This is a genomic window from Bradyrhizobium genosp. SA-4 str. CB756, from assembly GCF_000473125.1.
Lineage (GTDB): Bacteria > Pseudomonadota > Alphaproteobacteria > Rhizobiales > Xanthobacteraceae > Bradyrhizobium > Bradyrhizobium arachidis.
The window spans coordinates 8,882,958-8,939,241 of sequence record NZ_KI421499.1 but is presented as its reverse complement, the minus strand read 5'-3'; the positions used below and the strand labels follow the sequence as shown (position 1 = coordinate 8,939,241).

General features: G+C 65.4%; 51 protein-coding genes, 1 rRNA gene and 1 riboswitch (2 of these 53 only partly in view). Of the genes, 25 read left to right on the top strand and 27 right to left on the bottom strand.

From position 1 onward, the window contains the following. Window positions 1-17 (bottom strand): 16S ribosomal RNA (locus BRAGE_RS0143130); it reaches 1,472 nt to the left of the window's first position. 988 nt (window positions 18-1,005) lie between these two features. On the opposite strand from BRAGE_RS0143130, the gene BRAGE_RS0143125 reads away from it, so the two are divergent. Beyond that, window positions 1,006-3,069, top strand: coding sequence for a M23 family metallopeptidase (locus BRAGE_RS0143125; protein WP_027562840.1), 2,064 nt, complete (start codon window positions 1,006-1,008; stop codon window positions 3,067-3,069). A 127-nt stretch (window positions 3,070-3,196) separates the two neighbouring features. After that, on the top strand, window positions 3,197-3,463 hold the full coding sequence (locus BRAGE_RS0143120; RefSeq protein WP_027562839.1) for a hypothetical protein: 267 nt from the start codon (window positions 3,197-3,199) through the stop codon (window positions 3,461-3,463). A gap of 79 nt (window positions 3,464-3,542) precedes the next feature. Here the strand turns inward: BRAGE_RS0143120 and clpB are convergent, their stop codons facing one another. Beyond that, window positions 3,543-6,182: an ATP-dependent chaperone ClpB gene (gene clpB / locus BRAGE_RS0143115; RefSeq protein ID WP_027562838.1), complete on the bottom strand. Its 2,640-nt coding sequence runs from the start codon at window positions 6,180-6,182 to the stop codon at window positions 3,543-3,545. A 241-nt stretch (window positions 6,183-6,423) separates the two neighbouring features. On the opposite strand from clpB, the gene BRAGE_RS0143110 reads away from it, so the two are divergent. After that, window positions 6,424-7,212 carry an MOSC domain-containing protein gene (locus tag BRAGE_RS0143110; RefSeq protein WP_027562837.1) on the top strand — a complete coding sequence of 263 codons (789 nt, stop codon included), beginning with the start codon at window positions 6,424-6,426 and terminating at the stop codon, window positions 7,210-7,212. Between the two features lie 143 nt (window positions 7,213-7,355). Then, window positions 7,356-7,877: a TonB C-terminal domain-containing protein gene (locus tag BRAGE_RS52005; protein WP_051378330.1), complete on the top strand. Its 522-nt coding sequence runs from the start codon at window positions 7,356-7,358 to the stop codon at window positions 7,875-7,877. A 127-nt stretch (window positions 7,878-8,004) separates the two neighbouring features. Here BRAGE_RS52005 and BRAGE_RS0143100 read toward each other — a convergent pair whose 3' ends face one another. After that, window positions 8,005-8,661 (bottom strand): TIGR02594 family protein, encoded by a 657-nt coding sequence (locus BRAGE_RS0143100; protein WP_027562836.1) that lies wholly within the window; start codon window positions 8,659-8,661, stop codon window positions 8,005-8,007. A gap of 215 nt (window positions 8,662-8,876) precedes the next feature. Between BRAGE_RS0143100 and BRAGE_RS0143095 the strand changes: the two genes are divergently transcribed. After that, a complete protein-coding gene (locus BRAGE_RS0143095) occupies window positions 8,877-9,740 on the top strand; it encodes an alpha/beta fold hydrolase (RefSeq protein WP_027562835.1) in 864 nt (287 codons plus the stop codon). A gap of 119 nt (window positions 9,741-9,859) precedes the next feature. Here the strand turns inward: BRAGE_RS0143095 and metW are convergent, their stop codons facing one another. Together metW and metX are read right to left on the bottom strand one after the other, a co-directional pair. After that, a complete protein-coding gene (gene metW, locus BRAGE_RS0143090; RefSeq protein ID WP_027562834.1) occupies window positions 9,860-10,522 on the bottom strand; it encodes a methionine biosynthesis protein MetW in 663 nt (220 codons plus the stop codon). Between the two features lie 2 nt (window positions 10,523-10,524). Next, complete coding sequence (gene metX, locus BRAGE_RS0143085) at window positions 10,525-11,727, bottom strand: homoserine O-acetyltransferase MetX (protein ID WP_027562833.1); 1,203 nt, start codon at window positions 11,725-11,727, stop codon at window positions 10,525-10,527. Window positions 11,728-11,818: 91 nt separating this feature from the next. Beyond that, window positions 11,819-11,898, bottom strand: a riboswitch (SAM riboswitch). 220 nt (window positions 11,899-12,118) lie between these two features. Between metX and BRAGE_RS0143080 the strand changes: the two genes are divergently transcribed. Genes BRAGE_RS0143080 through BRAGE_RS0143070 form a run of 3 tightly spaced genes read left to right on the top strand, consistent with a single transcriptional unit; the run spans window position 12,119 to window position 15,025 of the window. Continuing rightward, window positions 12,119-12,967: a chorismate mutase gene (locus BRAGE_RS0143080; RefSeq protein WP_027562832.1), complete on the top strand. Its 849-nt coding sequence runs from the start codon at window positions 12,119-12,121 to the stop codon at window positions 12,965-12,967. A 31-nt stretch (window positions 12,968-12,998) separates the two neighbouring features. Further along, window positions 12,999-14,093, top strand: a complete 1,095-nt coding sequence (hisC, locus tag BRAGE_RS0143075) for a histidinol-phosphate transaminase (RefSeq protein WP_027562831.1) — start codon at window positions 12,999-13,001, stop codon at window positions 14,091-14,093. After that, window positions 14,090-15,025 (top strand): prephenate/arogenate dehydrogenase family protein, encoded by a 936-nt coding sequence (locus BRAGE_RS0143070; protein ID WP_027562830.1) that lies wholly within the window; start codon window positions 14,090-14,092, stop codon window positions 15,023-15,025. The genes hisC and BRAGE_RS0143070 overlap by 4 nt, the downstream gene beginning before the upstream one ends. 122 nt (window positions 15,026-15,147) lie before the next feature. Here the strand turns inward: BRAGE_RS0143070 and BRAGE_RS0143065 are convergent, their stop codons facing one another. Beyond that, window positions 15,148-16,332, bottom strand: a complete 1,185-nt coding sequence (locus BRAGE_RS0143065; protein ID WP_027562829.1) for a DUF2125 domain-containing protein — start codon at window positions 16,330-16,332, stop codon at window positions 15,148-15,150. Between the two features lie 110 nt (window positions 16,333-16,442). Here BRAGE_RS0143065 and BRAGE_RS0143060 point away from each other — a divergent pair, with 110 nt between their 5' ends. After that, window positions 16,443-17,048: a gamma-glutamylcyclotransferase gene (locus BRAGE_RS0143060; protein ID WP_027562828.1), complete on the top strand. Its 606-nt coding sequence runs from the start codon at window positions 16,443-16,445 to the stop codon at window positions 17,046-17,048. On the opposite strand, the gene BRAGE_RS0143055 is transcribed toward BRAGE_RS0143060, so the two are convergent. The 4 genes from BRAGE_RS0143055 to ftsE form a co-directional block, all read right to left on the bottom strand. Further along, window positions 17,045-17,818, bottom strand: a complete 774-nt coding sequence (locus BRAGE_RS0143055) for a lysophospholipid acyltransferase family protein (protein WP_027562827.1) — start codon at window positions 17,816-17,818, stop codon at window positions 17,045-17,047. The two genes, BRAGE_RS0143060 and BRAGE_RS0143055, sit on opposite strands and share 4 nt — an antisense overlap. 11 nt (window positions 17,819-17,829) lie before the next feature. After that, window positions 17,830-18,534 (bottom strand): YdcF family protein, encoded by a 705-nt coding sequence (locus BRAGE_RS0143050; protein ID WP_027562826.1) that lies wholly within the window; start codon window positions 18,532-18,534, stop codon window positions 17,830-17,832. 106 nt (window positions 18,535-18,640) lie between these two features. Beyond that, on the bottom strand, window positions 18,641-19,609 hold the full coding sequence (locus BRAGE_RS0143045) for a cell division protein FtsX (protein WP_027562825.1): 969 nt from the start codon (window positions 19,607-19,609) through the stop codon (window positions 18,641-18,643). After that, entirely contained in the window at window positions 19,602-20,261 is a 660-nt protein-coding gene (gene ftsE, locus BRAGE_RS0143040) for a cell division ATP-binding protein FtsE (protein WP_027562824.1), read from the bottom strand. Before ftsE ends, BRAGE_RS0143045 begins: the two co-directional genes overlap by 8 nt. Window positions 20,262-20,436: 175 nt before the next feature. Here ftsE and BRAGE_RS0143035 point away from each other — a divergent pair, with 175 nt between their 5' ends. Continuing rightward, window positions 20,437-21,315: an MJ0042-type zinc finger domain-containing protein gene (locus tag BRAGE_RS0143035; RefSeq protein ID WP_027562823.1), complete on the top strand. Its 879-nt coding sequence runs from the start codon at window positions 20,437-20,439 to the stop codon at window positions 21,313-21,315. Between the two features lie 47 nt (window positions 21,316-21,362). Continuing rightward, complete coding sequence (locus BRAGE_RS0143030; protein WP_027562822.1) at window positions 21,363-21,737, top strand: response regulator; 375 nt, start codon at window positions 21,363-21,365, stop codon at window positions 21,735-21,737. A 148-nt stretch (window positions 21,738-21,885) separates the two neighbouring features. Here BRAGE_RS0143030 and BRAGE_RS0143025 read toward each other — a convergent pair whose 3' ends face one another. After that, window positions 21,886-23,025, bottom strand: a complete 1,140-nt coding sequence (locus tag BRAGE_RS0143025) for a DUF4175 family protein (RefSeq protein ID WP_027562821.1) — start codon at window positions 23,023-23,025, stop codon at window positions 21,886-21,888. Continuing rightward, a complete protein-coding gene (locus BRAGE_RS0143020; protein ID WP_027562820.1) occupies window positions 23,013-24,938 on the bottom strand; it encodes a TIGR02302 family protein in 1,926 nt (641 codons plus the stop codon). The genes BRAGE_RS0143025 and BRAGE_RS0143020 overlap by 13 nt, the downstream gene beginning before the upstream one ends. Before the next feature lie 166 nt (window positions 24,939-25,104). Here BRAGE_RS0143020 and BRAGE_RS0143015 point away from each other — a divergent pair, with 166 nt between their 5' ends. The 3 genes from BRAGE_RS0143015 to BRAGE_RS51190 all read left to right on the top strand — a co-directional run bounded on the left by BRAGE_RS0143015 (window position 25,105) and on the right by BRAGE_RS51190 (window position 28,710). Continuing rightward, entirely contained in the window at window positions 25,105-25,488 is a 384-nt protein-coding gene (locus tag BRAGE_RS0143015) for a carboxymuconolactone decarboxylase family protein (RefSeq protein ID WP_027562819.1), read from the top strand. Between the two features lie 248 nt (window positions 25,489-25,736). Then, on the top strand, window positions 25,737-26,645 hold the full coding sequence (locus BRAGE_RS0143010; protein ID WP_027562818.1) for an NAD(P)-dependent oxidoreductase: 909 nt from the start codon (window positions 25,737-25,739) through the stop codon (window positions 26,643-26,645). A gap of 313 nt (window positions 26,646-26,958) precedes the next feature. Further along, a complete protein-coding gene (locus BRAGE_RS51190) occupies window positions 26,959-28,710 on the top strand; it encodes a tannase/feruloyl esterase family alpha/beta hydrolase (RefSeq protein WP_084334800.1) in 1,752 nt (583 codons plus the stop codon). Between the two features lie 81 nt (window positions 28,711-28,791). Here the strand turns inward: BRAGE_RS51190 and lysA are convergent, their stop codons facing one another. The 3 genes from lysA to argH form a co-directional block, all read right to left on the bottom strand. Next, window positions 28,792-30,057 carry a diaminopimelate decarboxylase gene (gene lysA / locus BRAGE_RS0143000; RefSeq protein ID WP_027562817.1) on the bottom strand — a complete coding sequence of 422 codons (1,266 nt, stop codon included), beginning with the start codon at window positions 30,055-30,057 and terminating at the stop codon, window positions 28,792-28,794. Between the two features lie 23 nt (window positions 30,058-30,080). Then, a complete protein-coding gene (gene lptM, locus BRAGE_RS0142995; protein ID WP_027562816.1) occupies window positions 30,081-30,371 on the bottom strand; it encodes an LPS translocon maturation chaperone LptM in 291 nt (96 codons plus the stop codon). A gap of 93 nt (window positions 30,372-30,464) precedes the next feature. Next, complete coding sequence (gene argH, locus BRAGE_RS0142990; protein ID WP_027562815.1) at window positions 30,465-31,862, bottom strand: argininosuccinate lyase; 1,398 nt, start codon at window positions 31,860-31,862, stop codon at window positions 30,465-30,467. A 100-nt stretch (window positions 31,863-31,962) separates the two neighbouring features. Between argH and tlpA the strand changes: the two genes are divergently transcribed. Continuing rightward, entirely contained in the window at window positions 31,963-32,628 is a 666-nt protein-coding gene (gene tlpA / locus BRAGE_RS0142985) for a thiol:disulfide interchange protein TlpA (protein ID WP_027562814.1), read from the top strand. A gap of 6 nt (window positions 32,629-32,634) precedes the next feature. On the opposite strand, the gene BRAGE_RS0142980 is transcribed toward tlpA, so the two are convergent. The 6 genes from BRAGE_RS0142980 to BRAGE_RS0142955 form a co-directional block, all read right to left on the bottom strand. Then, window positions 32,635-32,829, bottom strand: a complete 195-nt coding sequence (locus BRAGE_RS0142980) for a putative motility protein (protein ID WP_027562813.1) — start codon at window positions 32,827-32,829, stop codon at window positions 32,635-32,637. 207 nt (window positions 32,830-33,036) lie between these two features. Continuing rightward, window positions 33,037-33,918, bottom strand: coding sequence for a 3-hydroxybutyryl-CoA dehydrogenase (locus BRAGE_RS0142975; protein ID WP_027562812.1), 882 nt, complete (start codon window positions 33,916-33,918; stop codon window positions 33,037-33,039). Window positions 33,919-34,125: 207 nt separating this feature from the next. Beyond that, window positions 34,126-35,070, bottom strand: coding sequence for an electron transfer flavoprotein subunit alpha/FixB family protein (locus BRAGE_RS0142970; protein WP_028146504.1), 945 nt, complete (start codon window positions 35,068-35,070; stop codon window positions 34,126-34,128). Further along, on the bottom strand, window positions 35,070-35,819 hold the full coding sequence (locus BRAGE_RS0142965; RefSeq protein ID WP_028146409.1) for an electron transfer flavoprotein subunit beta/FixA family protein: 750 nt from the start codon (window positions 35,817-35,819) through the stop codon (window positions 35,070-35,072). The genes BRAGE_RS0142970 and BRAGE_RS0142965 overlap by 1 nt, the downstream gene beginning before the upstream one ends. A gap of 126 nt (window positions 35,820-35,945) precedes the next feature. After that, entirely contained in the window at window positions 35,946-36,518 is a 573-nt protein-coding gene (locus BRAGE_RS0142960; protein WP_027562143.1) for a cob(I)yrinic acid a,c-diamide adenosyltransferase, read from the bottom strand. An 86-nt stretch (window positions 36,519-36,604) separates the two neighbouring features. Beyond that, a complete protein-coding gene (locus tag BRAGE_RS0142955) occupies window positions 36,605-36,799 on the bottom strand; it encodes a twin transmembrane helix small protein (RefSeq protein WP_018646527.1) in 195 nt (64 codons plus the stop codon). 164 nt (window positions 36,800-36,963) lie between these two features. On the opposite strand from BRAGE_RS0142955, the gene BRAGE_RS0142950 reads away from it, so the two are divergent. Beyond that, window positions 36,964-37,842 carry a YihY/virulence factor BrkB family protein gene (locus BRAGE_RS0142950; protein ID WP_027562142.1) on the top strand — a complete coding sequence of 293 codons (879 nt, stop codon included), beginning with the start codon at window positions 36,964-36,966 and terminating at the stop codon, window positions 37,840-37,842. On the opposite strand, the gene BRAGE_RS0142945 is transcribed toward BRAGE_RS0142950, so the two are convergent. Further along, entirely contained in the window at window positions 37,784-39,046 is a 1,263-nt protein-coding gene (locus tag BRAGE_RS0142945; protein WP_027562141.1) for an ATP-binding protein, read from the bottom strand. The two genes, BRAGE_RS0142950 and BRAGE_RS0142945, sit on opposite strands and share 59 nt — an antisense overlap. A 103-nt stretch (window positions 39,047-39,149) precedes the next feature. Next, window positions 39,150-40,016, bottom strand: a complete 867-nt coding sequence (gene gluQRS / locus BRAGE_RS0142940) for a tRNA glutamyl-Q(34) synthetase GluQRS (RefSeq protein WP_027562140.1) — start codon at window positions 40,014-40,016, stop codon at window positions 39,150-39,152. 127 nt (window positions 40,017-40,143) lie between these two features. Here gluQRS and BRAGE_RS0142935 point away from each other — a divergent pair, with 127 nt between their 5' ends. The 6 genes from BRAGE_RS0142935 to BRAGE_RS57430 all read left to right on the top strand — a co-directional run bounded on the left by BRAGE_RS0142935 (window position 40,144) and on the right by BRAGE_RS57430 (window position 46,307). After that, window positions 40,144-40,791 (top strand): DNA-3-methyladenine glycosylase family protein, encoded by a 648-nt coding sequence (locus tag BRAGE_RS0142935; protein ID WP_027562139.1) that lies wholly within the window; start codon window positions 40,144-40,146, stop codon window positions 40,789-40,791. Between the two features lie 93 nt (window positions 40,792-40,884). Further along, window positions 40,885-41,970, top strand: a complete 1,086-nt coding sequence (locus BRAGE_RS0142930; protein ID WP_027562138.1) for a DUF2855 family protein — start codon at window positions 40,885-40,887, stop codon at window positions 41,968-41,970. Window positions 41,971-42,048: 78 nt separating this feature from the next. Next, on the top strand, window positions 42,049-43,812 hold the full coding sequence (locus BRAGE_RS0142925; protein WP_027562137.1) for an NAD(P)/FAD-dependent oxidoreductase: 1,764 nt from the start codon (window positions 42,049-42,051) through the stop codon (window positions 43,810-43,812). A 124-nt stretch (window positions 43,813-43,936) separates the two neighbouring features. After that, window positions 43,937-44,914, top strand: coding sequence for a peptidyl-alpha-hydroxyglycine alpha-amidating lyase family protein (locus BRAGE_RS0142920; protein ID WP_027562136.1), 978 nt, complete (start codon window positions 43,937-43,939; stop codon window positions 44,912-44,914). 205 nt (window positions 44,915-45,119) lie between these two features. Continuing rightward, entirely contained in the window at window positions 45,120-45,677 is a 558-nt protein-coding gene (locus tag BRAGE_RS0142915; protein ID WP_008543309.1) for an HNH endonuclease, read from the top strand. A gap of 441 nt (window positions 45,678-46,118) precedes the next feature. Next, entirely contained in the window at window positions 46,119-46,307 is a 189-nt protein-coding gene (locus BRAGE_RS57430; protein WP_231164152.1) for a hypothetical protein, read from the top strand. Between the two features lie 3 nt (window positions 46,308-46,310). Here the strand turns inward: BRAGE_RS57430 and BRAGE_RS0142905 are convergent, their stop codons facing one another. The 3 genes from BRAGE_RS0142905 to BRAGE_RS0142895 all read right to left on the bottom strand — a co-directional run bounded on the left by BRAGE_RS0142905 (window position 46,311) and on the right by BRAGE_RS0142895 (window position 49,830). Next, window positions 46,311-47,777, bottom strand: coding sequence for a GH1 family beta-glucosidase (locus BRAGE_RS0142905; RefSeq protein ID WP_027562135.1), 1,467 nt, complete (start codon window positions 47,775-47,777; stop codon window positions 46,311-46,313). 2 nt (window positions 47,778-47,779) lie between these two features. Next, entirely contained in the window at window positions 47,780-48,781 is a 1,002-nt protein-coding gene (locus BRAGE_RS0142900; protein WP_027562134.1) for a glycoside hydrolase family 16 protein, read from the bottom strand. Window positions 48,782-48,948: 167 nt separating this feature from the next. Continuing rightward, the gene (locus BRAGE_RS0142895) at window positions 48,949-49,830 is read right to left on the bottom strand and encodes a DMT family transporter (protein WP_027562133.1); all 882 of its coding nucleotides are present in this window, start codon (window positions 49,828-49,830) and stop codon (window positions 48,949-48,951) included. Between the two features lie 171 nt (window positions 49,831-50,001). On the opposite strand from BRAGE_RS0142895, the gene BRAGE_RS0142890 reads away from it, so the two are divergent. Together BRAGE_RS0142890 and BRAGE_RS0142885 are read left to right on the top strand one after the other, a co-directional pair. Next, window positions 50,002-50,223, top strand: coding sequence for a dodecin (locus BRAGE_RS0142890; RefSeq protein WP_027562132.1), 222 nt, complete (start codon window positions 50,002-50,004; stop codon window positions 50,221-50,223). 178 nt (window positions 50,224-50,401) lie between these two features. Then, on the top strand, window positions 50,402-52,306 hold the full coding sequence (locus BRAGE_RS0142885) for a sensor domain-containing diguanylate cyclase (protein ID WP_027562131.1): 1,905 nt from the start codon (window positions 50,402-50,404) through the stop codon (window positions 52,304-52,306). A gap of 13 nt (window positions 52,307-52,319) precedes the next feature. Here the strand turns inward: BRAGE_RS0142885 and BRAGE_RS53940 are convergent, their stop codons facing one another. Further along, entirely contained in the window at window positions 52,320-55,568 is a 3,249-nt protein-coding gene (locus tag BRAGE_RS53940) for an autotransporter domain-containing protein (RefSeq protein ID WP_159073948.1), read from the bottom strand. A 311-nt stretch (window positions 55,569-55,879) separates the two neighbouring features. On the opposite strand from BRAGE_RS53940, the gene BRAGE_RS0142875 reads away from it, so the two are divergent. Then, a protein-coding gene (locus BRAGE_RS0142875) for a helix-turn-helix domain-containing protein (RefSeq protein WP_027562130.1) crosses the window boundary here: on the top strand, window positions 55,880-56,284 show its 5' portion. 627 nt of this gene lie beyond the right edge of the window; the window shows 405 of its 1,032 coding nt (coding positions 1-405); it begins with the start codon at window positions 55,880-55,882; the stop codon falls past the right edge of the window.

Here is a 56,284-nt window from a genome sequence, read left to right as displayed (position 1 = left end):
ATCAAACTCTCAAGTTGGACTTGAACTTTGAACCGGCTGATCACAACGTTTGACGAGGTCCCACCATTGTCGACCGAAATCGACTTGCTGTCTGCGATTCACATCGCGGACAACGATGGTGTTTCCTTTGAAACGTGTACCGCCGAAGTCTTTCGTCCTCTCTCAGTACTCAAAAGCCGAAGCTCTTAAGTGGTCCGAGAGGCGCAAGGACTCCGCCGTCCACGTTTCTCTTTCTTCATCTTCACTTGTCAAACAGCCCGGGACCGGAGAGGCCCCAACCTTCCTGAGAGGAAGGGTTCCGACACCCTTACCGACGATGGATGAACTCCAACCGACTGGTGTCGGCTGTTGTGTCACTCAACAAGGTGAGGAGCATCAGTGGCGCGTTCGCTCGCCTTGGTCAGTGACCCGGCGGCGCCGCGCTCAGTGGTTGGGGTTATAGGCCCCGCCTTCCGGGCTGTCAACGCCAATCGTCAACAAATCGTCGCACAGTGGATCATGGAAAAAAAATCAAGCGATTCCAGTCAATTAGGAGGCCGCCGGGTGCGTCGGCCGGTCCCGCACGGTAAAAAATCTCAAAAAAAGTTTGCGCCCCTGGGGGCTCCTGAGGGGCTCCGAAGGCGGTCCTGGGCGCCCCTCCCGGGCGGCCCCAGGCGCCCGGCCGTTCAGTAAACTTTTTCCATATTAGGCGCCGTACTTGAGCCACAATCCCGCGGCGTTCTGATAAGAGACAAGCTTGAATCGCGGGGTGCCAGTGGGGGCTGCCGCGATTTTCGTAGGGTCAGAGGAAGGCAATCATACGATGAGGCGGCCTTCTTCCGACATTCGAGAGACTTCGAGAGACCTTCACCCGTCCAGCTGTTCGTAATTTCGGCCGGCCCTATTGCAGGGCTTTCTGAGCGCGGGCGCCTGTGCGGCTTGCCTTTTCCGGCGATCCCCCTGCAAGAGGGCGGCCGGAACGGGGTTCGAAACGGGCATCTTGGGTCGTTGATTGGGGGACTTGGGTTGAACCACAGGACGTCACGCGGCGCTTACGGGCGTGAGACCGGGATCATCGATCTCGGCCACGAGCCGCCGCTGTCCGTCGATGGTTCGGAAGCCGCCGTCATCGATCGCCGCCGCGTCTCCGTGCAATGGTTCAGCGGTACAATTCTGACCGGACTCTGCGGCGCAGCCCTGATCGGCGGCGCCGTTTTCGCGTCGCTCGACGGCGAGATGACCTTCGCCAAGGTGCCCGAGCGTGTCGAAGGCGCGCTGCGCGGTGCGTTCGGCGCAGCCGATCGCGCAGCCACGCTGCACAAGAGCGATCGCCTGCCGCCGCCGAGCGAATCCACCGCCTCGCGCAACATCGTGCGCGTCTCGACCGTCGCCCGCGTCGGCAATCGCGACGTGATGCGGGTGCGCCCCTTCGTCCGGATCGCCGGCAACCTGTCGATGACGACGAGCGATTTGTCGGCGAAGATCCCGCCGTTCAACGCCCAGCGTCTGCTCACCGACGTCGGCTCCGATCCGAAGACCGCCTCCGACGATCCCAACAATCCCGAAGCCGTCGAGCCCGACGCCGAGGTCTCCTTCGTGACCAAGGATCTGTCGCCGGTGCTGCCGAAGGCGAAGATTTCCGCGGTGGTCGCGCTCGACGACATCCTGATGCGGGTGCGCGATGCCGCCAATTGGCGCGGCAATGGCGGTGTCCGCTACGCCTCGCTCGCCAATGCCACCGCCGACGTCTCCGGCGCGACCGGCGCCTCCGACATCCGCAGCGCCTACGCCCCGGAAACGTCGTCGTCCGATCCCTATGCCGGTTTCGAGACGCGCGTGGTGCCGGAAAACGTCACGCTGCTGCCCAAGACCAAGGAGCAGATCACCGGCGGCAATCCCAGCGGCGAACGCGTCCATCTGGTCAAGAAGGGCGACAGCGTCGGCTCCGTGCTGCGCGATCTCGGCGCGACGCCTGAGGAGATCAAGGCGATCACCGCAACGCTCGGGCCCCGCGGCCGCGACGGCGGCCTGAAGGAAGGCGAGAAGCTGCGCATCCTGATGGCGCCCGCGAGCCCCGGCGCAAGGCTCCAGCCCTATCGCGTTGTGGTTGCAAACGACACCATGGTCGAGGCGATCGCGGCGCTGTCCGACCTCGGCAAATACGTCGCGGTCGACGTCTCCAGCATGAACACCGTCGCTGATGCCACGGCCAACGCCAACAGCGACGACGATGACGACGATGACGGCACCGGCGTGCGGCTCTACCAGAGCATCTACGAGACCGCGATGCGCAACAAGGTCCCGATGCCGGTCATCGAGGACATGATCAAGATCTACTCCTACGACGTCGATTTCCAGCGCAAGGTGCAGCCGGGCGATTCCTTCGACGTGTTCTACGCCGGCGAGGACGAGGGCGTGACGTCGAGCGAAAAGAACGACGTGCTGTTCGCTTCCCTCACGGTCGGCGGCGAGACCAAGAAATACTACCGCTATCAGAGCCCTGACGACGGCGTCGTCGACTACTATGACGAGACCGGCAAGAGCGCGAAGAAGTTCCTGGTGCGCAAGCCCGTCAACAACGCCATCATGCGCTCCGGCTTCGGCGGCCGCCGCCATCCGATCCTGGGCTATGTGAAGATGCACACCGGCGTCGACTGGGCCACCGCCTACGGCACGCCGATCTTCGCCTCAGGCAACGGCGTGATCGAGAAGGCCGGTCCCGAGGGCGGCTACGGCAAATATATCCGCATCAAGCATTCCAACGGCTACGAGACCGCCTACGGCCACATGTCAGCGTTCGCCAAGGGCATGGAGGTCGGCAAGAAGGTGCGGCAGGGCCAGGTGATCGGCTTCGTCGGTTCGACCGGCCAGTCGACGGGTCCCCACGTCCACTACGAAATCCTCGTCAACGGCCGCTTCGTCGATCCGCTGCGCGTGAAACTGCCGCGCGGCCGTTCGCTGGAAGGGGCGGTTCTGGCAGGCTTCGAGAAAGAGCGCGACCGGCTCGACGGCATGATGAGCGGCCGCGGCGGCGCCATCGCCCGCATGTCGGACGCGACCGGCGGCCCGCTCCAGGTCACCAACCGGTAATTTCCCCGCGATTCCCGCCGTTCCCGGGCCGGATCGCTCCTCCCTCCACACTTCGCGGAACCGATCGGCAGCGTCTCGATTGATTCGCGCGACCAGTCTTTTGCCGTTGAGCCAGAGGAGGACCGCCATGCAGCATCTCTCTCGCGACGACGTCACCAAGGCCGTTGGCAGCGTGGATGACGTGACGATTGCAGAGATCATCGGAACCGGCGCCACCGTCGAGGAACTCGCGGAAGCCCAGGCCTGGCTCGCCAATGACGAGCCCATGATCAACGATTTGCGTCCGCTGGCGCAGGGCCGCGTCCGTGCGCTCGTGGACATCCTGTCGGAGCTCGAACAGGACGGCGAAGAGGAAGGGCCGGCCTCGCCCGGCACGATGTCTCCAGCCAGCTAGCAAAGCAGCCTGAAAAACAATTCGCCCCGGAGAGGACGACCTCTCCGGGGCGAACTTTGTTTTGCGACGAGCCGCCCGGTCAGTTCAGCTTGCGCTTCGACACCGGCGCGTCGAACTGGGTGATCTCCGCGGTCTGCGCCGCCTTGCCGTTGAAGGTCAGCACGTTGCCTGCGGACGAGATCGCAACGGTATCGCCGTCCTTGACGTCGCCGCCGAGGATCATCTCGGCGAGCGGGTCCTGGAGGTAGCGCTGGATCACCCGCTTCAGCGGCCGGGCGCCATAGGCGGGATCCCAGCCCTTGGCCGCGAGCCAGTCACGCCCCGCAGCGTCGAGCGTCAGCACGATCTTGCGATCGGTCAGCAGCTTCTGCAGCCGCGCGAACTGGATCTCGACGATCCGGCCCATCTCGCTCCGCTGCAAGCGGTGGAACAGGATGATCTCGTCGACACGGTTGAGGAATTCGGGGCGGAAATGCGCCCGCACCGTTCCCATCACCTGCTCACGCACGGCTGAGGTGTCTTCGCCCTCGGGTTGATTCACCAGAAACTCCGAACCGAGGTTCGAGGTCATGATGATCAGCGTGTTGCGGAAATCGACGGTACGGCCCTGGCCATCGGTCAGGCGGCCGTCGTCGAGCACCTGCAACAGGACGTTGAACACGTCAGGATGCGCTTTCTCGATCTCGTCGAACAGCACCACCTGATAAGGCCGGCGCCGCACCGCTTCGGTGAGCGCGCCGCCCTCGTCATAGCCGACATAGCCCGGAGGCGCGCCGATCAGCCGCGAGACCGAGTGCTTCTCCATGTACTCGGACATGTCGAGGCGGACCATCGCGGTCTCGTCGTTGAACAGATACTCGGCGAGCGCCTTGGTCAGCTCGGTCTTGCCGACGCCGGTCGGCCCCAGGAACATGAACGAGCCGGTGGGCCGGTTCGGGTCCTGAAGGCCCGCACGCGAGCGGCGCACGGCGGTTGCGACCGCACGCACGGCCTCGGCCTGGCCGACGACGCGCTGCCCCAGCTGCTCCTCCATCTTGAGAAGCTTCTCCTTCTCGCCTTCCAGCATCTTGTCGACGGGCACGCCGGTCCAGCGCGAGACCACCTGCGCGATGTGGCTGGCGGTGACCGCCTCCTCCATCATCTCGCCGGAGTTCTCCTTCGCCTCGATATCGCCGAGCTTCTTCTCCAGCTCCGGGATCCTTCCATAGGCCAGCTCACCCGCCTTCTGGAATTCGCCGCGCCGCTGCGCATTGGCGAGCTCGACGCGCAAGCCGTCGAGCTCCGCCTTCAGCTTCTGGGCGTTGGAGAGCTTGTTCTTCTCCGCGCTCCAGCGCGCGGTGAGCGCCGTCGACTTCTCCTCGAGCTCGGCCAGCTCCTTCTCGAGCGCTTCGAGACGGGTCTTGGAGCCGGGATCGCTTTCCTTCTTCAGCGCCTCCTGCTCGATCTTGAGCCGGATGATCTCGCGGTCCAGCGAATCCAGCTCTTCCGGCTTGGAATCGACCTGCATCTTCAGCCGCGCCGCGGCCTCGTCCATGAGGTCGATCGCCTTGTCGGGCAGGAAGCGGTCGGTGATGTAGCGGTTGGACAGCGTCGCCGAGGCAACAAGCGCGGAATCGGAGATCCGCACGCCATGATGCTGCTCGTACTTGTCCTTCAGGCCGCGCAGGATCGAGATGGTGTCCTCGACCGAGGGCTCGCTGACGAAGATCGGCTGGAACCGCCGCGCCAGCGCGGCGTCCTTCTCGACGTGCTTCTGATACTCGTCGAGCGTGGTCGCGCCGATGCAATGCAGCTCGCCGCGGGCGAGTGCGGGCTTGAGCAGGTTGGACGCGTCCATCGCGCCATCACCCTTGCCGGCGCCGATCAGCGTGTGCATCTCGTCGATGAACAGGATGAAATTGCCCTCGCTCGCGGTCACCTCCTGGAGCACGGCCTTCAGCCGCTCCTCGAACTCACCACGGTATTTTGCACCGGCAATCAGCGCGCCGAGGTCGAGCGACAGCAGCTTCTTGTCCTTCAGACCCTCGGGCACGTCCCCGTTGACGATGCGCAGCGCGAGCCCTTCGGCGATGGCGGTCTTGCCGACGCCGGGCTCACCAATCAGGACGGGATTGTTCTTGGTCCGTCGCGACAGCACCTGGATGGTGCGGCGGATCTCCTCGTCGCGGCCGATGACCGGGTCGAGCTTGCCGTCGCGCGCAGCCTGGGTCAGGTCGCGGGCATATTTCTTCAGCGCGTCATAGGCATTCTCGGCGGTCGCCGAGTCCGCGGTGCGGCCCTTGCGCAGCGCCTCGATCGCCGCGTTGAGATTTTGCGCCGTGACGCCGCCCTTAGCGAGGATCGCACCTGCCTCGCTGGTCTTCTCCAGCGTGAGGCCGAGCAATAGCCGCTCGACGGTGACGAAGCTGTCGCCGGCCTTCTCGCCGGCCTTTTCGGCGGCATCAAAGGTGCGGGCGAGCTCGGGCGCGAGATAGATCTGCCCGGCGCCGCCGCCACTGACCTTCGGCACCTTGTTCAGGGCTTCCTCGGTCGCCTTCAGAATTGCACGGGAATTGCCGCCGGCGCGGTCGATCAGACCGGCAGCGAGCCCCTCATTGTCGTCCAGCAGGACCTTCAGCACATGCAGGGTTGAAAACTGCTGGTGCCCCTCGCGCACCGCGAGCGACTGCGCGGACTGGATGAAGCCCCTGGAGCGTTCGGTATACTTGTCGATGTTCATTTCTTTTCTGTCCCTCGGCCTGCCCCTGGAGCCCTCTAAGGCACTCCAAACGGCATCTTCACTGGGTTTCCGCTGGCTGCGTTGACGTTCCTCAACCAGCAGCGGTCGTTATCAGCCGGCGCTGGCGCCGGCCTGACCCAGATGTGGGAAGCGTGCCCCCGGATCGAAAGAGGCGAGTTCACAATTTCGTGCGCTGATCCGCCGGCTTGGCGGGATGCGGTCGAATCCCTTAAGTAGCGGCATGACAGCCAGCCAGACCGCCGAGATCACCGGCCTCTACCGCTACCCGATCAAGGGCCTGACGCCGGAGTCCCTGCCCCGCGTCCCCTTGCGGATCGGCCAGACCCTGCCCGCCGACCGCCGCTACGCCATCGAGAACGGCCCGAGCGGGTTCGACCCCGAAGCCCCCGAGTGGAAGCCGAAGATCCAGTTTCTGATGCTGGCGCGCCATGAGCGGCTGGCGTCGCTCGACAGCCGTTACGAGGACGCGACCCACCGCCTGACCATCCGCAAGGACGGCCAGATCGTCGCCAGCGGCGATCTCGAGACCGCCGCCGGGCGCGCCGCCATCGAGAGCTACTTCACCGAGAATTTCCAGCCGGAGCTGAAGGGCCCGCCAAAGGTTCTGTCCGGCCGCGACCACAGCTTTTCCGACGTCGCCCGCAAGGTCGTGTCGATCATCAATCTCGACAGCGTCCGCGCCATCGAGACCATGCTTGGCGGCACCGCCGTGCATCCGCTGCGCTTCCGCGCCAATCTCTACGTGAAGGGCTGGCCCGCCTGGTCGGAGCTCGACCTTGTCGGCCAGACGCTCGCGATCGGGCAAGCCCGGCTGAAAGTGGTCAAACGCATCGTCCGCTGCCCGGCCACCAATGTCGATCCCGTCACCGCCGCGCGCGACCTCGAAATCCCACCGACGCTCTCGCGCCATCTCGGCCACATGGACTGCGGCATCTATGCCGAGGTGATCGAAGGTGGCGAGATCGGCGTCGGAGATGCGGTCGCGGTGGAAGAGCCGAAGCTGGTGTGAGCTTCCTGTAAGGGCTTACGGGCGCGGCCACCTCGTTTTGCGCATTTCAGCTGTCCCAATCGTCTCACGTTCAGGGTCCACTGAAACGTTGGCCGATCGTGCGCGCGCTTCCCACGTTGCGACATATCTTTGGGAAATTTGCTGTGCTGGCCGAAGCAAGGTCGCGCCGGCGCCGGATACTCCTGCTCGCCCTTGCCCTGCTGGCGCTCCGCGAGCCGGCATCATTGGCGCAGAATGCCGGCCAGCCCGGAACGGACGACGACATGCCGAGCCCGCCGGCGATCGGCATGCCTCACGCCGATCAACCTAGCCGTCCGCCGCTGGACGAGCCGCCGCCGCTCAACCTTGGCGGCCCGGACAATCCGGCCAGATCCGGTATGCTCGGCACGCGCTGGACTGCCTACGCGCGTGCCGTTCAGGCCGCGCTGGAGACGGCGACGAGGGAAAATGCGAGGACCCGCGACAAGCCCTTCGACGTCCAGTGTGAGATGTGGATCGATTCAAAGGGGCATGTCACCCGGGTCCAGCTTGCCAGGCCGTCCGGCGATGCCGACATCGACGCCGCATTTCGCAACGAGATCTTGCCCAGACTGACGCTGCCGGCACCGGCGAGCGACATGCCGATGCCGGTCAAAGGGCACATTACCGCGCGCGTTCCGCGCTAGGGCATGATCCGGCAAAGCGCGCCGCTGCCGTAGGGTGGGCAAAGGCGCGCCGTGCCCACCATCCTCTATGCGGACAGAGGTGGTGGGCACGCTACGCTTTGCCCACCCTACTGCTCTGTCGCTGCTTTCAGTTCGGCATCACATACGCATAGATCCGCCCGCGCGAGACCGGGGCCTCGCGGACGCGATTGCCGTTGTTGCCGGAGATCATGATCGGATTGCCCTGCGCGTCGATGCCGGTGATGATGCCGACATGGCCGCCGCGGCGGCCGCGCGACATGACCGCGATGGCGCCGACCTGCGGACCGGAGACACGGGTGCCGTACCGCGCGAACGAGCTCGCCATGTCGGAGCCGGTGCCGCGATGGCCTGTATGCTCCAGCACCATGTTCATGAAGCGCGCGCACCACAGGCTGCCTCGTCCCGTGGGATTGCCGCCGAGATAGCGGCGCGCCTCGGACACGACACCCGATCCGCCGCCAAAGCTGCCACCGCTCACAGCGTTGCTGGTCATGCCGCCGCCGTTGGCGCTCGGATCATAGCTGGCCTGGCTGTCGGCAAAGCCGCTCGCCTGCAATTGCGCCGCGCGGCGCTCGAAACGCGAGCTGCGGGCATGGTGCCGGTAATGATGATGTCTGGCATGGTGCACGTAAGCGTGCCGCTCCGCGCTATGACGATGGTGTGGCCGCGCTGAGGCCGGAGAAACGAACGCGGCAACCGCCGCGAAGAAGAACGCCAGCGCGACAATACAACGCGACAGGCGGTACGCAAACAACTCAACCATTCTTCATCCTTAGTTACACCCCCACTTCCCGTCGGCCCGTGCGGTGGCCGACATCCGCCGGGCCGTAAAGCTTCCGGATGTGGCGAGAAAAAGACTGCCGTGTCGGCGAATGGCTGCGATGATTTTGCATTGGAGCTGGTCTGGTGCTGCCGCATTGCGGACAACACCATTAACTGCGATCCTCTGTTTGCGGCTTGAACAGAGGGAAACAGTTAATGCCCCACGCCACGACCAGGGATGACGTCCGCATCTATTTCGAAGAGGCGGGTCAGGGAACGCCGATTATTTTTCTGCACGAATTCGCGGCCGACTACACCAATTGGGAGCCGCAGATGCGTTACTTCTCGCGCGGCCACCGCTGCATCACCTATTCCGCGCGCGGCTACACGCCATCCGACGTGCCCGATGGCGAGGTCTACACCTACACGCACTTCTACACCGACGCGCTCGCGGTGCTCGATCATCTCGGGATCGAGCGCGCGCATCTCGTCGGGCTCTCGATGGGCGCCTATTCGTCGCTCCAGATCGGATTGAACGCGCCGCATCGCGCGCTGTCGATGACGCTGGCCGGCGTCGGCTCCGGCTCGGAGCTCGAAAATCTCGATGCCTGGCGCAAGCAGTGCCGCGCCAATGCCGAACAGTTCGAGACGCTGGGCTCCGCGGAAGTCGCAAAGGTCACGCGCGAGGCACCGAGCCGTATACCCTTCCTGGTCAAGGACCCGCGCGGTCACGCCGATTTCTACGCCGCACTGGCGCGCCACGATGCCAAGGGCTCGGCGCACACGATGCGCGGTTTCCAGGGCGGCCGTCCCTCGATCTACACGCTGACGGATGCGATCAGGGCCGTGACAACGCCCGCGCTGATCATCTGCGGCGACGAGGACGATCCGTGCGTCGGGGCGAGCCTGTTTCTGAAGAAGCATCTGCCGGCCGCGGGCCTCGCGATGTTTCCGAAATCCGGCCACGTGCTCAATCTCGAAGAGCCCGCGTTGTTCAACGAGAGCGTGGAGCGGTTCGTGACGCTGGTGGAAGCAGGGCGATGGCCAGTGCGCGATCCGAGGTCGCTGGCGGCGCATTAGCCACTTGCTGTCATTCCGGGATGCGCCGGAGGCGCAGGCCCGGAATCCATCGCGCGACAGCCTATGCGGCCCAATGGATTCCGGGCTCGCGCTTCGCGCGCCCCGGGATGACGGAGAACCTACTTCCGCCCGCCGCGGCTCAGCAGAAACACGCCCTGCTCGCCGAACATGTTCCAAACCCACCACGGCAATCGCAACCGCAGAGGACGACCGTAGAGGTCAAGCGCCTCGGCGCGCTCCATCTTGACGCCGATCGCATCGCAGAGCTCGACGAAATCCTTGATGGTGCAGAAATGGATGTTGGCGGTGTCGTACCAGCTTGCCGGCAAATTCTCGGTGCGCGGCATGTGGCCGCCGATCAGGAGCTGGAGCCGCATCTTCCAGAAGCCGAAATTGGGGAACGACACGATGGCGCGACGGCCGATGCGCAGCAGGTTTTCGAGCACCACGCGCGGCTGCCGTGTCGCCTGCAGCGTCTGCGACAGGATCACGTAGTCGAAGGCATCGTCGGGATAGTTGACAAGGTCGGTGTCGGCATCGCCCTGCACCACCGCGAGGCCCTTGGCAACGCAGCGGTTGACGCCCTCGCGCGACAATTCGATGCCGCGGCCATCGACGCCGCGCATCTCCAGAAGCTGAAGCAGATCGCCGTCACCGCAGCCGACGTCGAGCACTTTCGAGCCGGGCTTGACCATCTCGGCGACCAGCAGATGGTCCGCACGGAAATGCGCGGATTGCTCCGCAGTGAACCCATTCAACGGCAGCACTTCCTGTACAGACATCGCTAGCTGTCCTTGCCCGTGAGCCCGCGGGCCTTGCCTGCCGATTGCAGGAAGGCGCGGGAGATGTCGAAGAATTCGGGAACGTCGAGCAGGAAGGCGTCGTGGCCGCGGTCGGTCTCGATCTCGGCGAACGACACCCGCGCGCTCGACGCGTTCAGCGCATGCACCAGCGCGCGCGATTCCGAGGTCGGGAACAGCCAGTCGCTGGTGAAGGAGACCACGCAGAAGCGGGTCTGGATTCCCGCGAACGCCTTCGCCAGCACGCCGCCGTGATCGGCGGCGATGTCGAAATAGTCCATCGCGCGGGTGAGATAGAGATAGGAGTTGGCGTCGAAGCGCTCGACGAACGAGGAGCCCTGGTAGCGCAGATAGGACTCGACCTGGAAGTCGGCGTCGAACGAGAAGGTCGGCAGCTCGCGGTCCTGCATGCGCCGGCCGAATTTCCGGTGCAGAGCCGCGTCTGACAGATAAGTGATGTGCGCGGCCATGCGCGCGACCGCGAGGCCGCGATGCGGATGAAGACTGCGATCGGCATAGCCGCCATTGTGCCAGTCGGGATCCGCCATCACGGCCTGGCGGCCAAGCTCGTGGAAGGCGATGTTCTGCGCCGAGTGCCGCGTCGAGCAGGCGATCGCGAGCGCGGAGAACACGCGGTCAGGATAGGCCGCGGTCCATTGCAGCACCTGCATGCCGCCCATCGAGCCGCCGACCACCGCGAAGAGCGTGTCGATGCCGAGCCGGTCGATCAGCATCGCCTGCGCGCGCACCATGTCCGGAATGGTGATGACCGGAAAATCGAGCCCCCACACCTTGCCGGTGGCGGGATTGATCGAGGCCGGCCCCGTGGAGCCCATGCAGCCGCCAATCACGTTGGAGCAGATGATGAAGTAACGGCTGGGATCGATGGGGCGGCCCGGGCCGACCAGCGTGTCCCACCAGCCGGGCTTGCCGGTGACGGGGTGCAGATTGGCGACGTGCTGGTCGCCGGTCAGCGCATGGCAGATCAGAACGGCGTTGGAGCGATCGGCATTGAGCTCGCCATAGGTCTGGTAGGCGATCTGAAACGGAGCCAGATCGACGCCGCAATCGAGCCGCAGCGGCTGATCTGCGCCGAAACGCGCGACCTGCGAACTCGGGTGATCGACCTCGTGCGAGCGCTCATCGGCGCTGATCGCAGGACTCGGAATCGACTTGACGCTACCCATCTGATCATCGACCTCGTTTGCGATCGGACTTCAGACCGCTACTTGCATCAGGCCATGAAAAACCCGGCCTGAACGATAGGTTCGGCCGGGATCGGAAGCGTCCCCGGCCTGTTTAGCGAGTTTTTTAACGTGGCTGCAAGCCGGCCGGCTCAAATGACCACGGAACAGGCAAAATCTACTGTCTTGGGCGGTTTTCGTCAAGTCGCGGCCCGGATTAACCAAAATCGTCCTTGAAACGCCGGCCGAAAAGGTCGTCATTTCTCTTTGCTTTCGCCGCCCTGACTGCCTAATCAGGACATCGACCGCAACGGAATCCGGCTAGCCCATTGGCCTGCCCGATCCGCATTGGAACGCCTCTCAACGGCACTTCGCAGAACAGCATCCGGCAGATATGTCCCAACGTCCGCCCGCGCCACCATCGCTCCAGGAATTGCGCAAGGAGATCGACGCGATCGACGCGGACATGCATCGCCTGCTGATGCAACGCGGCGACATCATCGACCGCCTGATCCAGGTGAAGCAGACCCAGGAGGTCGGCTCCGCGTTCCGGCCTGCGCGCGAAGCCGCGATGATGCGCGACCTCGTGCAGCGCCATCGCGGCATCCTGCCGCTCGACACGGTCGAGAGCATCTGGCGCGTGATCATCTCGACGTTCACCTACGTGCAGGCGCCGTTCTCGGTGCATGCCGACATCTCCGTAAGCGAGCCGGCGATGCGCGATTCCGCGCGATTCCATTTCGGCTTCACCGTGCCTTACGTCGCGCATTTCAGCGCACAGGCTGCGGTCGAGGCGGTGGCGAAATCCAAGGGCGACCTGGCACTGGTCTCGGCGACGTCGAGCCGCACGCCGTGGTGGCTGGAGCTGGAAGCGGAAGGCGCGCCGAAGATCATCGCGCGGCTGCCTTTCGTCGAGCGCGCCGATCATCCGGCGGCACTGCCGGTGTTCGCGGTCTCGCGCGTCGCCGACAGCGCGCTGGTGACGGAGGTCGAGACCTTCAGCGTGCGTGTCTCGGGGTGGAACGCCGAGGTCGCGCGGACCCTGTCGCCGCTCGCCGAGATCGTGGCGGTGCCCGATACCGCCTTTGACGGAGCCGCGCTGCTGGTGTCGGTCACGAGCGCAACCAGCATCGACAAGATCAAGGCTGCCCTGATCGAAGCAGGGGCCTCGGTGCGCTCCACGGCCCTCGTCGGCAGCCACGCAACGCGCTATACGGTGACCCCGACCGGGTCGAAATCGTAAGTCTCGCGCCCAGCCACTTTCGGAGTTGAAGATGTCCCGCCCCGTGCCGAATCCCGGCATTCTCGATATTGCGCCCTACACGCCCGGCAAGAGCCCGGTGCCGGAGCCGGGCCGCAAGGTGTTCAAGCTCTCGGCCAACGAGACGCCGTTCGGACCATCACCGAAGGCGATCGAGGCCTTCAAGCGCGTGGCGGATCATCTGGAGGATTATCCGGAAGGCACCTCGCGGGTGCTGCGCGAAGCGATCGGCCGCTCGTTCGGGCTCGATCCGAACCGCATCATCTGCGGCGCCGGTTCGGACGAGATCCTCAACCTGCTTGCCCACACCTATCTCAGCCAGGGCGACGAGGCGATCTCGACCACCCACGGCTTCCTGGTCTACCCGATCGCGACCATGGCGGTTGGCGCCAAGAACGTCATCGCACAGGAGACCAACCTCACCTGCAACGTCGACGCCATCCTCAAGGCGGTGACGCCGAAGACGAAGCTGGTCTGGCTCGCCAATCCCAACAATCCGACCGGCACCTATGTGCCGTTCGACGAGGTCAAGCGCCTGCGCGCCGGCCTGCCGTCGCACGTGCTGCTGGTGCTGGATGCCGCCTATTCCGACTACGTTTCACGCAACGATTACGAGATGGGGATCGAGCTGGTCGCCACCACCGAGAACACGGTGGTGACGCACACCTTCTCCAAGATCCACGGCCTCGCCGCGCTGCGCATCGGCTGGATGTTCGGCCCCGAGCACATCATCGACGCCGTCAACCGCATCCGCGGGCCCTTCAACGTGTCGACGCCGGCGATGTACGCCGCGGTCGCGGCCATTGAAGACACCGCACACCAGGCGATGTCGAAACAGTTCACCGAGACCTGGCGCAACTGGCTCACCGATGAGATCGGCAAGCTCGGACTGAAGGTGACGCCGAGCGTCGCCAATTTCGTGCTGATCCACTTCCCGACCGACGGCAAGACCGCGGATGCCGCCGACGCCTACCTCACCAAGCGCGGCCTCGTGCTGCGCGCGCTGAAGAATTACGGCCTGCCGCATTCGCTGCGCATGACCATCGGCACCGAGGAGGCCAACCGCCTCGTGGTCGACGGCTTGCGCGATTTCATGGCCGGCAAATGAGCGCGAACCCGCATTTCCAGCGCGTCGCGTTGATCGGCTTCGGCCTGATCGGCGGCTCGATCGCGCGCGCTGCGAAGCTCCAGGGCCTGGCGGGCGAGATCGTCACCACCGCGCGTTCGGAGAAGACGCGCGCGCGGGTGATGGAGCTCGGCATCGTCGACCACGTCGTGGCGACCAATGCGGAAGCGGTGAAGGACGCCGATCTCGTCATTCTCTGCATTCCCGTCGGCGCCTGCGGCGAGGTGGCGAAGGAGATCGCCGAGCACCTGAAGCCCGGCGCTGTGATCTCCGACGTCGGCTCGGTGAAGGGCGCGGTGGTCAGGGACATGGCGCCGCATCTGCCGAAGACCGTCCATTTCGTACCGGCGCATCCGGTCGCGGGCACCGAGCATTCGGGCCCGGATTCCGGCTTCGCCGAGCTGTTCATCAACCGCTGGTGCATTTTGACGCCGCCTGATGGCGTCGATGCGGCGGCGACCGATCGGCTGCGCGCGTTCTGGGCGGCGATGGGCGCCAAGGTCGAGGTGATGACGCCGGACCATCATGATCTCGTGCTCGCCATCACCAGCCACCTGCCGCATCTGATCGCCTACACCATCGTCGGCACCGCCGACGAGCTGGCGCAGGTGACGGAGTCAGAGGTGATCAAGTTCTCGGCCGGCGGTTTCCGCGACTTCACCCGCATCGCGGCGTCCGATCCGACGATGTGGCGCGACGTGTTCCTCGCCAACAAGGAAGCCGTGCTGGAGATGCTCGGCACCTTCACCGAGGATCTCGCCAAGCTCACGCGTGCGATCCGCCGCGGCGACGGCGAGGCGCTGTTCGACCATTTCACCCGCACCCGCGCCATCCGCCGCGGCATCGTCGAGATCGGCCAGGATTCGGCCGCAGCCGACTTCGGCCGGCCGCATGCGGCGCTGAAGAAGCCGTAAGCTCCGCCTGTCATTCCGGGGCACCCGAAGGGCGGGCCCGGAATCCATCGGGCCAAAACGCGTGCGGTGAAATGGATTCCGGGCTCGATGCTACGCATCGCCCCGGAATGACGACAAATCAATCAATACAGCGGCGGGATCTGGCCGACCTTGATCGGGCCGAGCAGCACGGCGCCGTCGACGAATTTCAGCGGGAAGCTGCGCGCCTTCTTGCCCTCCAGCGTGCTCTCGGTGCCGATCGAATTGATGCCGGCGGCAACGCCCGCGTTGGCGTTCTGCTTGATGACCTTACCGAGACCGGGCACGGCGCGGTCGAGCGCGCCAAAGAGATTGTTGAGGTCCTGCGATTTCACGCCGGGCGCGACGCGGTCGAGGGTCGCCTGCGGCACGCCCTCCTCCAGCATCTTCTCGATGCCGAGCGCGGGGATGACGCGCTCGAGGCCCGTCATCGTCATCTGCAATTCGCCGTCGAGCCGGCCATTGGCGGAGAGGCCGAGCGTGCCGGCCGCAACCGCGATCATCTCGCCCTGCTGGATGCGCGACTGCACGATCTCGATATGGCCGCCTGCGGCCTGGATCTCGCGGAAGCGCTGCGGCCAGGGCTTTGGCGTGAGGTCGGAAAGGCCCGTGATCTTCGCGCGCGTGTCGGCTTCGAACGGCTCGGCGAGCAAGGGGTGAACGCCCTGGATGCTGCCTTGCGCGACGTGGAGCACGGTCTCGATGACAGGGCGATCGGAGGTCGATCCGTCCGCCAGGCGCCCGTGCAGCTCGACCTGCTTGGCACGCGCGAGCGGCACCTGCACCGAATTGTCGAGCCTGTTGAGACTGGGATCGTCGAACACGAGGGAGGCACGGTCGGGCACGGCGGGCAGGCCGACCACGCTGCTGCGGCCCTTGCTCCAGTTCACCACGAAGGTGTTTTGCGTGATGCCATCGGTCAGCGTCGCCGGCGCGGAGAATTCGGCGATGACGTGCCTGGGATCGTAGACCTGGGCGACCACCAGGATGTTGTCGAGCCTCGCCGTGAACGGCGTCTTGCTGGCGTTCTGCGACACCAGGGCGACGCTGGCGCCGGAGCACTGCACCTCGAAGCGGAACGGGAAGCCGGCGATCGAGCGCTTGGCGCAATCATAGATACGGCCGGCCTTGGCCTCCTGCGCGCGCCAGGCATCGGCGGCCACCTCGGCCTGCGAGGCCGCAAAGAACCAGAAGCCGCTCCACGCGAGGGCGAGGATCAGGAGGAGAACGGGTGCGATGAAAAGGCGCCAACGGGAGCGCCGGCCTGCGGCAACGGTCATATCGGACATGCGGCGACCCTTTGGCCCCAGATTTTGTCAAATGTAAGCGAGGTCCGGTCCCGCCGAAAGGCTGAGAATCCGCTTCGCTTGGGGGCCCGGTTCTGGTAGCCGTGCCCGAAATGTCGGAAATCACCCTCCCCTCCATCACCACAGCCAAAGGCGACCTCTGGGTGTTCGGCTATGGCTCGCTGATGTGGCGGCCGGGCTTCGAATTCGAGGAGCGCGTCCCTGCGCGGCTGGTCGGCGAGCACCGCGCGCTTTGCGTCTATTCCTTCGTGCATCGCGGCACGCCGGAGAAGCCGGGCCTGGTGCTCGGGCTCGACCGCGGCGGCGCCTGCCGCGGCATCGCCTTCCGCGTCGCCGAGACAAACCGCACCGACGTGGTCGCCTATTTGCGGGCGCGCGAGCAGGTCACCTCGGTCTATCGCGAGGTGATGCGCTCGGTGTGGCTGGAGAACGATGCGCGCCAGCGCGTCTCCGCGCTCGCCTATGTCGTCGACCGCGGCCATGTCCAATATGCCGGCCGGCTGTCGCTCGCCGAGCAGCACCGCCACGTGATCCAGGGCCACGGCCAGTCCGGCGCCAACCGCGACTACGTCACGGCGACGGTGAAGGCGATCGAGGCCGAGGGTTTTCGCGACACGCAATTGCATCAGCTCGCGACCATGCTGCATGGGGAAGCACATTCGCTGCACACGTCCGACGAAGACAGCGAAAACCGCTAGCTCGCAGACGGCGCATAGCTCGGCGCGGAGCCGATCAGTTGCTCCTGCTCTTTCCGCCCCGCTTCGACGAGGCGGCCGGTCGCGTCTTCGATCGCACTTTGCACGCGGGACAGAAACTCGTCCTTCGGCAGGCCAGGCGGCAGCGGATCGAGGAACTCCACCACCAGCGTGCCGGGATAGCGCATGAAGGTGCGGCGCGGCCAGAACAGGCCGGAATTGAGCGCGATCGGCAGACACGGCACACCACAGGACGAATAGATCTGCGCAAAGCCGGTCTTGTAATCGGGCGGCGCGCCCGGCGCGCGGCGCGTGCCTTCCGGAAAGATCACGAGCTGCTTTCCGCTGCGCACCGCCTCGCGCGCGCGCCGCGTCATGTCCAGCAGCGCCTTCACGCCGGCATTGCGATCGATCGCGATCATGCCGGTCTTGACCAGGAACTGGCCGAACACCGGGATCTGCATCAGCTGGCGCTTGAGGATGAAGATCGGGCGGTTGAAGAAGCCCGGCAACACGAACGTCTCCCAGAACGACTGGTGTTTTGCCACGATCAGCAGCGGCCCGGCCGGGATCTTCTCCGTGCCCCGGAATTCCACCTTGATGTTGCAGACCACGCGCATCAGGACCAGCGTCGCCTTCGCCCACCATTCTGCGACCGTCAGCATGGCGCGCGGCGGCAATGCGAAGGTCGGCAGCGCCACGATCGCGAGACACACCAGCACGGTGTAGAACAGCACGTTGAACACGAGCGAGCGCAGGAAAATCAGGAACATCGAGGGTCCGATCAATTGGCCTGTGCGGTGGCGGGCCGCTTCGGTTGCTGGCCCTGAGGCTGCTCCGACATCTCGGGCGAAAGGTCAATCCCGAAATCCTCCAGGCGGATCCTGATCTCGGCCGCGATATACTTGACATATTCGGACAGGAGCAGCCGCAAGGTGGACGCCGAGGTCCACCACGGCTCCTCGCGCCATTTCTCGCCGACGACCGCGAACGGGATCAGCGTCGTCTCCGGCATCGCGTGGGAGAACTCCACCAGCGCGCGCGGCATGTGATAGTTCGAGGTGACCACGATCAGCGACTTGAAGCCGCGCCCCTCGGCCCAGCGCCGCGCCTCCGCCGCGTTGCCGCGGGTCGAGACCGCGGTGCGGTCGAGATCGACGCAGCAATGCATGAAGGACTGGTTCTCCGGCAGAGTCCGGGAGATGTCACTCGCGGTCGAGGTCGGATGCACGCCGGAGATCAGCAGCCGCTGGCCGTAGCCGGCAGCCAGCAGCTCCATCGCGTCCGACACCCGCGAGGAGCCGCCGGTCAGGACCACGATGCCGTCGGCCTTGCGGCTAGGGGCGATCTCGGCGCCCCGCAGTTGCGACAGGAATGCGACAAAGCCCGCCGCCGCGCCGACGAAGGCGAACGCGATCGTCGAGACCAATGCCGCGCGCAGCCAGCCGCGCGGCAGTTTCGGCGATCGATCGTCGGCCTTTGAGGTCATGTGATATCGGTGATCCCTTCCCAAGATGATTTTAAGACGTTTTGAGGCGAAGTGGAGTCTCGTTTCTCACCCCTCTCCCCTTGTGGGAGAGGGAAGAAGAACGCACTCAATCAATGTCATTCAATGTCGCAAAAAGGGTCTGGCGCGAGGCAACCGCCGTGATGGCGCCGATCAGCACCGCCTGCACCGCGAGCACCACATAGCCTGACGGCCGCAGCGAGAAGGTGCCGAGCAACGCCGCGAACTGATCGCCGACGGGCGTGCCGGAGAACCAGCCGGCGATCGACTCGGAGAAGCCGAACAGCAGCATGGCGACGCCGCCACCGATCACGCCGCCCTCCAGCCCCAGGCGGAGGAAATGGCGCAGGAAGTGGTTGGCGATGTAGCGGTCGCCGGCGCCGACGAAATGCAGGACCTCGACGATCGGACGGTTCGCCGCCATGGCGCCGCGGGTCGCGAACGACACCGAGATGATGGTCGCGACGATGACGAGCGCGAGGATGCCGATGCCGGCGAGCACGGTGGCATTGGTCATCGAGCGCATGCGCTCGATCCAGGCGCGGTGATCGTCGACGCTGGCGCTCGGTGCCACCTGCGTCACGCGCGCGCGCAAGGCAGCGAGATCAAGCTGCGTGCCCGGCTGCACCCGCGCGATGATCATGCGCGGCACCGGGAGGTCGTCCATCGACAGGCCCGTGCCGAGCCAGGGCTCGAGCAGCTTGCCGCTCTCGTCCTTGCTGAACGGCTTGACCTCGACGATGCCGGCCTGCGCGCGCATCGCTTCGGTCACGGCCGCGGTGTCGCGATCGAGATCGCGCCCCGCTTGGGGACGGACCTGGATGGTGATCTCGCTTGCGACATCGGACTGCCATTCCGCGGCGGAGGCGCTGACCAGCAGCACTGTGCCCGTCGTCATCGACGCCAGGAACGTCATGATGGCGACGACGGCGACCAGCGCGCGGCCGTGGATCGACGCGCGCGGCACGATCGGCGACATGTTGCGCGCCTTGGCAGGAAGCTGCGGACGCTCCTGTCCAAGGTCGACCAGCACGCCGCGCTCGTCGGTCCTACTCATAGACGTGCAGCCGTCCCTGATGCAGCACCAGCCGCCGCGCCTCGTACTGGTCCATCAGGCCGATGTCGTGGGTGGCGATGATGACGGCGGTGCCTGACTTGTTGAGCTCGATGAACAGCCGCAGCAGGCGGCGGCCGAGCGTCGGATCGACGCTACCGGTCGGCTCGTCCGCGAGCAGGAGCTGCGGCCGCGAGATCACGGCGCGCGCGATCGCCGCACGCTGCTTCTCGCCGCCGGACAGGATCGGCGGCAATGCGTCCATGCGGTCGCCGAGCCCGACCCAGCGCAAGAGGTCAATCACCTCCTTGCGGTAGCTCGACTCGCTGCGGCCCATGACGCGGAACGGCAGCGCGACGTTCTCATACGTCGTCATGTGGTCGAGCAGGCGGAAATCCTGAAGCACGATGCCGATGCGCTTGCGCAGATCTGCGATCTCGTCCTTGCCGAGCTGCGAGATGTCGTTGCCGAACAGATTGACGAGGCCCCGCGTCGGCCGGTGCGACAGGAACAACAGGCGCAGCAGCGACGTCTTGCCGGCGCCGGACGGGCCGGTGAGGAATTGGAAAGAATGCGCCGGAATCTGGAAGCTGAGGTCGCGCAGAATCTCCGGCCCCAGTCCGTAACGCAATCCGACATTTTCGAACCGAACCAAGTTCAGCTCCGTTCGAGAGGGGGCCGCGCCGCGGCACCCCGCCACACGCGATCAAGGGGTTGTGCGACCGTTATGGTTTCCGGTTCGTTAACGGTCGCCTTGTAGCATTTGGAGTGCCCGGCTCTCCGCGCCCGGGACATCGTCAAGACCAGTCCGTGCATCAAGGCCCGTGTCCATGCATATCGTCTGCCCTCATTGTACGACATCCTACGCCATCAAGCTCGCGAGCCTTGGGACGAACGGACGCACGGTCCGCTGCTCCCGCTGCAAAGAGACCTGGGTCGCCTATGCCGATGATGCCATCGAGGAGGCATCCGTTCCGGCCATGGCCGCGGCCAGCGAGTCCGAGGACCAGTCCGACCTCGCCGAGCAGTGGAACTCCTACGCCAAGGACGACGGTGCCGTCGATACGCCGGTCGTCGACAGCCCCTCCATCGCCAGCGACTGGCCGGCCGACGAGGCCAAGGACATGGAGGACGAGTGGTCGGCGGCCGCCCGCGCCGCCGAAGAGGACGCCCTCGGTGCGCAGCACCAGTCCTGGTTCCGCGGCCTGTTCAGCCGCCGCGGCGCGCGGGTGAGCCGCCCGGTCCCCGCCGCGACGTCGCGTAAATCGCATTTCGGCCTGCCCACCGCCTGCGCCGCCATGGGCGCGCTGGTGCTGGCCCTGATCATCTGGCGCGGCGACATGGTACGGCTACTGCCGCAGACCGCCGCGTTCTACAAGCTCGTCGGGTTCGACGTAAACCTGCGCGGGCTCGCCTTCAAGGACGTCAAGCTCTCCAGCGAGACCGTGGACGGTAAGCAGGTGCTGGTGATCGAGGGCGTGATCGTCGGCCAGGGCAAGAAGCCGCTCGATATCCCGCGGCTGCGCTTTGCCGTGCGCGACGCGCAAGGCGCAGAGATCTACGCGTGGAACACCGTGCTGGAACAGACAGTGCTGCAACCCGGCGAGCGCGCCTTCTTCCGCTCGCGCCTGGCCTCGCCGCCGCCGGAGGGCCGCAACATCGACGTCCGCTTCTTCAACCGGCGCGACATCCCCGGCGGCAGCGTATAATTGATCTCGCGTATGCTCCACGGGAGGTTGGTCCCAAGGTTGGTCTCATGCCGAAAATCCTGATCGCCGACGACGAGGATTCGATGCGCCAGCTGGTGGCGCGCGCCATCGCCATGGACGGCCACGAGATCGTCACCGCGCAGGACGGCGCCGAGGCATTGGAGATCCTGACCCGCGAGGACGGCGCGTTCGACCTGCTGCTCACCGACATTCAGATGCCGGTGATGGACGGCATCGCGCTGGCGCTCTCCGCCGCGCGCGATTTCCCTGGCCTCACCATCCTGCTGATGACCGGCTTTGCCGACCAGCGCGAGCGCGCCTCGAACCTCAATGCGCTGGTGCATGACGTCGTGACAAAGCCGTTCTCGGTGGCCGACATCCGCACCGCCGTGGCGGACGCGCTAGCGGCGAAGAAGGGGTAGCGGGCCACGCCAGCCCCACACACCGGCGTCATGCCCCGGCGTGACCGGGGCATCCAGTACGCTGCGGCAGGTGTGGCGAGAGCGAGCTCTTGAACGATGGCCTCTGGAATACTGGATCGCCCACCTGCGCGGGCGATGACACCGTCCCTCAAAAATCCTTCAGCAGCCGCTCGATATAGTCGAGCTCGATCTGCGGGCGCGAGGGATCGCCGAGGCGGCGGCGGAGCTCTTCGAGGATGCGGCGGACGCGCTGCGCATCGATCTCGCCGGGGATCTTGACCGTGTAGTCGTCGCTGAGATCGCGGCCATGGAGCGGACGGCCGAGCGGATCGGTCTGGTTGCTGCCGTTCTGCTGACGGCCGGCGCGGTTGCCGGGGCCGTCGCCCTGGCCCTCGCCGTCGCCCTGCTGCATCGCTTCGGCCATCTTCTGCGCGCCCTTGCGCAAGGCCTCGAGGGCCTTGCCCTGGGAGTCCACGGCGCCGTCGGCATTGCCCTCGCCGAGCTTCGAGCCGGCGTCGCCCATGGCGCCGTCGGCAGCGTCCAGACCGCCATCGTCATCACCGTCCTGATCGCCATCCTGGCCGGGCTGCCCCTGGTCGCCCTGCTGACCCTGCTGGCCTTTCTGATTCTGACCCTTTTGCCCCTTCTGCATGAGGCCGCGCTTGGCGAGCTGGTCCTGAAGCTTCTTCAGGCGGTCGCGCAGCGCCTGCTGGTCCTGCTGCAGGTCGGACATCGACTGATCGCCCTGCTTGCCGCGCGAACGATCGCGCCGGGAGTCCTGACCCTGCTTGAAGGTCTTGTCGCGCAATTGCTGCTGCTTGCGGATCATGTCGCTGAGCTCGTTCAGCGCTTGCTCCATCTCGCTGTCGCCGGATTGCCCGGGCTGCGCCATCTGGAGGTTTTCCATGATCTGCGCCAGCTGCTCGAGCAGACGCTGGGCGGCTTCTTTATTGCCTTCGCGCGCGGCTTTCTCGATCTGCTTCAGGAGATCGTCGAGATCGCGCTGCGTTATGACGGAGCGATCGCGATTGGAGGACTGGCTGCGTTCGGTCGCGCGCTTGTATTCCTCGAGCCGCTGGATCGCATCGGACTGGTTGTTCAGGCTCTTGCCGGATTCCTTCTGCCGCAGGCTGTCGCCGGAATCCTGCATCGCCTTTTCCGCGCTGTCGAGCAGCGCGTCAGGATCCTGATCCAGCTGGGCAGCGGCAGGCACGACGCTTCCCAACAGGAAGGCGAAGCAGGCGATCGAGATCGCCTTCAAGACTGGCACGCGCGCTAGCTTCCGCATTTCCGGTCCCGCGTAAACTGGTTGGCCCCGTCCTCGCCCTTGTTGGCCCGGCTGTTCGCCGACTTCCGATAGGCCTGAAGCTGCTGACGCAAGGCGTCCTGCTGCTGCGCCAGCTCTTCGAGCTGCTCGGGCGTGGCTTGCTGGGTCTTCTGTCGCAGCTCGATCGCCTTGTCGAGGATGAGCTGAACCTCCGCAGGGAACGGCTGCCGGGCTCCGAGCGGATTCTGCTCGGCGCGCCGGGCGAGATCGCGCACCTTGCCGGCCATGGCCTCGCGCAGCTTCTGCGTCAGCACCCGGATCTCGTCCTCGCTGGCGCCGCGTTCCAGCGCGTGCTTGAGCGCGTCCTGCGCCGCGCGCAGCGCGGCGTTGACGCTGCCGGCGACGCCGTCGTCCTCGATGGTGGTCGCGAACGCCCACATGCTCGACACCACCTCGCGCAGCGCGTCATCGGTGCGGGCCGCCTCGAGCTGCGACGCCAGGCTGCGCAGGCCGAGATAGCAGCCGGCATCCGGCGTGAACAATTCGGGCGCGATCATCAGCGCGTCCAGCGCCGCGTAGACCTCGGAATTCTTGTTGGCGTCGAGCGCGAGGATGCGGCGCTGCTCGATCAGCGCGCGCGCGAGCGAGTTGGTGAACAGACGCTCGGGCAGGCGCATGTTGAAGGGGTCGCTCTTCGCCTCGTTGCCGGCCTCATCCTTCGCGGTCAGTGTCAGCGTCACGTCGGCGCCGGCATAGGGATCCTCGCTGAGGTCCTTCACCGTCTGGCCGACGCCGTTGCGGGTGCGCGCATTCGGCAGCACCAGCGGGAATTTCGGCGGCTGGAACAGCGGCCGCGCGGCCGCGCCATTCTTGCCGCCGTCCTTGGCATCGGCGGGACGCAGGCCGATTTGCGCTTCGGCGCCGGTGACGCCGTAATCATCCTCGATCTTGTAGGAGAGCTGGAGCCCGCCGCGGGCCTGACGCTCCGGATCCTTGGCGAGCGCGATGGTCGGCGGATGGTCCGGCGTCGCCGTGAAGGCCCATTGCGGTTGCCCCGAGGGCGCGCGAACATGCGCGTTGCCGTCGCCGGTGATGGCGAAATGCTTTTCGTTGGTGCCCTTGGGCGTGGCCTCGGTGGGAGCGACCTCCTTCAGGCCACCGGAGACGGTGACATCGAGGCTGCCGCCCGAGGAGCGCACGATCAGGGTCGAGCCGGCGGGAACGGCGAGCGGGCCCGAGGCCGGCAGCGCCGCAGCCTCCTTGTTGGCGGCAGACAGAATCACCGGCGGCTTGCCGGTGTAGAGCGGCGGGGTGACCCAGGCATCGACGCGGACATTCGTCGGCGCCAGCACACCGTTCCAGTCGAAGGCGGCACCAAGCCGCATCGCACGTTCGTCGCCGGCGGCGAAGAAGGTCGCAACCAGCAACACCATCACCAGCGCGCGCAGCGCCCAGGGATCGTGGACGGCGAGGCGCGGATGCGGCAGACCGGCGCGGATGCGCTTGAGCGAGGCCAGCGTGCGCTCGCGCTGCGCCTGCCACAACGCCTGCGCGACAGGATCCTGCGAGCTCAGCGTATCCGTCAGCGTGGTCGCCGGGCGGTGACGAATGCCGGAGCCGCGATCGAGCCGGGCGAGCGCCTCCTCGCGGCTCGGCCAGCGGAAACGAACCAGCGGCAACAGCGCGGCAATCGCGAGGCCGGCGAAAATGACGAGGCCGATGGCACGCGCGACGAACGGCAACGTCAGCCATAGCCCGGCCCAGGACAGGGCCAGGAACAGGCCGACGACGGTCAGAAGCCGCGCCAGATTTGGCCAGGCACGCTCCCACGCGATGGCATAAAGGGCCCGATCAAGGGCCTGCGCCAGCTTCAGCCGCGACAGAGCGTCACTGTTGCGGATCGGGTCTGACGGGTCGGGGGTGACGCCGTTCAATCAACTCTCCAGGTTGCCCGGTAGAGAAGCCTACCACAACGGCAGCACTGAGGCATCCGTTCCTGTACGGGAGACACCCCTTTTCCCGCATAACACGAGGACGTGACTGGCTTGATGCAACCCCGTAATTTCCGCGCCATCCCCGAGGGAGAGATGAGGAAACGCCATGGACAAGAAGATGCACGACAAGGGCCTGGAAGTCCGCAAAGCGGTGCTGGGCGAGACCTATGTCAACAATGCCCTGAAGAACGTTGATGATTTCAACCGCCCGTTCCAGGAGATGCTCAACGAATATTGCTGGGGCACGGTGTGGGGCCGCGAGGAGCTGCCGCGCAAGACCCGCAGCATGCTCAACATCGCGATGATCGCGATCCTCAACCGCCAGCACGAGTTTCGCGCGCATCTGAAGGGCGCGCTGACCAACGGCGTCACGCGCGACGAGATCCGCGAGATCCTGATGCAGGTCGCGATCTATGGCGGCATGCCCGCCGCCGTCGACAGTTTTCGCATCGCGCGCGAGGTGTTCGCGGAGATCGACGGGAAGGCGTGAAGGGCGAGCGAGGTCAGGGACGCAACGCCCTCACCTCCGTCGTCCCGGACAAGCGAAGCGCAGATCCGGGACCCATAGCCACAGGAAGATGTGGTTGCGGGGACTCGGAGTGAACGCTTCGGCACGACGACTCCTCCCTGTGGTTATCGGTCCCGGATCGGCGCGCGCCTAAGGCGCGCTTGTCCGGGACGACAGCGAGGATGGAACGAGAATCTTTCACAGCAACCAAGAAGAAACAAGGAAACACCATGGACATCGGATTCATCGGCCTCGGAAACATGGGTTTCCCGATGGCGCGGCGGTTGATCGAGGCCGGCCACAAGCTCGTCGTGTTCGACACGCGCAAGGAGGTCACGGACGGACTGGTGGCGCGCGGCGCAACGGCTGCGGCATCGCCGAAGGACGTCGCCGACCAGGTCGAGACCGTGATGGCGAGCCTGCCCTCGCTGCAGGCATCGCTCGAGGTCGCGACGGGCGCCAATGGCGTGATCGAGGGCAAGCGTGCAAAGCGCTTCATCGATCTCTCCACCGTCGGCTCGGCGATGGCAGTGAAAATTCACGGCTTGCTCGCCAAGCGGAACATCGTGCAGATCGACTGCCCGGTGTCCGGTGGCGTCGGCGGCGCCGAGAAGGGCACGCTGGCGGTGATGGTGTCGGGGCCGAAGGCCGAGTTCGAGCTGCTCAAGCCGGCGCTCGACGTGATCGGAAAAGTGTTCTTCATCGGCGAGAAGCCCGGCGCGGCGCAGACCATGAAGCTCGCCAACAATTTCCTGTCGGCCACAGCGATGGTGGCGACGTCGGAAGCGGTGGTGATGGGCGTCAAAGCCGGGCTCGATCCCGCCGTGATGATCGACGTCATCAATGCCGGCTCGGGCATGAACACCGCGAGCCGCGACAAGTTTCCGGGCTCGGTGCTGCCGCGAACGTTCGACTTCGGCTTCGCCACGGGATTGATGGTGAAGGACGTGCGGCTCGCGCTGGAGGAGATGAAGCACCTTGGCCTGTCGATGGAGGTTGCGGACGCGGTCGGACGTTTGTGGGAGACCGTGATAGCTGCGGAAGGCGCCGAGTCCGATTTCACCGCGGCGATCAAGCCGATCGAGAAGAAGGCGGGCGTCGTGGTCGGCGGGAAGACCGGCGGATTGGCCGGAAAGTAGTGTTGCGTTCTCCGCCGTCGTCCCGGGGCGCGCAAAGCGCGAACCCGGGACCCATAACCACAGGCGGGAGTTTGGCGAAGACTCGGAGTTCTCAGCGTCGCGCCAAACTCCTCCCTGTGGCTATGGGTCCCTGCGTTCGCAGGGACGACCAACTTTGTTGAGCCGGCGTCGCGCTCACCGTCGCCCCGCACAGCCCGCACAACCAAAACGCGAGCTTGCTGTTATTTGCTCTACGTCTCCATTCACCCTTGAGTTGTAATCTTTGTAAGTTATCCTGTCCTCTCTAGCCTGCAAAAAAATCAGGGAGGACGGAATGAAGCGTCATCGACACTTACTTGTCGGTGCGACCATGGCCCTGTTTGCCTGTGTCGCAATCGGTACTTCGCCCGCAATGGCGACGGCGTGCACTAATCTTCGATCCTTGCAACTCCAGCACACGGTGATCAATTCGGCGGACGACAACACGACCGGCACCTTCGTGCCGCCTGGCGCGAGCCCGATCACCGGCCTTCCCGCGTTCTGCCGCGTCACCGCGACCCTGGTCCCGAGTTCTGATTCCAGCATCAAGATCGAAGTCTGGCTGCCCGAAACCAACTGGAACGGCAGGTTCCTCGGCACCGGCGGCGGCGGCTTCCAAGGCGTGATCACCTATAGCGAGCTCGCCAGCGGCATCCAGGCCGGCTTTGCCGCGACCAACAGCGATCTCGGCACCGGGTCTTCGGGATGCAACCCGCTGTTCTGCGGCTCGGCCGGCAACATGGGCAATCCGCTCGCCATTCAATTCGGCGATCCGGCGGCGCCATCGACCGGCCTGTTCGGGCATCCCGAGCGGATCAAGGATTTCGGCTATCGCGCGATCCATCTGATGACCGTCCGCGGCAAGGAAATCGCCAACGCGTTCTACGGGCAGCGGCCGCAAAGGGCCTATTTCGCCGGCTGCTCGACCGGCGGCCAGAACGCCCTGATGGAGGCGCAGCGCTTCCCCAACGATTACGACGGCATCCTGGCGGGCGCAGCCGCGTTCAACCGCACCCACCTGCACATGGCCGGGCTCTACAGCTGGCAGAACGCGCATGCGACCCCGGGCCGGTTCATCCAGACCGGCCAGATGACGCTGATCAACCAGGCCGTGCTCAAGCAATGCGTCGGCCAGGACGGCGGCGCCAAGACCGACCAGTTCCTGATCGATCCGCGCGATTGCCGTTTCGATCCGAAGGTCCTGCTCTGCAAAGGTGGCAACGCGCCGCCTGCGTGCCTGACCTCGGAGCAGGTCACGACCATGCAGCGCTATTATGCCGGCACGATCGACCCGGTGAACGGGCAGATCATCAATCCGGGCTCCCAGCGCGGCAACGAGACCGACGACATCCGCGCACTTGGCCTCGCGTTCCAGGAGCGTCTCCCTGAGCCGGCCTTCGACGGCCTGTTCTACTGGGTGTTCGGCCCAAGCTTCGGCTATCCTTCAAGCCCAACCAATTTTGCCAATTTCGACTTCCACCACGACATCGCAAAAGTCGACGACCAGCTTGCGGCGGTGCTGAACGCAACCAGCACCGATCTCAGCGAGTTCCGCGAGCACGGCGGCAAGCTCTTGATGTATCACGGCTGGGCCGACCCGCTGATTCCGTCACAGAGCAGCATCAATTATTTCCTCGCGCTGGTGGGGAATGAAGGTCAGGGCTTCCAGCCGGTCGGGTTCTTCGATCATGACAACGGACATGGCAATGGACCTGGCAATCCGGCGCTGCGACGGACCCAGAGCTATGCGCGGCTGTTCATGGTGCCCGGGATGTATCACTGCTCGGGCGGGCCCGGTCCCAACACGTTCGATGCGCTCACACCGCTTGTCAAATGGGTCGAGGCCGGGGTCGCCCCGGACACGATCCTCGCCACCAAGTTCGTCGATGACACGCCGCCGGCGGTGCAGATGACGCGGCCGCTCTGCGTCTTCCCCAAGGTCGCGAAATACAACGGCAGCGGCAGCACCAGCATTGCCGCGAACTTCACCTGCATCACCGACGAGAACGACTTCAATCAGAAGCCGGCTCCGAAATACGGGCCGTGACATACAGGCAGGACCGGCAAGCACATGCTCGCCGGCCCTGCTATCCCTCAGATGCGGATTTTCGCGCGACGATGGCGTGGCTCACAGCCACGGCGCTGGCGTGTCCATCGCGATCAATTGCTCGACCTCCACGCGCGGGCGGACCACGGCGTATTGGTCGTCCTTCACCAGCACCTCGGGCACCAGCGGCCGCGTGTTGTAGGTGCCGGCCTGCACCGCACCGTAGGCACCCGCGGTCATGATGGCGAGGAGATCGCCCGCCTTCGGCGTCGGCAGCGTGCGGTCGAGCGCGAGATAGTCGCCGGTCTCGCAGACCGGGCCGACCACATCGGCCATGATGGTGGTGGCGCCCTTGGCCGGCTGCATCACCGGCAGGATATCGTGATGGGCCTCATACAGCGTCGGGCGGATCAGATCGTTCATCGCGGCATCGATAATGACGAAGTTCTTGCCGTCGCCGTGCTTCACATAGATCACCTTGGCGACGAGGATGCCGGCATTACCGACGATCATGCGGCCCGGCTCGAACATCAGCGTGCAGCCGAGATTGTGGCTGACGCGCTTGACCATGGCGGCATAGGCATCGGGCGCCGGCGGCGCGTCGCGGTCCATGTAATAGGGAATGCCGAGCCCGCCGCCGAAATCGACGTGGGAGATGTTGTGGCCGTCGCTGCGCAGCGTCTGCACGAATTCGGAGAGGATGCGGAACGCGGTCTCCATCTTGGACAGATCGGTGATCTGGCTGCCGATATGGACGTCGGTGCCGGTCACCTCGATGCCCGGCAGCTTGGCGGCGCGGGCATAGACCTCGCGGGCATAGGCGATCGGGATGCCGAACTTGTTCTCGGACTTGCCGGTCGAGATCTTTGCGTGCGTGCCGGCATCGACGTCGGGATTGACGCGCACGGAGATGCGCGCGGTCTTGCCCATCTCGGTCGCAAGGCGCGAGAGCAGCTCGAGCTCCGGCTCGGATTCGATGTTGAGGCAGAGGATGTCGGCGGCGAGCGCCGCGCGCAGCTCCGCCTCCGTCTTGCCGACGCCGGAGAACACGATCTTGCCGCCGGGAATGCCCGCGGCCAGCGCGCGCTTCAGCTCACCGCCGGAGACGACGTCGGCGCCGGCCCCGAGCTTGGCCAGCGTGCGCAGCACGGACTGGTTGGAGTTCGCCTTCATGGCGTAGCAGACCAGCACCTTCTCGCCGGCGAAGGCGTCGGTGAAGACGCGGTAGTGCCGCTCCAGCGTCGCGGTCGAATAGCAGTAGAACGGCGTGCCGATGGTTGCGGCCAGCTCGGACAGGTTCACCGCCTCGGCGTGCAGCACGCCGTTGCGGTAGTCGAAATGGTTCATGGCGTTGGCTCGGTTGCGCCAGCCTACCGGCTGGGTCTTTCGTCCAGGAGCGGGTCGAGGATAAACGATTTCTTGGTGCCCTTGGGCGCCGCCGGCGCAGCATCCGCACCATAGGTGGGGTTGAACACGCTCGGCGTCTTCTGGGCTTCGATCTCGGTGTCGGTCGGCGCTGCGATATTGGCCGTGGACGCGCTGGAGGCGGTCGGCGGCAGATCCAGCGGGCCCTTGCGGCCGCAGCCGGCCAGCGCGAGCGCCGTCAGGCTCAAGACAATGATGGCCCACCCCGAGCCGGCCGGGCGAAACTTTGACGTCACGACGAAATCCCCACTACGCGGCGCGCACCATACAGAGATTGGCGCGCTCTGGCGAGAGCCGGATGACCATGAAACATAAGCGAAATTTTGCCCTCAGCCCAATTTTCGCTCTTTTTCCAGCCGCTTCGCCCAGCTCTTTGCCTGCGACGCCACGTTCTTCGGCGCGGTGCCGCCGAAGCTGGTCCGGCTCTTCACCGACGATTCGACCGAGAGCACGGCGAGCACATCCTTGGTGATCTTGGGCTCGATCGCCTGCATCTCCTTGAGCGGCAGCTCGTGCAGCGCCACGCCGCCCTCGGCGGCCTTGGCGACGATGCGGCCGGTGACGTGGTGGGCGTCGCGGAACGGCATCTTCAGCGTCCGCACCAGCCAGTCGGCAAGGTCCGTCGCGGTGGCATAGCCCTCGCCCGCGGCAGCCTTCATCTTGGCCTCGTCGGGCACGAGGTCGCGGACCATGCCGGTCATGGCGCGGATCGCCAGCGACAGCGCGGCAAAGCCCTCCATGGCGCCCTGCTTGTCCTCCTGCATGTCCTTTTGGTAGGCGAGCGGCAGGCCCTTCATCACGATCAGGAGGCCGTTGAGCGCACCGATGACGCGACCGGTCTTGGCGCGCACGAGTTCGGCGGCATCCGGATTGCGCTTCTGCGGCATGATCGAGGAGCCTGTGGTGAACTTGTCGCTGAGGCGGATCAGCCCGACCAGCGGCGAGGTCCAGATCACGATCTCCTCGGCAAAGCGCGACATGTGCACGGCGCAGATCGAGGCCGCCGACAACGTCTCCAGCACGAAGTCGCGATCGGAAACCGCATCGAGCGAGTTCGCCATCGGGCGATCGAAGAGAAGCGCCTTCGCGGTGGCATGGCGGTCGATCGGGAACGAGGTGCCGGCGAGCGCGGCGGCACCGAGCGGGGATTCATTGAGCCGCTTGCGCGCGTCCTGGAAACGGCCGCGGTCGCGCGCGGCCATCTCGACATAGGCGAGCAGATGATGGCCGAAGGTGACGGGTTGCGCGGTCTGCAGATGCGTGAAGCCGGGCATCACGGTGCCGGCATGCTCCAGCGCGCGCTCCACCAGCGCCTGCTGGAACTCCGCGAGCGCGGCGTCGGTCTCGTCGACGATGTCACGGACATAGAGACGGAAGTCGGTCGCGACCTGGTCGTTGCGCGAGCGCGCGGTATGCAGGCGGCCGGCGGCGGGACCGATCAGCTCGGACAGGCGGCTCTCGACGTTCATATGGATATCTTCGAGCGCGCGCTTGAACGTGAAGTCGCCCTTGCCGATCTCTGACAAGATCGTGTCTAGACCCTTGCCGATATTTTTCGCATCAGAAGCCGTGATGATGCCCTGGCTGGCCAACATCGCGGCGTGGGCCTTGGACGCGGCAATGTCCTGGGCGAAGAGGTGACGATCGACGTCGATGGAGACGTTGATCTCTTCCATGATCTCATCGGGACGTTCCGAGAACCGGCCGCCCCACATCTTGTTGCTCATGATCCCCTGCTCACGTCCTGCTTGCCGCATGTTTGCTGACAGCTGCCAGCCGTATTAAGAGGCCCCTGATAGCCATATCTGCGACCGGATGACAAACGATATGCTCGACAAGAAGCCCTCCGCCACGCGCCGGATCCCCATCGTCATCGCCACCGTCGTGGTCGGTGGCCTCGCCGGCTTCGCCGCGCTGTACGGGCTGGGCCTGAGCCGGGCGCCTTCAGGCGATCCGACCTGCAAGCCGGCGGTGGCCACGGCCCAGAAGATCGCCCCGCTCGCCCATGGCGAGCTGGCCGCCCTGACCATGGCCAGCGCGCCCCTGAAGCTGCCCGACCTCACCTTCGAGGATGCCGACGGCAAGCCGAAGAAGCTCTCGGATTTCCGCGGCAAGACGCTGCTGGTGAACCTCTGGGCCACCTGGTGCGTGCCGTGCCGGAAGGAGATGCCGGCGCTGGACGAGCTCCAGGGCAAGCTGTCGGGCCCGAATTTCGAGGTCGTGGCGATCAATATCGACACCCGCGACCCGGAGAAGCCGAAAACCTTCCTGAAAGAGGCCAATCTGACCCGGCTCGGCTACTTCAACGACCAGAAAGCCAAGGTTTTCCAAGATCTTAAGGCCATAGGCCGGGCGCTGGGCATGCCGACCTCGGTGCTGGTCGACCCGCAGGGCTGCGAAATCGCGACGATCGCCGGGCCGGCGGAATGGGCGAGCGAGGACGCGCTCAAGCTGCTCCGGGCCGCGACCGGCAAGGCCGCCGCGTCGCTTTAAGCGTTTTCAGGCCGTGACGTTGAGGTTGCCGCCGACGCCGGGGCCAACATTGGCGAGGGAGGGCTGACCGGCGCCAAGCAGCGTCAGGACCGTGGATTTCTCCATGTCCATGTTCTGCTTGGTCAGCGTCGCCGCGATATTCGATTGCAGCGCGCCTTGCTGTGCGGCCAGCATGGTGCTGACCATTGCCATCATGTCCATTACGCGAACCCTCGTACCGGGCGCAGCCTAGAGGCGAGCGGTTAACGGGACATGAATTGTCACTGGGCGGATGCACGTCCGCAGGGCGATAGTGCCGTAGGGTGGGCAAAGCGAAGCGTGCCCACCAATTCCATCGTGTGATCAAAAGGGGGACGGTGGGCACTGCGCTGCGCGCCTTTGCCCACCCTACAGTACTGGAGAATTGGATCAGCGCGTCGGAACCGGCTTGGCGCCGCGGTAGTCGTAGAAGCCGCGCTGGGTCTTGCGGCCAAGCCAACCGGCCTCGACGTATTTCACCAGCAGCGGGCACGGGCGGTACTTGGAGTCGGCGAGGCCCTCGTGCAGCACCTGCATGATCGACAGGCAGGTATCGAGGCCGATGAAATCGGCAAGCTCCAGCGGACCCATCGGATGATGGGCGCCGAGCTTCATCGCCGCGTCGATCGCCTCGACATTGCCGACGCCTTCATACAGCGTGTAGATCGCCTCGTTGATCATCGGCAGCAGGATGCGGTTGACGATGAAGGCCGGGAAATCCTCGGAGACGGCGACCTGCTTGCCGAGCTTGGCGACGAATTCCTTGGACGCATCGAAGGTCGCATCGTCAGTGGCGATGCCACGGATCAGCTCGACCAGCTCCATCAGCGGCACCGGATTCATGAAGTGAATGCCGATGAAGCGCTCGGGCCGGTCGGTGGCGGCGGCGAGCCGGGTGATCGAGATCGACGAGGTGTCGGAGGCGACGATCGCCTCCGGCTTCAAGATCGCGCAGAGCTCATGGAAGATCTTGCGCTTGACCTCTTCCTTCTCGACCGCGGTCTCGATCACGAGGTCGCAGTCGGCGAGGTCGTCCAGCTTCTCGGCGAGCTTGATGCGCGCGACCGCCTTGGCCTTGTCGTCCTCGGTCACGGCCTTCTTGGAGACCTGGCGTGCCAGATTGCCGTTGATGGTGGCCATGCCCGACTTGAGGCGGTCGGCCGAAACGTCGTTGAGCACCACGTCGAAGCCGGCCAGCGCCGCGACATGCGCGATGCCATTGCCCATCTGACCCGCGCCGATCACGCCGACCTTCTTGATCACTGCCGCCATAATGTCATCCACCGGAACGGCGCGCAGATCGCGCCCTGCCTATCCCCTGAGCCGGGAGGTCTGATTTGACCAGAAGCCGATTTAATCAGAACCCGGGCTCGAAACCTAGATTGGATCGCTTCGAAGGCGTGCCCCACGCCAAAGAAAACGCCTCGAAAAAGAAAAACCGGCCGGAGTTTATGCCTCCGGCCGGTGTTTTTAACGCGTTTACTTGCCGAGCTTACCGAGTTCGGCCGTCAGCTCCGGAACCGCCTGGTAGAGGTCGGCGACCAGGCCGTAGTCGGCGACCTGGAAGATCGGCGCGTCCTCGTCCTTGTTGATCGCGACGATCACCTTGGAGTCCTTCATTCCGGCCAGATGCTGGATCGCGCCGGAAATGCCCACCGCGACATAGAGCTCGGGGGCCACCACCTTGCCGGTCTGGCCGACCTGCCAGTCGTTCGGGGCATAGCCGGCGTCCACCGCTGCGCGCGAGGCACCGACGCCGGCGCCGAGCTTGTCGGCCAGCGGCTCGATGTACTTGGCGAAGTTCTCGCGGCTCTGCATGGCACGGCCACCGGAGACGATGATCTTGGCCGAGGTCAGCTCCGGACGGTCGCTCTTGGCGACTTCCTCGCCGACGAAGGTCGACAGGCCCGGATCGGCCGCCGCAGCAACGCTCTCGACCGGCGCGCTGCCGCCTTCACCGGCAGCGGCGAAGGTGGAGGTGCGGACCGTGATGACCTTCTTGGCGTCCTTCGACTTCACCGTCTGGATGGCGTTGCCGGCATAGATCGGACGCTCATAGGTATCGGGCGCGACCACCTTGATGATCTCCGAGACCTGCATGACGTCGAGCAGGGCTGCGACACGCGGCATCACGTTCTTGAAGCGCGAGGTCGCGGGCGCGACGATCGCGTCATAGGACGGCGCCAGCGAGACGATCAGCGCGGCCAGCGGCTCGGCGAGATCGTGCGCATAGGTCTCGCCGTCGGCGAGCAGCACCTTCTTGACGCCGGCGAGCTTGGCAGCGGCGTCCGCCGCGGCCTTGGCGTTCTGGCCGGCCACCAGCACCTCGACGTCCGCGCCGAGCGCGGCAGCCGCGGTCAGGGCCTTGTTGGTCGCATCCTTCAACGACGCATTGTCGTGTTCGGCAATCAGAAGCGTCGTCATCAGAGCACCCCGGCTTCGTTCTTGAGTTTCGACACCAGCTCGGCGACGTCCTTCACCTTGACGCCCGCCTTGCGGCCCGCCGGTTCAGTCGTCTTGAGAACCTCGAGACGCGCGGTGACGTCGACGCCGTAATCGGCGACGGCCTTCTCCGCGATCGGCTTCTTCTTCGCCTTCATGATGTTGGGCAGCGAGGCATAGCGCGGCTCGTTGAGGCGAAGGTCTGTGGTGACGATCGCCGGTCCCTTCAGCTTCACGGTCTGCAGGCCGCCGTCGACTTCGCGCGTGACCTTGAAGTCCGAACCTTCGACCTCGAGCTTCGAGGCGAAGGTCGCTTGCGACCAGCCGAGCAGCGCGGCCAGCATCTGGCCGGTCTGGTTGCTGTCGTCGTCGATCGCCTGCTTGCCGAGGATGATCAGGCCCGGCTGCTCCTCTTCAGCAACCTTCTTCAGGATCTTGGCGACGGCGAGCGGCTCGACGTTGCCCTCGGCCTTCACCAGGATGCCGCGATCGGCGCCCATGGCAAGACCGGTACGGATCGTCTCCGACGCCTGCGCCGGTCCGATGGAGACCACCACGACCTCGGTCGCCTTGCCGCCTTCCTTCAGGCGCAGCGCTTCCTCGACCGCGATCTCGTCGAACGGGTTCATGGACATTTTGACGTTGGCGAGTTCAACGCCCGATCCATCGCCCTTGACGCGGACCTTGACGTTGTAATCGACCACCCGCTTTACCGGCACTAAGACCTTCATCGATCCTCTTTCACTCAATTTAGGAGGGGGGTTATTCAACTGGCGCGGAACCTAAAGGCCTGATCCGGCCCGGTCAACGCGCGACAGAGCCAAATTTTAGACCTTAGAAATGCTGATCTCAATGGGTCAGCGGTTCTGGCCAGGAACCCAGAGCACATCGCCGGAGCCGTTATGGTTAGCGGCGCGGCTGGCCACGAACAGGAAGTCCGACAGGCGGTTCATATACTGGATGCCAGCGCTACCAACGGGCTCGCCGGGCTGCGCCGCCAGTTCCACGATTACGCGTTCCGCCCTGCGGCATATCGTGCGGGCGACGTGGAGGTAGGCCGCGGCCGGCGTGCCGCCCGGCAGCACAAAGGACGTCAGCGGCGCGAGCTTGTCGTTGAGTGCGTCGATGTCGCGCTCGAGCCGCTCGACCTGGCTCGCGACAACCCGCAGCCGCTCCGCTTTGCCTTCCCGCTCGGGCACTGCGAGATCGGCGCCGAGATCGAACAGATCGTTCTGGATGCGGCCGAGCATCGCGTCGAACTCGGGCATGTCACGGGTGTGCAACCGCACCACGCCGATTGCGGCATTGGTCTCGTCGACCGTGCCATAGGCCGCGATACGCAGATCATATTTCGGACGGCGCTCGCCCGAGCCGAGCGCTGTCGTGCCGTCGTCACCGGTCTTCGTATAGATGCGGTTCAATACGACCATATGGACCTCTTGTTTTAGGGCATGATCTTGTCGAAAAACCGCTTCACACTTTGCGCTAACGCGGCCCTTCGGGTCCGGATCATGTCCTATCGCCCCATCGCCCAGACCGCGGCCATCGCGATGACGATCGCCACGAACTGAAGCAGCACGCGCCAGCGCATCAGCTTCTGCGAGGTGTTGGGCGAGCCGCCGCGCATCATGTTGACGAGGCCGAGCAGCAGTACCAGCGCCACGGCGCCGACCGCGATCGGCAGGATGAAAGTACTCAGGATAGATGCCATTAGGGGGTGATAACACCGTGTGCGGCGGTCCGCCATGGCGTTGGCGATCTGGCTTTCAGGCCGAGAATGTCAGAAGCTAACGGCATGATTTCCGATTTGCGTCCGTCGTCGGCCGTCTTCGCCTCCCCCCGAGGGCGGGACGAGGGAGCAGTACAGGGCACACAGTGAAGGCAATCCGTACCATCTACAACGTCGTGGAGGACGCCTTCTACACGTTCCTGGCCGACGATGGCTGGGCGATCGCGAGCCACATCGCGCTGTCGACGCTGATGGCGCTGTTCCCGTTCCTGATCGTGCTGACATCGCTCGCCGGGTTCTTCGGCTCCAAGGAACTTGCCGACCAGGCCGCCAGCCTGATGCTGCAGGTCTGGCCCAAGCAGGTCTCCGATTCGATCTCGGGCGAGGTGCACGACGTGCTGACCACGACCCGCTCCGGCGTGCTGACCATCGGCGCGGCGCTGTCGGTCTACTTCGCCTCCAATGGCGTCGAGGCGTTGCGGGTCGCGCTCAATCGCGCCTATGCCGTGGTGGAGATGCGGCGCTGGTACTGGCTGCGTCTGGAATCGATCGGCTATACGCTGGTCGCCGCCTTCACCGCGCTCGCCATGGCGTTCCTGATCGTGCTCGGCCCGCTGCTCATCGAGGCGGCGCGGCGCCACATTCCGCTGTTCGTCGAATCCAACGAAAGCATCCTCACCTGGCTGCGCTACGGCATCACCATCGCCGCGCTGGTGGTAGCACTGTTCATCCTGCACGCCTGGCTGCCGGCGGGACGGCGCAGCTTCTTCCAGATCCTGCCCGGCATCGTGTTCACGATGGTGGCGTCGCTAATCTCGGGCGTCGTGTTCGGCCAGTACCTGGCGCGCTTCGCCAACAACTACGTAACGATGTATGCGGGGCTCGCCTCGGTGATCATCGCCCTGGTGTTCTTGTATTTCATCGCCGCGATCTTCGTTTACGGAGGCGAGCTCAACGCCGCGATCATCAAGTCGCGGCTTCCTCACGGCGTCTCGCTTCAAGCAGCGCAGTCGCTAAAGCCCTAGGCGACACGGGCTTGACCAGGAAGGCGTCGGCGCCGGCCTCGCGCGAGGCCACCTCGTCCTCGCCGCGGCCGGACACGCCGATGATGGGGATCTGGGCCAGCGGCGCCGGCATGGTGCGGATCCGCCTGATGGCCTCGATGCCGTCAATGCCCGGCAGCACCATGTCCATCAGCACCGCATCAAACGCGCCCTGCGCCAGCCGGTCGACCGCGTCCTCGCCGCGCCCGACGAACTCGGCATGATGGCCGAGCTCGGTCAGGATGGTGTTGAGCACGACGCGGCCGAACGGATTGTCCTCGACGCTGAGCACGCGCAGCGCAGCCATTGCATCCGCTTCACTGCCGTTCTTCGATCTGCGGGACCTTGCCGGCCCCGCCGCCTCCAGCGACACGGTCAACGTGAAGGTGGCGCCGCCGCCGCGGCGCGGCGCGACGGTGATGTCGCCGCCCATCGCGCGCGCCAGTTGCTTCACCGAGGACAGGCCGAGCCCGGCGCCGCCGAAGCGCGAGGCGATGGTGACGTTCGCCTGGGTGAACGGGCGGAACAGCCGCTTGATCTCGGCCATGGTGAGGCCGATGCCGCTGTCGGAGACCGAGAAGGCGACCCCGACCCTCCCCTTCGCCTTGTCGCTCTTCCTGCCCTTGGCGGGGCGCCAGGGCGCCACCGCGAGCGCCACACCGCCATGCTCGGTGAATTTGACGGCATTGTCGATCAGGTTCTCCAGCGCGGCGCGCAGCCGGACCGAGTCGCCGACCACGAGGCCCGGCAGCTTTCCGGAGATCTCGACCTCAGCCTGGAGGCCCTTGGCCGCGGCACGGCCAGCCAGCGAATCGCCGGCGCTGCGGGCGAGCGTCCTGAGGTCGAACAGGTCCTGGCGCAGCGTGTTGCCGCCCGTCCCTGTTCTGGCAGCGTCCACGAACAGCGTGGCGAGGCTCGCCAGATGCTCGGCGCCGGCCTTGATGGTGTCGGCCCAGCGCCGCTCCCGCTCGCCGAGATCGGAGGTCGCGAGCAGGTCGCTGATCGCGAGAATGCCGGTCAGGGGGGTGCGGACCTCATGAGCAAAGGCAGCGAGCGCGGCCTGGACCACGTCCGGCGCGTCCGCCTTGGTGCTGCGCTGACGCAACCGGCCGGCCGTCCCGGACTGCTTCCGAGGCGGTCGCCTGGACATCCGCGTGGTGCGCGCTGGGCGCGTTTTCGCCGCCATAACTCCCCTTCGAAGAACATCCTTCGAACCCCGGGCTCGCGGCAAGAATGGCACGGCGGAACACCTGGAGTCACGGCGGCGTTTGGCTAAACCCCAGAGAAACTTAACCTAATCCCACCAGCTGGCGGATACCGGCGGGTGTCATGCCGGCTGCGCGCAACTCGCGCAGGCCGGTCGAGCGGTCTGACTTCGACAGCTTCCGCCCCTCGCCATCGCGAATCAGGCCGTGGTGGCGATAGGCCGGTTGCGGCAGACCGAGCAGGGCCTGGAGCAGGCGGTGCACCGAGGTGGCATGAAACAGGTCCTGGCCACGCACCACCTCGCTGACGCCCTGGAGGGCGTCGTCGACGACCACGGACAGGTGGTAGCTGGTCGGGGTCTCCTTGCGGGCCAGGATGACGTCGCCCCAGGTCTCCGGCCGCGCCGGGACGGTGCCGCGCTCGCCGCCGGGTCCCTCGCCGAGCTCGTTCCAGCTCAGGCCGGCAACGCCGCAGGCGGCCGCCATGTCCAGCCGCAGCGCATAGGGCGCACCTGACGCAATCAGCCGCGCCCGCTCGTCGTCAGTCAGCGATTTGGCGTGACCGGGATAAAGCGGCGCACCATCGGGATCGCGCGGCCACGGCCCGTCGGCCTCGCGCGCGGTGACGAGCCTGGCGATCTCGGCGCGGCTTTCGAAGGCGGGATAGACCAGCCCGACCGCGGAGAGCTCTTCCAGCGCGGTGCGATACTCCGCGAGATGCTCCGACTGCCGGCGGACCGGCATCTCCCAGGCTATCCCGAGCCAGGCGAGGTCCTCGTAGATCGCCGCCTCGAACTCCGGCCGGCAGCGCGTCGCATCGATGTCCTCGATCCGCAGCAGCAACCGCCCGCCGGCCTCGCGCGCGCGGTCAAAGTTCAGCAGCGCCGAATAGGCGTGGCCGAGATGCAGCAGGCCGTTGGGGCTGGGGGCAAATCGGAAAACGGGTGGCATGAGTTCTCAGCTATTCGTCATTGCCGGGCTTGACCTGGCAATCCATCCTCCATGACTCTGTTACGATAGGAGATGGATGGCCGGGTCAAGCCCGGCCATGACGCCGGAAAGAGCTTGCCGAACTGCGATGACCATCCACCTCGAAAGCCAGTCCGATCTCGAAGAGGCCGTCCACGCGCTGGTCAAGCGCGATTCGCGCCTCAAGCCCGTGTTCGAGATCGCGGGCATGCCGGCGCTACGGCGGCGCGAGCCGGGCTTTACGGGGCTGGCCCACATCGTCTGCGGGCAGCAGCTTTCGACCGCGAGCGCCGCGGCGATCTGGGGACGGCTGTCGGCCGCGTTCGATCCGTTCGACCATGACGCCGTGCGCCGCGCCCGCACCGACCGGCTCGGGCGGCTCGGCCTCTCCGCAGCCAAGATCAAAACGCTGAAGCACCTGGCGCGCGAGATCAATGCGCAGCGGCTGAACCTCGACGTGCTCGCGGAGGAAGACGCGGACGCCGCGCATCACACGCTGATCTCGCTGCCCGGCATCGGGCCGTGGACCGCCGACGTCTATCTCCTGTTTTGCCTCGGCCATGGCGATGCCTGGCCGGCCGGCGATCTCGCCGTGCAGGAAGGCATCAAGATTGGCCTCGGCCTGAAGGCGCGGCCAACCGAAAAGCAGATGGCGCCGCTCGCCGAACCCTGGCGCCCCCTGCGCGGCGCGGCGGCGCATCTGTGGTGGAGCTATTACCGCGCAGTGAAGAAGCGCGAAGGTGTGCTGTCGGCATGAGCAGCCGAACAGCGTTTAAAACTATGTTGCTGTTGCAAAGCTCGCGCGCGTGACCGATTGAGATGCCGGCACGGACAAGCCGGGATCGACATGATGACAGCCACCGACTTCATCGTCGCGCGCGACGATTTCGAAACCTGCAAGACGATCTCAACGATGCTTCCCGCAGCCGACGCGTTGCCGCCGGATGCGCTGCTGGTGAAGGTCGACCGCTTCGCCTTCACCGCCAACAACATCACCTATGCCGTGCTCGGCGACACCGTGAAATACTGGGAGCTGTTTCCCGCGCCAAAGGGTTTTGGCAATATTCCGGTGTGGGGCTTTGGCGATGTGATCGCCTCGAGGCATCCGAACGTGCCGGTCGGCGAGCGCCTGTTCGGCTATTTCCCGATGGCGACGCATCTCGTCATCGAAGCTGCCGACGTCAGCAAGCGGGGCCTGCGCGACGGTGCCGCGCACCGGCAGAACGTAGCGCCCGTCTACAACGCCTATGCGCGCGTCAGCGGCGATCCCGCCTATGCCGGACGGCAGGGCGACTACCAGGCGCTGCTGCGGCCGCTGTTCATGCTGTCGTTCCTGGTCGACGATTTTCTCGCCGAGAACGACGATTTCGGCGCGCGCACCGTGCTGCTCTCGAGCGCATCGAGCAAGACCGCGTTCGGGCTCGGCCATCTCCTGCATGCGCGAGGCCGCAAGGTGATCGGGCTGACCTCGTCAGGCAACACCGCTTTCGTCACCTCGCTCGGCTGCTACGACGAGGTCGTCACGTATGATCGCGTGACGTCGCTGCCATCGGACACACCGGTCGCCTTCATCGACATGGCCGGCAACAGCGCGCTGCGCGCCGAACTGCACCGGCATTTTGGGGACCAGATGAAATGCTCGATGCGCGTCGGCTTGACGCATCGCGCCACCGACGCCGACGAAGCCGCCCTGCCCGGCGCCAAGCCGCGCTGGTTCTCTGCGCCCGAGACGATCCGCAAACGCGCCAAGGACTGGGGCCCGGGCGGCATCGAGCAGCGTTTTGGCCGGGCCTGGGCGGGCTTCGCACCGACGCTCGACCAGCGCCTGACCGTGATCGAGAGCCGCGGCCCGAACGCCGTGCGGCAGGTCTATCTCGACACGCTGAAAGGGCGCATTCCGCCTGAGCAGGGCCACATGCTCTCGCTGCTCGGGTAAATCGCTTTTGGCATGGGCTGATCCAGTATAGCGTTCGATCTCCGAGGAAACGCCGCGAAGACGGCCATGAGGTCGCGCATGCTGGACAGGACGCAGGATATTTCCGTCGCCGCGCAGGCCTGGCTCGATGAATTCGAGCGCACGCTGCGAAAGCCTGACCGCGAAGCGCTCGACCGCCTGTTCGTTGCCGAGTGTTTCTGGCGCGACGTGCTGGCACTGAGCTGGAACCTGCAGACGATCACCGGCCGCGATGCAGTTGCGCAATCTCTGACCGTGCTCGCGCCCAAGGCGGCCCCCACCAGCTTCAAAATCGCGCCGAACCGCGCACCTCCGCGCTGGGTGATGCGTGCCGGCACCAACAACATCGAAGCCATCTTCAATTTCGAGACCATGCTCGGCCGCGGCAACGGCATCGTACGGCTCGTGCCCGATACCACCGACGGCGACCGGCTGAAGGCGTGGACGCTGCTCACCGCGCTCGACGAGCTCAAAGGCTTCGAGGAACAGCTCGGCACCTCGCGGCCGCGCGGGCAGGCCTATTCGCGCGATTTTCGCGGACCGAACTGGCTCGACCAGCGCAACGCCTCGCGCGACTATGCAGATCGCGATCCGACCGTGCTGGTGGTCGGCGGCGGCCAGGCCGGGCTCGCGATCGCGGCACGGCTGAAGCAGCTGAAGATCGACACGCTGATCGTCGATCGCGGGGCGCGCATCGGCGACAATTGGCGCAAGCGCTATCACGCGCTCACACTGCACAATCAGGTGCAGGTCAATCACCTCCCCTACATGCCGTTCCCGCCGAACTGGCCGGTCTATATCCCCAAGGACAAGCTCGCCAACTGGTTCGAAGCCTATGTCGATGCGATGGAGCTGAATTTCTGGACCGGCACCGAATTCGAGGGCGGTGACTACGACGAGGCGGAGGGACACTGGACGGTGACGCTGCGCCGCGCCGACGGCAGCCAGCGCACCATGCATCCGCGCCATGTGATCATGGCGACCGGCGTCAGCGGCATCGCCAACATTCCTGACATTCCGACCCTCGATAATTTCAAGGGCGCGCTGCTGCATTCCAGCCGCTACGAGGACGGCGAGAACTGGACCGGCAAGCGCGCCATCGTCGTCGGCACCGGCAACAGCGGCCACGACATCGCGCAGGATCTTCATTCCAGCGGCGCCGAGGTGACGCTGGTGCAGCGCTCGCCCACACTCGTCACCAATATCGAGCCCTCGGCACAGCTCGCCTACGCGACCTACAATGAAGGCACGCTCGAGGACAACGACCTCATCGCGGCCTCGATGCCGACGCCGCTCGCGAAGAAGACCCATGTAATGCTGACCGAGCAATCGAAGCAGCTCGACAAGGAGCTGCTCGACGGCCTTGCCCGCGTCGGCTTCAAGCTCGACTTCGGCGAGGCCGGCACCGGCTGGCAGTTCAAATACCTCACCCGCGGCGGCGGCTATTATTTCAACGTCGGCTGCTCCAACCTGATCGTCGAGGGCGCGATCAAGCTGAAGCAGTTCTCCGACATCGAAGGCTTTACGGCCACAGGCGCACAGATGAAGGACGGCACGACTGTTGCGGCCGATCTCATCGTGCTCTCGACCGGCTACAGGCCGCAGGAGTACCTCGTGCGGAAACTGTTCGGCGATGCCATCGCCGACCGCGTCGGCCCGGTCTGGGGCTTTGGCGACGGCTTCGAATTGCGCAACATGTATGCGCGCACCAAGCAGCCCGGCCTGTGGTTCATCGCCGGCAGCCTTGCGCAGTGCCGCATCAACTCGAAATATCTCGCGCTCCAGATCAAGGCGATCGAGGAAGGGATTTTGGAGCCGACGTAACCACACTCGTCATTCCCGGGCGCGTGCAGCGCGAGCCCGGCATCCATGGAAACTCCGGGACGGGCGGCCCGATGGATTTCGGGTTCACGCTTCGCGTGCCCCGGAATGACAAGAGGAGAGATCAATGCCAGCCATTCTCGGCACCGGCGAGCACCGCTACCGCGTCGTCGACAATTTCGCAAAGCTGCCGGACGGCTGGCAGCTCACCGACGTCGCTTCGGTCGCGGTCGACAGCAAGGACCGCGTCTACGTCTTCAACCGCGGCGTCCATCCGATGGTGGTGCTCGACCGCGAAGGCAATTTCCTCCGAAGTTTTGGCGAAGGCCTGTTCTCGCGCGCGCACGGCCTGCACATCGACGCCGACGACAATCTCTACTGCACCGACGATGGCGACCACACCGTGCGCAAATGCACCACCGAGGGCAAGGTGCTGCTGACGATCGGCATTCCCGCAAAGCCGGCGCCGTTCATGAGCGGCGAGCCGTTCCACCGCTGCACCCACACTGCGCTGTCACCGAAAGGCGAGATCTACGTCTCCGACGGCTATGGCAATGCGCGCGTGCACAAATTCACCCCTGACGGCAAGCTGATCAAGAGCTGGGGCGGGCCGGGCACCGATCCCGGCCAGTTCAACATCGTGCACAACATCGCGACCGATGCCGACGGCTGGGTCTATGTCGCCGACCGCGAGAACCACCGCGTGCAGGTGTTCAACGGCGAGGGCAAGTACGAGACGCAGTGGAACAATTTGCACCGGCCCTGCGCGCTGTGCTGCTGCGGCGGGGCCAAGAGCCCGACCTTCGTCATCGGCGAGCTCGGCCCCGGCCTCGACATCAACCGCAATGTGCCCAATCTCGGCCCGCGGCTGTCGATCGTCGACGCGCAGGGCAAGCGCATCGCGCGCCTCGGCGGCGAGCAAGGCCCGGGCGTTGCCAGCGGAAAATTCCTGGCCCCGCACGGCATCGCGCTGGATTCGAGGGGCGACATCTATGTCGGCGAAGTCGGCGTCACCAACTGGAAAACCAGCTTTCCCGACGAGGAGATGCCGGCCGCGGTGCGCGCCACGCGCTGCCTGCAGAAGCTGGAGCGGGTGCGGGAATGAGGCATCGGCGACCCGCAGCGGCGGTTCCGGGCCGCCCCGCATGATCGCTCCCCGAATCACGGCGTTTTTGAGCGCTTCGCCACCCCGCCGCCGCATTGCTTGCGCCTGAATAAGTCGCTCAACGGGCTTCACAATCCCGTCACGCTGCATGTAGTATGTCAGTACATGCTGCTTCGCAGCGTACATTGGAGGCCGGGAGCGTTACTTGAACGCACATGTCTCGCAAGGCAGTTGGCCGGTGCTGGTCCTGAACGCGGACTTCCGGCCGCTGAGTTACTACCCACTGTCTCTGTGGTCGTGGCAGGACGCGATCAAGGCGGTGTTCCTCGACCGCGTCAACATCGTCGCGCATTACGATCAGGCGGTTCGAAGTCCCACGCTGGAAATGCAGCTGCCCAGCGTCGTCTCGCTCAAGTCCTTCGTCAAGCCGACCACCCATCCCGCCTTCACCCGTTTCAACGTCTTCCTGCGCGATCGTTTCGCCTGCCAATATTGCGGCTCGCCCGAAGACCTCACCTTCGATCACATCATCCCGCGCAGCAAAGGCGGCCAGACCACCTGGGAGAACGTGGTCGCGGCGTGCTCGCCCTGTAACCTGCGCAAGGGCAATCTCACGCCGGCGCAGGCCAAGATGTTTCCGCGCCAGAGCGCATTCGCGCCGACCGTGCACCAGCTCCACCGCAACGGCCGCCTGTTTCCGCCGAACTATCTGCACGACAGCTGGCTGGATTATCTCTACTGGGATACGGAGCTGGATCCGTAGGGTCGGATGCGGTTCGGTTCTCTTCGCGGCTCCCGATCGGTTGTTTTCTTCGCAGTCCTCGGAATCGGATGGCCTGCTGCGGCCCGTGCTTTGGATTGCCCTTCTGCCTTCCCGAGCTTTTTCGAGTCGATCGACGCCAGCGCCGATCCGGCAAGGAAGATCGAGGATCTTGAGGCACGCGCAGCGCTCGCAAATCTGAGCCCGATAGTTTTCAGCGGTCGACTTACAGGGGTCAGCTCCCTTGGCGGCTCTGAAGTTCAGGCCCCCGTCGAGCTCCTGACATTCGAAGACGTTAAAATTCTAAGGGGCGAGTTGTCTCGGAGCAGGCGCGACTGAAAGGCGGTGATTGCGCACCATGGATGGTGCGATGGGACGTGTCCCACAGGGCAGCCGTGGATACCCGGCGCACTGCTTACGATCGGAACTTCTCCAGCCGCCGACGTGGTGAAGATCGACGGAAAAGCGGTCTACCATGGACGGGTCGACGGTGAGTCGGGTCCTTGCGGAACCTTTTTTCTTTCGCGGCTGCAGCTAAAGCTGATTGCCACATCTCCGGAGGAAATTTCACGGCTTGAACGCGAGCATCCGCGGCGCAAGCGGCCGTATGATTTGCCCAAGACCGCCCATTGATGCTCACACCCCGATCGCATTCCGCGCCACGACATCCCGATAGAACGCCGCGCTCAGCTTCGGCACCCTCGCCTGCGTCTCGAAGTCGACGCGATAGACGCCGAAGCGCTTGCCGTAGCCGAAGATCCACTCGAAATTGTCCATCAGGCTCCACAGGAAATAGCCGCGGATCGGCACGCCCTCGCTGATGGCGCGCTGCATCTGGGTCAGGTAGTTGCGCAGGAACATGATGCGGTCGAGGTCGTAGACCTGGCCGTCGGCGGCGATCTTGTCCTCCGACGAGGTGCCGTTCTCGCTGATGTAGATGTTCTCGATGTTCCAGACCTTTGCGGCGAGGCGCGGCGCCCAATAGATCACCTCGGGGCCGATGCGCAGCCATTCCGAGTTCATGTGCGGGAACGAGGTCGGGAACGGCAGCACGTGGAAGCCCGACGCGCGCTCGGACGCGGTGACGTAGAACTGCGGCGCGTAGATGTTGAGGCCGACGAAATCGTTCGGCGTGCCGATGATCTTCAATTCGTCAGGCGTGAACTTTGGCGCATCCGCGCCGGCATAGGCGAGAAGGCCGTCGGTGTACTTGCCCTCCAGCACCACGCCGAGGAAGCCGGCATTGAGCTCGCGCGTCGCGATCTCGGCGGCGCGGATGTTGTCCGGCGTCGCGATCGCCGGCACGCAGGCGGCGATGTTCTCGGCCGCGCCGACGCGGGTGCCGGCACGCCCGGAGGCGCGGATCGCCTGCACCGCGAGCCCGTGCCCCAGCGCGACGTGATGGCGCGCCTGGTTGAGCTGCGCGGTCGGCAGCTTGAGGCCGGGCGCGTCGATGCCCCAGCCATAGCCGAAATTCACGAAGCGCCCGACCTCGTTGACGGTGAAGACGGTCTTCACGCGATCGGTCAGGCGCGCCGCAACATAGGCGGCGTAATCGGCAAAGGCTTTCGAGGTGTCACTCGACTGCCAGCCGCCGACACGATCCTGGAGCGCCTGCGGCAGGTCCCAGTGATAGAGCGTGGCGTAGGGTGTGATGCCGTTCGCGAGCAGCTCGTCGACGAGACGGTTGTAGAAGTCGAGCCCCTTGGGATTGGGCTGGCCCGTGCCTTCGGGAAACACCCGTGGCCAGGCGATCGAGAAACGGTAGGCCTTGACGCCGAGCGCCTTGATCAGCGCGACGTCCTCCTTGTAGCGATGATAATGCTCGTTGGCGCGGTCGCCGGTCGAGCCGTCCTCGATCTTGCCGGGCGTATGGCTGAAGATATCCCAGATCGACTTGCCGCGGCCGTCCTCGTTGACCGCGCCCTCGATCTGGTAGGACGAGGTCGCCGTGCCCCACAGAAACTCCTTCGGGAACGGTGCCGGCGCGTGACGGTCCACCGCCGGCGCATCGTTCTCCGCGCCCCTGGCACCCGCCGCAGCGCCGAGCGCGGCGAGGCCGGCGAGCTTTGCAAAACCGCGCCGCGAGAATTTTGCGAGCATCCCTATCTCCGCGCCTGCGCCATGTCGATCTGATAGACCGAGATCCGGTCGATCTCGAAGGCCACGCTCGGGGGCGATTCCGCGTCGACGGGACCGACGCCGAGAAAGAATTTCGATCCGATCGCGAGATTGACGATCATGTACATGGGATCGTCGAAGCCGATCGGCACCTTGATGTCGGAGACCGGCTTGCGGTCGATGAAATAGATCAGCCGGTCCTCCTCCCACAGCACGCCGTAATTATGAAACGCGCTGGAGGCATCGCCAACCGCGAAGTCGAAGCCGCAGGACTGGATCTTCTGGGTCGAGGGAATCCGCCAATGCGTGGTCATGACGAGATCGCCAGGGCGCTCGCCGCGGCCTTCCAGCACGTCGACCTCCGGCGGCCAGCCGCCGTCGTCCGCCAGCATCCAGAATGCCGGCCACACCGCATGGCCGACCGGCAGCTTGGCGCGGATCTCGAAATAGCCGTGCTTCTGCGCGAACTTGCCCTGCGTGGTGAGTATCCCCGAGATGTACTCGTTGTTGAACAGCACCGGCTTCAATTCCGGCGGCGTGCGGCTGGCGACGATCGACAGCACGCCGTCCTTGACCTTGAACGGGTCAAGCCCGAGCGGCGTTGCGGCGCGCCCCGCGTAGCGCGGATCGACATAGATCTGCTGCTCGCCATTGGCGCTGGTCTTGCGCTTGAAGTCGGAGCCGTCGCCGCCCCAATAACGTGCCTCAGGCCATGCCGCGCCGCCGGCGTAATGCGGTACCCAGCGCCCGCTCGCGAGCGGATGCTGATCGAAATCGTCGTTGAAGGTGCGGCGCAGCGGCAGGAACGCGAGCGAGGCCGGATTGACCGCCTCCAGCCGGCGGCATTCGATCATGGAAGGATCGGTCGTCACTTGCAGCGACAGGCTGTCCGGCGCGACATCGAGATCGTCTTGCGCGATGCCTGGCGCAGGCATGCCACAGAGACCGATCGCAATCAGAGCGCCCCTCGTCCAACGGTCGATCATCACCGCACATCGAACAGGCCAGGAAAGGCGCAGAAATTAACCCGCCCGCATTGAAACGGGCAAGCTGGCGATCCTGCACCGACGGGCGTTTTTGAAAGGAATATCGAGGTCGCGGCCCGACTGCTGGCTTCGCGACGGTTTCGACCTACCGGCCGCGAATGACGCCGCTACGCGCGCTGCAAGGCGAGCGTCACGCCGCCAAGCGTCAGCGCCATCGCCATCCATTCGCGCAGGCCCAGCGGCTCGCCAAGAATGATCGCCGCGGAGACTACCCCGATGACGGGAACAATCAGCATCCCGGTCGAGGCGGAGGTCGGCGGCAGGCGGCGCAGCGTCTCGAACCAGGTGACGTAGCAGACGCCCATCGGCACCAGCGTCATGTAGATGAAGCAGCCGAGGCCCCGCGGCGTGATCGCGGTGACGTTGGGATGCTCGAACAGGATGCCAAGGATCAGCATCGTGGCGCAGCCGAGCCCGACCTGCCAGGCGACGACGACCAGCGGCGGCATCGGCCACGGCTTGCGGTTGAGCACGTTGCCGAGCGCGAACAGGATGGCGCAGAGCAGCGCGAGCGCAATGCCGAGCAGCTTGTCGGCGCCGAACGCAAAGCCGTTGCCGCTCAAGAGCAACGCGACACCGGCGACACCGAGGACCAGCCCGAAAACATCCCGCAGGGTCGGCCGGGTGTGCAGCACCGGCCAGGCGAACAGCATCGCCCAGATCGGCATGGTGTAGGCGAGCAGCGCACCCTCGCTCACGGTCACGTATTTCATCGCGACCGTGCCGAGTCCCATCCAGGCAAACACATTGGTGAGGGTCGCAAACAGCAGCCGCGGAATCGCCTCACGCGGCACCGCGAAGGATTCCTTCCGGCTCAGCACCAGGGTACCGAGAATGAGCGAGGCGCAGACACCGGCAAGCCCGCGCGCGAACAGCGGCGGCCATTGCTGGAGCAGCAGCTTCATCAGCGGCCAGTTCAGCGCCCAGCCGAACGCCGTCACGCAGAGGCAGAGAGAGCCGATTGTCCTGTCACGCCGCGTCGAATCCATGGACAGCGCTTAGCAGGCGATCGCCGGCACTCCAATGCCGCTGGCGCATGCGGGCCATCACGGAGCAAGGAACCGCAAGCGCCGGTGTCCGTTCAGGTAGAGGCCATACGCCTCACGACAGCCCGACTGTCCGCGAGGACCGGCCCATCCGCCACACAAGGGGAGACCGCCATGCCCACAGCCGAGACGGATCACGTCTACAAGATCCTGGAACTGGTCGGATCGTCCGAGACCTCGATCGAGGATGCGATCAAGAACGCGGTCAGCCGCGCCGCCAAGACCGTTCGCGAGATGAAATGGTTCGAGGTGGTGCAGACGCGCGGCCACATCGAGAACGGCACCGTGCGTCATTATCAGGTGACGCTGCGCGTCGGCTTCACGCTGGAGGGATGAGGCAGCGGATACGAGGCGGAGCCATTGCGCGGCGACGGCTTGGTTAACATCGTTCGACCACAACCCGTCGCAATGTCGGAGATTGTCTCCGGTCGAATACGGCTCCCCACAATCATGGATGTTGCAACAGGCCGTTAAGGCCAAGGTGAGAGGTTTGCGCCGATTTGGAGCAAACCTGATGGTCACCAGCCGCGAACTCGGCAAGACGCGACTTCCGCTCTGGGCGGCGGGCTTCGTCGTGCTGATCTGCGCGGCGATCCTCGGCTTGAGCGCCTGGCGCGAATGGGAGGCGCGCGATGCCGAGCTCAGGAACGCCGAGATCGATGTTGCCAATCTGGCGCACTCGCTGATCCAGCATGCCGACGATACCTTCGAGCTCGCCGATACGATCCTGGTCGGGCTGGTGCACCGGCTCGAGCTCGACGGAACCGGCCCCGACACGATCACAAAGCTCCAGACCTACCTGCCGACCCGCAAATCATCGGACCGCATCCGCGGCATCTTCGTCTATGACGAGACCGGCCGCTGGCTCGCCACGACCGAGCATGTCGATCTCTCCAGGTTCAACAACAGTGACCGCGACTACTTCCGGCAGCACCGCGACTCCCTGGCCAAGGGCACGCTGCTCGGGCGGCCGATCAAGAGCCGCGCCGGCGGCCAGTGGATTATCACGGCCTCGCGGCGGATCGACCATCCCGACGGCAGCTTCGCCGGCGTCGCCCTGCTCACGATCGACGTCGCCTATTTCATGAAGTTCTACGAGCGGTTCGACTTCGGGCCGAACGGCTCGGCGTCGCTGCTGAACAATAGCGGCATCATGCTGGCGCGCAGCCGCGACGAGAGCGGCGCCTACGTCGGACGCGACCTGTCCAATACTCCCTTGTTCAGGGATTGGGAAAACCGTCCCGCCGCGGCCGTCTACTATTTCAAGTCACCGCTCGATGGCGTGCAGCGGCTGAGCTACTACCAGCGCAGCAGCCGCTATCCCCTGATGGTGCTGGCGAGCAAGTCGCAGGACGACGTGCTGGCGCCCTGGTGGCGCGCGGCCGCCACGCGCATGACCTTCGTCCTCGGCCTCGTCCTGCTGATCGCGATGATCGGCGTCTACCTGGTGCGTCAGCTCCTGCAGCGGCAGCGCATGGCCCAGGCCCTGATCGCCAAGGAAGCGAATTTCCGACTGTTGGCCGAGCAATCGAGCGACATGGTGACCCGGATCGGCCTGGACAACCGGCTGCTCTATGTCTCGCCGGCGTGCGTGCGCATCACCGGCTGGTCCGCCGAGGAACTGCTGGACACCTCATCGCTCGCCGGCATTCACGCAGACGACATGGAACGGGTCGAGCAGGCCATCGCCGCACTGAAGAGCGGCGAGGCCGAGGAGGCCCGGTTCGTCTACCGCCAGCGTCATCGCGACAAGGGCGAGATCTGGGCCGAGGCGGCGCTGCACGTCACCCTGGCGTCGGATAGCGGAGAGATCGACGGCGTCGTCGCGGTGGTGCGCGACATCACCGAGCAGAAGGATCTACAGGACAAGCTCGCCTCGCTGGCAACAACCGACGGCCTCACCGGCCTCGCCAACCGGCGCGCGTTCGACGAACGCCTCGCCGAGGAGTGGGCGCGCGCCCGGCGCGACGGCACGCAGCTGTCGCTCCTGCTGGTCGATGTCGACCATTTCAAGAAGTTCAACGACCATTACGGACATCTGGCGGGCGACGGATGCCTGCGGTCGCTGAGCCGGATTCTGTCGGCCTACGCGAGGCGCCCGGCCGACCTCGCGGCGCGCTACGGCGGCGAGGAATTCGCCCTGCTGTTGCCGAACACCGGCCCGGACGGCTGCGCCGAGGTCGGTGAGGGGATTCGCCAGGCGCTGCACGATCTCGCCATTCTGCATGCGCAGAATCCGCCGTCGCGGCTGGTGACCGCGAGCATCGGCGCCGCGACGAGCTTGCCCGCCCAGACCGCGATGGACTGTAGCGCGCTGGTCGCGGCCGCCGACCGCGCGCTCTACGCCGCCAAGGACAATGGCCGTGACCGGCTGGTGATGACGGGCAAGGTCGTGCCCTGGCCCGCGAAGAGCGCGTGACGGGATCGACCGCTCACCAAGCGTAGCGGACGCTGCCCTTGCCCGCATAGCTGCGCGTGACGTTCGAGAACTCGCCCTCGAAACTCGCCGCCGCCGACCAGCCGCTCAGCCAGTTCATCTCCATGGAAGCGGTGGTGAGCGCGGACTCTCGCGCTTGCGCCGCACCGTTGACGACGAAGCTTGCGCCCGGCAGCGCCTGGAACGTTGCGGCGACCGCGCGATCCGGATTGAAATCGTGTGCCCACGCAAGCCGGCCACGGAGGCTCAGCACGCCGCCCTGCACGGCGAGAGATTTGTCGGTACGGAAACCGAACTCACTGCGGGTGTCGGTGACGCTCTTCGCAGCGTAACCCAGTGCGAACGCCGACGAGCCGGAGACGACCTGCTCGGCATAGGCCGGCAGATCGAACGTCGTGAACTGCGCCGCACCATAGGGTGTGATACCGATGCCGCCAATCCACGGCGCGACGTAGCGATAGCCACCTTCGACACGGCCGGACCAGGCATTGGCATTGAACTCGGCGCGCAAACGATCGGCTCCGGAGATCGTCACCGTACGATCGGTGGTGATGTCCTGCCAGCCATAGGCCAGCGCGGCGGAGAGGTAGACCGGGCCGTTCGCATGGCGCAGATAGGCGCCGGCCTGGAACAGGTCGGAGCGGCCGGAGCCGAGACCGTTCACGCCGAAGCTGGTGCCACCGCCGGCGAGCGCGAAGCCGAGCAGCGTGCTCGGCGAAAGCCGGTAGTCGGCACCGACCGCAGTTCCGGCGATACGGCTCGTCATATCGTTCGAGCCGGTCACCGCGTTGCCATCCGTCGACTGCGAACCGCCAAAGCCCGCAGCCCACACACTCCAGCGCGGCGCGAACGTCTGCGGAGCCTTGGTGACCATCGCAAATGCATCGGTGCGCCTGCGTGCGGCGTAGGCGCTCACCTGATCCTCCTCGGCAAAGCCGGCCGCGCCATTCGCCGAACTCGGCTCGCCACCTCGCTGCGCGAGGGGATCGGTGAGCAGGCCCACGAACTGGCCCATGGCGCTGAACGTGGTCTGCTGCGAGGACGTTCCCGACTCGCCGGAAGCTAGCGTCAGGCCCGTCGCCGTCATACCGCCATAGACCAGCGGGATGCCGCCGTTGACGTTGAAGGAATTGACCAGCGCATTCGCCACCGCCTGCTGGTTGCCGTTCAGGCCGGAGTTCGGCGGCGGGACGAAGGCAAGCGACAGATTGAGATAGACGTTGTTTGCGTCATAGCCGAGATCGGTCCTGAAGTTCGCCGGCAGATTGCCATTGGCAACCGTCGAAGCGAAGGTGCCGGAAATGCCGCCGCTCGCGCTGAGGATCGTGTACCTCTTCTCGATGTAGCTGCCGGCCGCGAACACCGCGTTCACGGTGGCACCGCCGAGCGTCGCGCTCCCCGTGACCGTCGCATGAGACGCCGTCGACGGATTGACCTGGACCTGATAGAGCGCGCCCGATTGCAGGGCGAGGTTGCCGACAATGCCGGTGGAACTGCCCGGCGCGCCGTTGCCCGGCGCGAATGTGCCGCCGCCAGCAATCGTCACCGTCAGCGGATCAATGGTGCCAGCCCCCATCAGCACGCCGCCGGAATTCACCGTCACCGCCGAGGTGCCGGTGATCGTTCCCTCGACGTCGAGTACGCCGCCGTTCACGGTGGTCGCACCACTATAACCGTTGGTGCCGAGCAGCATGGTGAGGCCGGCCGTCGTCGTCAGGCTCGCAGTGCCGCCGACGCCGTTGAGGATGCCGCCGGTGGAGATGATGGGTGCGTTCAGGTTGCCGTTCCGGATCGTACCGCCATTGAGGCCGACCGCGCTCTGGGTTTGCGTCGTGCCGCCCAGGTCCAGCGTGGCGCCGCTGTTGACGGTCGTCGATCCGCCGACGTCGCCCAGCGTGCCGGCGCCGCTCAGGGCGAGCGTGCCGCCGTTGATGATGGTGCCGCCGGTATAGGTGTTGGCGCCCGTCAGCGTCAGCGTGCCCAGCCCGGTCTTTGTCAACGATCCCGTATTGATGATCTGGCCCGACAATGTCGCATTGAAGCCGTTGGTATCGATCGTGCCGCCGCCGGCCAGCAGGGAGATCGTCCGCGCGCTGTTGAAAGCACCAGTGAATTGCAGCGTACCGCCATTGAAATTGATGTATTGCCCGAAGCCCAGCGCCGAGAGCGCCGCATCGCTGGCCACCGAGAGTGCCCCACCCGCCGCGACGATGACGTTCGGGCCAAGAAAGGCGGTACCGACATTGCCGTTGTCCACAATGGGAATGGATGCCGAGGTGACAATCGTGTTGGTCGCGGTATCCAGCACATAGAACCCAAGCCCGGTCGTAATGTATGCGCGGCTGCCGTCGGGGGTTACGGTCACCCCGATACTTGGGCTTGACAAAGCCACAGTTGCGATCACGGAGTTCGTCGTCGCATTGATAACCACGAGCTGATTGGACTGGGTGGTCACATAGATCCTTGAACCATCGGGGCTTACCGCAACGCTCAACGGGAATCCGGTGACCGGAACGGTCGCGACGACCGATTGCGATCCCGTGTCGATCACCGAAACGGAACTGCCGGATTGATTGGCCACGTAAATCCTGCTGCCGTCGGGTGACGGGGTAATGCCGTACGGCGATAGTCCGACCGCGATTGTGCCTATCACAGCTTTCGACGCGGCATCGATGATCGAGACGCTGTTGGAGCCTGCATTGGCGACATAGATTCGAGTCCCGTCCGGCGAGACCGCAATCCCATGGGGATCCGTAACTACCGCAATGGGGGAGCCGACCACGTGATTGGTCGCGGTCGAGGTGACGGAGACCGAACTGCCTGTGGTGAACGCCACGTAAAGGCTCGAGCCATCCGCGCTGAGGGCCAACGCAGTGGCGCCCCCACCGACGGGAATGGTCGCGACAACATTCCGGCTGACGACGTCGATGACAGCGACTTCGCTGCTTCCGTATGTGACAACATAAGCGAAACGGCCATCGGGCGAGAACACGGCGTTCTGGGGATATAAGCCGGTCGCAATGGCCGATCCGATCGGAGCGTTGGTCAGGGTGTCGAACTCAAGCACCTGCCCGGGCGCGCTGTTGATTGCGGTCCAGATCCCGTAATTGTCGATCTGCGCCCGGCTCGCCGAGGTCGCGCCGAGATACGGCAGGACCACGACTGCGAGCACCCGCCAGGCGCGCGCTTGCCCGGTGCGCCTTCGTCTGCGCCGGCGCGCTTGCGAACAACCGACGCCCTTCATTCCCACTTCCAACCGCACGCGGCACCCCATTCCGGACGGCGCAGCCCCCGCGTGGCGGCGCCGGCATTCAATCGGCGAACGGACCTCCTAGCAGGCCTGCCCGAGGCGTGATGTGCCCTACGTCTCAGGGCGATAAAATCGGTGCGGATTCCGCACGACCTGTGCCAAATCCGTCGCGCGGCCTTGCCAACGTCGCTTGCGCACCGATTTCCGAATGGCTACATCGCGGGCGATGTTGGTGTGCCGCCGGTCTTCGAATATCGAATTTATGCGGTCCTGCCTCGTCGTGGGATGATGCAGGCGGGACGGACGTGAACGAGAGTATGCTGGCGGACATCCCCGGGCGCGGGGCGAGCGCGCTGAAGCAGTTGCGTGCGATGACGGCCGACATCTGCGACGTCATTCCGCTCACCGCGGAAGACGATTTCCATGTCACCACCGCGACGATGATGACCCGCAACGCGTTGCTGATCGATACGCGTGCGAGCGACCAGGAATACGACCGGACGCCCGCGCACGTCGCCCGCGGCGCGATGGATCACTTTCAGATCACCCTGTGCGTTGAAGGCGAGATGCAGTTCGGCTCCGGCCGGCGCGAAGTGACGCTGCGGCCCGGCGACATCGTTCTGATCGACATGGCGCAACCCAACCGAACGGTACTTCGCGGCAGCGGCGGCCGGACCCGCATGATGACGATCATCCTGCAACGCGCGATG

What these genes read in the sequence shown, in the direction of transcription:
- BRAGE_RS53940 (WP_159073948.1), bottom strand. Translation starts at nt 55,568, where the DNA reads ATGAAGGGCGTCGGTTGTTCGCAAGCGCGCCGGCGCAGACGAAGGCGC.
- BRAGE_RS0142970 (WP_028146504.1), bottom strand. Translation starts at nt 35,070, where the DNA reads ATGACGACGCTTCTGATTGCCGAACACGACAATGCGTCGTTGAAGGAT.
- BRAGE_RS0142890 (WP_027562132.1), top strand. Translation starts at nt 50,002, where the DNA reads ATGCCCACAGCCGAGACGGATCACGTCTACAAGATCCTGGAACTGGTC.
- BRAGE_RS0142895 (WP_027562133.1), bottom strand. Translation starts at nt 49,830, where the DNA reads ATGGATTCGACGCGGCGTGACAGGACAATCGGCTCTCTCTGCCTCTGC.
- gluQRS (WP_027562140.1), bottom strand. Translation starts at nt 40,016, where the DNA reads ATGCCACCCGTTTTCCGATTTGCCCCCAGCCCCAACGGCCTGCTGCAT.
- BRAGE_RS51190 (WP_084334800.1), top strand. Translation starts at nt 26,959, where the DNA reads ATGAAGCGTCATCGACACTTACTTGTCGGTGCGACCATGGCCCTGTTT.
- BRAGE_RS0143030 (WP_027562822.1), top strand. Translation starts at nt 21,363, where the DNA reads ATGCCGAAAATCCTGATCGCCGACGACGAGGATTCGATGCGCCAGCTG.
- hisC (WP_027562831.1), top strand. Translation starts at nt 12,999, where the DNA reads ATGTCCCGCCCCGTGCCGAATCCCGGCATTCTCGATATTGCGCCCTAC.
- BRAGE_RS0143060 (WP_027562828.1), top strand. Translation starts at nt 16,443, where the DNA reads ATGTCGGAAATCACCCTCCCCTCCATCACCACAGCCAAAGGCGACCTC.
- BRAGE_RS0143010 (WP_027562818.1), top strand. Translation starts at nt 25,737, where the DNA reads ATGGACATCGGATTCATCGGCCTCGGAAACATGGGTTTCCCGATGGCG.
- BRAGE_RS0142955 (WP_018646527.1), bottom strand. Translation starts at nt 36,799, where the DNA reads ATGGCATCTATCCTGAGTACTTTCATCCTGCCGATCGCGGTCGGCGCC.
- BRAGE_RS0142905 (WP_027562135.1), bottom strand. Translation starts at nt 47,777, where the DNA reads ATGCTCGCAAAATTCTCGCGGCGCGGTTTTGCAAAGCTCGCCGGCCTC.
- BRAGE_RS0143035 (WP_027562823.1), top strand. Translation starts at nt 20,437, where the DNA reads ATGCATATCGTCTGCCCTCATTGTACGACATCCTACGCCATCAAGCTC.
- lysA (WP_027562817.1), bottom strand. Translation starts at nt 30,057, where the DNA reads ATGAACCATTTCGACTACCGCAACGGCGTGCTGCACGCCGAGGCGGTG.
- BRAGE_RS0143070 (WP_027562830.1), top strand. Translation starts at nt 14,090, where the DNA reads ATGAGCGCGAACCCGCATTTCCAGCGCGTCGCGTTGATCGGCTTCGGC.
- clpB (WP_027562838.1), bottom strand. Translation starts at nt 6,182, where the DNA reads ATGAACATCGACAAGTATACCGAACGCTCCAGGGGCTTCATCCAGTCC.
- BRAGE_RS0143110 (WP_027562837.1), top strand. Translation starts at nt 6,424, where the DNA reads ATGACAGCCAGCCAGACCGCCGAGATCACCGGCCTCTACCGCTACCCG.
- BRAGE_RS0142980 (WP_027562813.1), bottom strand. Translation starts at nt 32,829, where the DNA reads ATGGACATGATGGCAATGGTCAGCACCATGCTGGCCGCACAGCAAGGC.
- BRAGE_RS0142900 (WP_027562134.1), bottom strand. Translation starts at nt 48,781, where the DNA reads ATGATCGACCGTTGGACGAGGGGCGCTCTGATTGCGATCGGTCTCTGT.
- BRAGE_RS0142935 (WP_027562139.1), top strand. Translation starts at nt 40,144, where the DNA reads ATGACCATCCACCTCGAAAGCCAGTCCGATCTCGAAGAGGCCGTCCAC.
- BRAGE_RS0143055 (WP_027562827.1), bottom strand. Translation starts at nt 17,818, where the DNA reads ATGTTCCTGATTTTCCTGCGCTCGCTCGTGTTCAACGTGCTGTTCTAC.
- BRAGE_RS0143095 (WP_027562835.1), top strand. Translation starts at nt 8,877, where the DNA reads ATGCCCCACGCCACGACCAGGGATGACGTCCGCATCTATTTCGAAGAG.
- metW (WP_027562834.1), bottom strand. Translation starts at nt 10,522, where the DNA reads ATGTCTGTACAGGAAGTGCTGCCGTTGAATGGGTTCACTGCGGAGCAA.
- BRAGE_RS0142965 (WP_028146409.1), bottom strand. Translation starts at nt 35,819, where the DNA reads ATGAAGGTCTTAGTGCCGGTAAAGCGGGTGGTCGATTACAACGTCAAG.
- BRAGE_RS0142925 (WP_027562137.1), top strand. Translation starts at nt 42,049, where the DNA reads ATGCTGGACAGGACGCAGGATATTTCCGTCGCCGCGCAGGCCTGGCTC.
- tlpA (WP_027562814.1), top strand. Translation starts at nt 31,963, where the DNA reads ATGCTCGACAAGAAGCCCTCCGCCACGCGCCGGATCCCCATCGTCATC.
- BRAGE_RS0142975 (WP_027562812.1), bottom strand. Translation starts at nt 33,918, where the DNA reads ATGGCGGCAGTGATCAAGAAGGTCGGCGTGATCGGCGCGGGTCAGATG.
- BRAGE_RS0142885 (WP_027562131.1), top strand. Translation starts at nt 50,402, where the DNA reads ATGGTCACCAGCCGCGAACTCGGCAAGACGCGACTTCCGCTCTGGGCG.
- BRAGE_RS0143065 (WP_027562829.1), bottom strand. Translation starts at nt 16,332, where the DNA reads ATGTCCGATATGACCGTTGCCGCAGGCCGGCGCTCCCGTTGGCGCCTT.
- BRAGE_RS0143050 (WP_027562826.1), bottom strand. Translation starts at nt 18,534, where the DNA reads ATGACCTCAAAGGCCGACGATCGATCGCCGAAACTGCCGCGCGGCTGG.
- BRAGE_RS0142945 (WP_027562141.1), bottom strand. Translation starts at nt 39,046, where the DNA reads ATGGCGGCGAAAACGCGCCCAGCGCGCACCACGCGGATGTCCAGGCGA.
- BRAGE_RS0143025 (WP_027562821.1), bottom strand. Translation starts at nt 23,025, where the DNA reads ATGCGGAAGCTAGCGCGCGTGCCAGTCTTGAAGGCGATCTCGATCGCC.
- BRAGE_RS0142920 (WP_027562136.1), top strand. Translation starts at nt 43,937, where the DNA reads ATGCCAGCCATTCTCGGCACCGGCGAGCACCGCTACCGCGTCGTCGAC.
- BRAGE_RS0142960 (WP_027562143.1), bottom strand. Translation starts at nt 36,518, where the DNA reads ATGGTCGTATTGAACCGCATCTATACGAAGACCGGTGACGACGGCACG.
- BRAGE_RS0143120 (WP_027562839.1), top strand. Translation starts at nt 3,197, where the DNA reads ATGCAGCATCTCTCTCGCGACGACGTCACCAAGGCCGTTGGCAGCGTG.
- metX (WP_027562833.1), bottom strand. Translation starts at nt 11,727, where the DNA reads ATGGGTAGCGTCAAGTCGATTCCGAGTCCTGCGATCAGCGCCGATGAG.
- BRAGE_RS0143100 (WP_027562836.1), bottom strand. Translation starts at nt 8,661, where the DNA reads ATGGTTGAGTTGTTTGCGTACCGCCTGTCGCGTTGTATTGTCGCGCTG.
- BRAGE_RS0143045 (WP_027562825.1), bottom strand. Translation starts at nt 19,609, where the DNA reads ATGAGTAGGACCGACGAGCGCGGCGTGCTGGTCGACCTTGGACAGGAG.
- BRAGE_RS0143080 (WP_027562832.1), top strand. Translation starts at nt 12,119, where the DNA reads ATGTCCCAACGTCCGCCCGCGCCACCATCGCTCCAGGAATTGCGCAAG.
- argH (WP_027562815.1), bottom strand. Translation starts at nt 31,862, where the DNA reads ATGAGCAACAAGATGTGGGGCGGCCGGTTCTCGGAACGTCCCGATGAG.
- BRAGE_RS0143015 (WP_027562819.1), top strand. Translation starts at nt 25,105, where the DNA reads ATGGACAAGAAGATGCACGACAAGGGCCTGGAAGTCCGCAAAGCGGTG.
- BRAGE_RS0142930 (WP_027562138.1), top strand. Translation starts at nt 40,885, where the DNA reads ATGACAGCCACCGACTTCATCGTCGCGCGCGACGATTTCGAAACCTGC.